Source organism: Sulfitobacter sp. AS92 (assembly GCF_038900015.1).
Lineage (GTDB): Bacteria > Pseudomonadota > Alphaproteobacteria > Rhodobacterales > Rhodobacteraceae > Sulfitobacter.
Map to the genome: position 1 here is coordinate 1 of NZ_JBBMQL010000021.1, position 48998 is coordinate 48998.

The window sequence follows — 48998 nt, forward strand, 5'->3', positions numbered from 1 at the left end:
TCTCCGACGATTTGCCAGAAGCCAGCTTTTGCAACATTGCGATCCGCAGGCGAAGCGCCTGAACCAATTGATCATGGACCCGCAGCGTGGCTGACATCTTGGCGTTTTCCGCCGCAATCTGAGCATTTTCAGCCTGCAATGCCGCGATCATTGCCTTCAATTCGGCGGGATCATTTGGCAGTTTTTTGGCTGAGTGCGACATGCGCCTGACTACCAAGAATTAGCCGCAAACACCATATAAATATGGTAGATTAGAAGCTAAAATCACCCCACACGCGCAGGCGGAGCGCCCCAAGCGGGGCGTCGCCAGTCAATGCCTTCCCAGAGCATTGTAAGCTGCGCAGAGGTCAATCGCAAGGCTCCGTCTTCCGCGCTCGGCCAAGGAAAGCGGCCGCGTTCCAGAACTTTATAATAGAGACAAAACCCCTGACCGTCCCAGTACAGAAGCTTCACCCGATCCCCGCGCCGACCCCGGAAGGCAAACACAGCACCACCCGTGGGCTTCTGACGCAATACATCTTGAGCCATGGCGGACAAACCTGCGATCCCTTTGCGCATGTCCGTCACGCCGCACGCCAGATACACACGGACACCGGTTCCAGGCCCGATCATGCTGTCTCAACGGCCAGAATGAGTTGCTGGATGCGCTCTAATGGAAGATCACCGGCGCAGCGCAGCTTGCGACCATTTCCAAGCACGACTTCGATCTCCAAGTGTTGTCGATCTCTTGATTGCCCCGGCTCCTCGCAAGAAGGCGAAGGCAGCGGCAGAAAGACCGTCTCCGAAGTCCGCGGCAAAACCCCTTTACGCCGAAGTTCCTGGCGCCACTGGTAGATATGCTGGCGGGTAATGTCATGACATCGCGCGACATCACTGACCGTTGCGCCATTTAAGCCAACCTTTTCGAGGATCGATAATTTCTCCTCTTCGCGCCAACGGCGCCTTCGCTCAACGCCGACAATCACTTCATGACGCATATCTCATCCCATCTCATACGACGTCAGTAACGACGACAATAACGACAGTAGTTAAGTGAGTATGGGTTCACGCGGCAGGCGGTAACAATCGGGCGCTTACGGTGCAGCCAACCGAGAACGTGGACTTAACCTCAACCGTTCCGTGATCGTTGACAGCAACAACTGCCCGGATCACTGCCTAGTGTTCTGAGTCTGACACTTCCTACCTGTTTCCGCGAGTTTCATCGAGTTTGTCCAGTGCGCGGCGTTCCCGGGTGAGGATATCCTCTGCGGTTTTGGTCCATTTGAAGGGTTTTGGTTTCTCGTTGTGGTGGGCCAGATAGTCGTAGATCGCGGCCTCAAGGTCATCGACGCTGGAATAGCTGCCGCGCCGGATGCGCCTTGATGTGATCTCGGCAAAGAAGCGCTCCACCAGGTTCAGCCATGACGCGCTGGTGGGCGTGAAATGCAGCTTGATGCGCGAGTGTTTTTCGAGCCAGGCCTTCACCTGAGGCGTCTTGTGGGTGGCGTAGTTGTCGAGCAGCAGATGCACATCGCGCCGGGTGGGCACAGCCTTGTCGATCTGTCGCAGAAATTTTAGGAACTCCTGCGCACGATGGCGTGGCATGCAATCGCCAATGACTGTGCCTGATTTCACATCCAGCGCAGCAAACAGCGTGGTCGTGCCATGGCGTTTGTAATCGTGCGTTACGGTCGCGGCACGACCCTTCTTGAGCGGCAGTCCGGGCTGGGTGCGATCCAGCGCCTGGATCTGCGATTTTTCGTCGACGCAGAGCACCACGGCACGGTCTGGCGGGTCGAGGTAGAGCCCGACGATATCGGTGACCTTCTCCTCGAACTTTGGGTCGTTCGAGACCTTGAACCCCTTCGTGAGATGCGGCTTCAAGCCAGCTTCCGCCCAGATGCGGCCGACGCTCGACGGCGAGATGCCCATGGCTTCGGACATTAGCGCGCGGCTCCAATGCGTTGCATTGGGCGGGGTTTCCTGCACCGTCTTGGCAATCACCTTCAGCCTTGTTTCCATGGGCAAAGGCGGCACCCGCGAGGGTCGCGTCTTGTCACGCTTGAGACCGGCCACGCCCTCATCGAGATACCGCTGCTGCCAGCGCCAGACCGTGGGTTTCGACGTGCCCGCGCGTCGCATGATCTCGAACGTGCCATCACCGTCCGCTGTGGCCAGGACGATCTCGGCCCGCCAGACAAGCTTGCGCGCAGTGTCGCGGTTGCTGATCAGGGCTTGAAGCTCAGCACGGTCCGCGGGGCCAAGATAAAGGCAGATGTCATCGCGTCTCATGCCCCAAATATGGCACATCACGTTGCCGATGGGAATCATCTGTCAGGTGGTTAACACTAGAGGTGGCCCTTGCTAAGCAGACGCTTTTCTTGGAAATTATTTGGAACCCACGTAGTTTGGATATTAGTAAGAACATTCGGTCGACGGATAGGTCTAAGTGGGCCGTTGTGACGCAGGTATAGAACGTGGATAGGTGGTCAGGCCAAGGTCTCCGGTTGAAATGGGGCCCAGTTCAGTTACAGTGCGGACAGCAGGCGCATATTTTCGATGCCGCAGCATGTAAGAGCCGAGGCAGTGGATCATGCCGCTGAGATAAAGCGATCGACGTGCGAACCGATGCAGGTGACCGAGAAACGCAGGGAGTGTCATGAACTTTGTGTATCTGGTCTGGCCCATGCGGGTTTTAGATTGGGTCACGCATTGAAGTGATCCTCGAACATTATGGCGAAATGATTGCGAGCTGCAAACCATTCTCGAACATTCCGGCCGCCTTTCTCAAAGTTTCGGATCGCCAGGTAGATCAGCTTCATTGCAGCGTCTTCGGTCGGGAACGATCTCCGCGTTCTGATTAATTTGCGGATTATACGTTTCAAGCTTTCAATTGCGTTGGTGGTGTAGATGATCTTCCGGATGGCGGGATCAGAGGCAAAGAACGGTATTACCTATTGCCAAGCTCTGCGCCAGGCGGGGGCGATTGACACATATTTCCCGGCCCATTTTTCCTCGAAGGCATCCAACTCCAAGCCAGCTTGATCGGCGGTAGGGGCACTGTAAATCCGCCGCAGATCAGCGGCCACCTCCTTGCGATCTTTCCGGGCACAGAAATTCAACAGTGGCGCACGAGATGGACAATGCACGTTTGCACGGCCGTGTCCGGAAAGGCTGCGGTGATGGCATCAGGGAAGCCCTTGAGGCCATCCACCACCGCAATCAGGATGTCTTGGAGCGCACGGTTCTTCAGCTCTGTCATCACGCAGAGCCAGAATTTGGCGCCCTCGTTATCAGCGATCCAAAGACCGAGAACCTCACGCACGCCATCCCTGCTGACGCCGAGGGCCACGTAGACGGCTTTGTTCTTGACCATGCGGCTATCGGCGTCGCGGATTTTGACCCGCAGAGCGTCAAAAATGACGATGGGATACATCCGGTCCAGCGCCCGGGATTGCCACTCCCGAACCTCATCCAACACCGCATCGGTCACGCGGCTGATCAAGTCTGGTGAGACTTGCAGGCCATAGACGTCCTCAAGATGAGCACGGATATCGCGGACCGTCAGACCGGCGGCGTAAAACCCGATAATCCTGTCATCCATCCCATCAATGCGGGTCTGTCACTTCTTCACCAGTTCAGGCTAGAAGCTGCAGTCCCGGTCCCGCGGCAAAGCGATAGGCAGTTCACCGTCTTGCCCCTTCAATTTCTTAGCAGATGACCCGTTGCGATGGTTGGCCTGATCAGGCGGGGCATCCTTGCCGTCTTCATAGCCAAGATGTGCCGTCAGCTCAGCACCGAGCATCCGCTCCATCGGCTTGATCTTGAGCTCTTTCAATAGCCCGGCATCGCCAAGCAGATCTTCAGACCGCTCGAAGCCCTTCAGTAACTCGTCCAGCAGTTCCTTTGATATGGTCATCGTCCTTGCTCCTCTCAGGAAGCATGGACCAGATCGCAGTTACACAAAAGAACGGACACTATCGAAACGCATCCTACTAATAAGTGATCGAGCCTGATTCTGTCCAACAAATGGGGAGCACGTCACACACGTTATCACCGCGGTGATATACATCGTTTTGTACGTCAACTGGGAGCCGCTTTATTTATCACCGCGGTGATAATCTTGGGTCTTCGGTGCATTGAGAACCCGCGAACCCGAAATATCGCCGCGGCCAATATCACCCAGTACCGGGCTTTTCTCCGCCCCAGATTGGACCTGTCGACCTGGCATCTGTGCGAAGTCGCTGTTAAGATCGCGGGACGCCCATACTGGCTGTAGCGCGCGGTCGACCAATACGGGGTTGTTATTGAGGAAATTCACCAATCGAAACGAAACAAGCGCGCCGCAAAGCGGCTTTTGCTCAAGCTGATGAAACGTTGGGGCTTCGTGCCTGAAAGGATCCCTGCGGACAAACTCCGCTCCTATAGTGCCGCAAAGCATGAGGTCGCGTCCAGCATCAATCAATCGTCACACAAGGGACCCAATAATCGCGCAGTAAACAGCCATCTGCCCTTACGAAAACGAGGGCGAGCAATGCAAGGCTTCCGTTCACCGAGCGAGTTGCAGCGTTTCGTTTCTATGCAGTCCGCGACCCGTAATTGTTTTTAATTACCAAGCTGGCATCGTTCTACTTCAACCGTCCGCTACCATTCGCCTGGAAGCATTCAAGGCGTGGGATTCCGCGGCAAAGGCCGCTTGATGAACGACCGGCATGCCAGGTTGGAAACTCGGCGATCTGCCCGCACGTTTCCTGCAGCCCCAGGACGTTCTTTATCACATCGGTGCAAAGGTCAAGGTATCTCCCGGCACGGCTTCACACAAGCAGATAGATTCGGACAAGATCGATCCTGGTAACGCCTTTTATCGACTTCGGCTTCTAAACTGTCTCTGAATCCCACTTTGAGACAGACTGCGGGCTCTCCTTCAAGAACTGTTTCGGGACAAATTACGCTTTCTTCGGCGCTACAGCCAAACGTATGGCCTATGGCGCAGGTCACCGAACTCAAGCAAAAATGAAGAACCTGTGTGTAAGTCCGATCGTAGTTTTTATCCTATAATTCAAAGCACTTGGCGGCGTTCTTAGTTCATTACATCAACTTCCTGTACTCACGCTCCTTGTTTATGTTTTCGTATTTTCAAGCACAAAATCCGTAATTCTTCTTGAGATTCAGGTCTGCCCGGGCCATAGCTTGTAACAAGATAAACACAAAACGACTGCAAAAGCTGTTTCTTGAACCCTAAACACTCGAGAAACGCCAATTGAAGGTCGAGGTTACGGGCAGACAAGAATGATAAACGTACTTCATGATAAGCTACGCGCGGACTCCGGAAGGCTATCGCAGGCGCTCGACAATATGTCGAAGCTCTTCCTTGCTCCGAAAGAAGAGAAGACCCTAAGGGCCTTCTCGGCAGCGGAGGTTGCAGAGCTGCTTCGGGTTAGCGGCGGCTACCTGCGCAAATCGCACTTTGAAGGCAAAATTCCTGAAGTTGCCCAGAGTACTGGAAACAAGCGCTCCTACACCGCTGAAGACGTTCTGAAGGTCCGAAAGATCCTCGATAAGAACGCCAAGGATCCCCATCATTTTTTGCCGGGACGCAAGCCTGGCGATAAGCTACAAGTCTGGTCGACCGTCAATTTTAAAGGGGGCAGTTCGAAAACGACCTCCTCGGTCCATCTTGCATTTCGACTTGCGGCTCGTGGATATCGCGTCCTCTGCATAGATGCCGATCCCCAGGCTTCCCTGACAACCTTCTTCGGATATCAGCCTGAGTTGGACTTCAAGGAAGGCGGAACGCTCTATGACGCTCTCCGCTACACAGACGGTGATACGATCCGCGTGCCCATCACGGATGTGCTACGCAAAACCTATGTGCCGAACCTCGACCTCGTACCGGGCGGCATCATGCTATCTGAGTTCGAGACCGAAACGCCAATGGCGCTCAGCCGCGGTGAACAGCCCGTTTTCTTCAACAGGCTGGGGGATAGCCTCCGTCAGGTCGAAGACGACTACGATATCGTCATCATCGATTGTCCGCCACAGCTGGGCTATCTGACCATGGCGGCCGTATGTGCGTCCACATCTCTACTGATGACCGTAATCCCCGAACGGGTCGATCTTGCCTCCGCAAGCCAGTTTCTCAACATGGCCTCAGGTGTGCTTGAGGTCATTCACGGAAACGGCGGCGTCGCAAACTACGATAATTTTGCCTATCTGCTGACCCGCTATGACACTGGGATCAGTACGCAAGTCGATCTTGCTGATTGGATCCGGCAACTGCTCGGCGATAGCGTGATCCCTACCCCTTTCGTGAAGTCCTCGGCCATCAGTGAAGCCGGGCTCTCGCAAAAGACGATCTTCGAAGTGGATTTGGCCGGCGCCAAAAACCGCAAGACCTATAACCGCGCGCTTGAAAGCGTCATCGGCTTCTCAAACGACGTAGAGAAGATGATTCAGGCCGCTTGGGGAAGGAAGGTAACCGATGAGACGTGATCTGCTCGCTAAAAGCCTCAGTCAACTTAATGAGGCGACTTCTCCATCCGACCCTCTCGCGAAGCCCTCCTCCCCTATCGTGGAGGGGGAGACAAAAACGCCAAGCGGGCCCAAGTCCTTACAAGCCATGTCCAATGTATTGAGCCAAGTTTCTTCGCAGGCCGCTCAAATGGTGGATACACGTGAGATCGCGGATTCCGCGCTGCAGGACCGTTTTGATACGAGCAATGGGCTCGACGAGCTGATTGCCTCGATCCGGACTTCCGGTCAGGAGATCCCGGTTCTACTACGTTATAGGCGCGGCGCAGGTCAGCGGTATGAAGTGGTATATGGACGGCGGCGTATCGCGGCTTGCCGTGAACTTGGCATCCCGGTGCGCGCGCTCATCCGTGAGATGGAAGAGCGCGATGCGCTGAAGTCGCTCGCACGTGAGAACTCCGCGCGCCTTCAGCGAAGCTTCATTGAACAGGCAGTTTTCGCAACGCGTCTGGAAGAGTACGGCTTCGATAAAGATGAAATTTGCGGGCTCTTGGCGGTTGATAAGACTACATTAAGCCGCCTCGCTACCGTGGCCCGTGATGTACCAATCGAGGTCATCGAACGGATTGGCTCTGGCCATGAAATAGGCCGTCGGCCATGGATGGATCTTCGCAAGAGCCTCAAAGAAGCTAATGTTCTTGGTACCAGCAAGTTGCTTGCGATGATCCCTGACGAGGCGGACCCCCTGAAAGCTCTGCAGGGCCTCGTTGATGCGCTTCGAACAGCCACCTTGAGTGAAGAGACGCAGCAAAAAGAAGCCGCCTCGGTAAAGCGCTCAGAACCGTTGACCGTCGGCGATAAGCCGGTTCGCTTCGTCAAGAAGCGTGGGAAGATCACCATCGAGACAACGGAGGAATATGCAATTGATTTCATCGAGTATCTTGAGGACCAACTTCCTCGAATATTTGATAGCTGGTCAAGCGAATTCCCCGGTGGCCAAAGGGTCAAGTCTTTGATTCTAAAGGATTGACCATGGTCAATCCATCACAACGAACGACAATAAGAGCCACAATGGCCACGTAACAACCATAGAGAAGAGCAAAGAGAAAGGAGGCAGACGCAGCGCAAAAAGAAACCCCCCGAAACCGAAGTCTCGAAGGGTCCCATAAGATTTAAGCACCTCATGGATACCTTGCTAGACAATCGTTTGCAACACCGTTTTCGGTGAATGGTATCTCTTTGCCGTCTGAAAATTTATGATACAGGCTACAACCACGGTAATTCATGCCGGGGAGCGGAGGAGTCATGCCCCTACCCGCCCTCGACCAGCACCCCAAGTAACCCGGCGCGATCTCATGACCGCGGTCAAAAGCAGCTCACCGAGCTATGGAATGACGCCAAGTACAATCCTTGTTCTTGAGGCGCTTTTGAGCTTCCTCCCCTGCCGGGATCGCGAAACAGGCAAAGAGGCTCCGCTTAGCTCCGACGAGCTTCTCGTGGTTTATCCCTCGAATAAAGCCATCTGTGAACGCGCCAATCGCATGAACGAGCGAGTGCTTCGGCGCCACATCGCGAAGCTCTGCGATATCGGCTTCATCACGCGCAAAGACAGCGCCACCGGAAAGCGTTTCCCGCTCCGGGTCGGCGGGGTTGTGCGTGACGCCTTTGGCTTCAATCTTTCCCCCCTCCTCCAAGTCTACCCCGAGCTGGTGGCCGAGGCAGCAAGGCTCAGTCTTGAGGCCGAAGAGCTTCGCTCGATGCGTTCCGTAGCGCTGGCAACTCGAGCTGATCTTCTACGCGCACCTGGGCAGTTGACCGCGGCACAGATCGGCTTTCTCGCTGATGTGAAGAAAATTCTGCGCCGGGCCTCATTGAAGATTGAAGAGGTGGTGGCTCTTAACTGCGAGATGCGCGCGCTGAAACTTGCCGCCCAAGCGTCTCTCTCTGCGGCGGAAAAGGACAGTCAGATTTCTCAAGCCCATCACAGCGTCCCCTGCCCTGCCCCAGCAGCCGCCGATCAGCTGCGAAGCGCTGAGCTCAACGCAATTACCTCCCAAGAAATTGGCCGCAGTAAAAGCTGTGCCGGTGATGAGCTCGAGGATAAAAGTGCAGCGGCTCGGTCAGGCACTCCATCACGCCGAAAAGTAATTGCTCAGCGAGATGCCTGCGTTCAAAGCGGGTTTGCGGAGACGCCGAAAGAGTCCGGTAGGAACGGCCAGATTGTCCGCCAAGTAGAGTCCTTAAAAATAGATCCTACTATGAATGCGCCCGACGAATATGCCCGGCTCGTAAAAGCATGGGAGCGTAGTCCAAATATCGCCAGCTTCTACCCGGATGCTGTTCAATCACCCTCTCGTTTGCGGGAAGTAGTTTTTCTTTTTGGATCTTTTTTAAGTTTGAAGAGTGATGCCTTGGCGAAAGGTGTAGCTTCAATTGGATGGCCGAACATGCTTAGGGCTTTAGAATATCTGGCCGAGAATGCGATACGTATCAAATCTCCGCCCGCCTATTTCACTTCGATGATCGAAGGGTTCATCGCGGGCAAACCGATCGCAGGCATGCGATGATCCTGGGCATGAACTAAATTTGACCGCGGTAAATTCGAGCAGACCCAAAGCTGTGATGCCTTGCTATCGGGACGTGCCCCGAATTGACCGCGGTCAATCGAGATTAAATGGAAATATCGAAATCGTCGATTCTAACTGAGAGCGCTTCAGCGGCAATGTCTCGCGCGAGCAGCGGCATCTATCTATCGGTATTGAGCTTGCCGTTGACCTTGATCGTGAACCGTCAATCAGTTTTACAAGAATCTTACGACCCCCCGAGGCTGATTGAATTCAAATACCTGAACAGTTACATCAGACATTCTTTATCCCTCCAAGTTGCTTAAATTAGTGCTATCTGAGTTGCGCGAAAATCCCCAGCCTGGCCTGAAGTACCAAAGCTTCTCCAAATCGCGAGGTTCAGCAATTCTTCGCCTTGCGAGATCTGGCTTGGCTCGCAGCAGCATCATCGTTGAAGCCAACGCAGTTCTTTAAACCGGTCTACTAATGGCCGGGACACTCCGGGAGATGGGAGGTTTTGAGTTCCTGTTTCCGATAATGGAGGGGTCGTTTCGGGGGCTCTAAACGGACCGGTGAAGAGGATTTCCGCATTGTCAAATTGACCGCGGTCAATTTTCAAAGCCCGTAGATGACCGGCTTGGCCACATCCAGAACCTCAGCATGGGTGATGCCCAGAATTCGATGTGAAATTTACCACCAGCCGCCGGCATAAATGCACAGACTCACGCCGCGCTACCGTCGTTTATGATTATAGCGGTCCGCTAAGTGTCCGTTCTGTTAGCTGAGAGTAGTGTCGCCGACGGTAATCAATGGTCCGGGTTCGTCGGAGTCAGACTGAAATTGTCTGACAGGAAAACCGCAGTAACGTCAAAACTTCTAATTCAGTCAATCTAGATAGGAGGGTAGGACAAGCGCTATCTTTTCTCGTTCAAATACCGATTTCTCATAGGTTAATGAACTGTGGTCAACACGAACTGAAACCTGTCCATGGCTTCAAAACTGGGCCGAGAAGGGCTCGCGCGTGAAGATGTCGCGATCCCAGCACCATTGCCCCAAGCGATTTTATCCGGGCGGTTAAGAAAAACGTAGAGCTCTTTGTAGGAACTGCAACCGACCGCATGCAAATTAAAGTGTCCCATTGCTCACCGGTCCTGGCCTCGAGGGCCTGCACGAGCTGCGCCGCGTCGTCACTCATAACCCCTTGGACTGAAATCAAATCCAAGCGGCTTGCGACGTATGCGACCGAGGTCAAAACCCTGGCTTCAGTCCAGCCAAAGTGTTGGATGCTCCAACTTGCAACAATGGTATTCCATAGGCCGGAACGGAAAGCAGAAATATAATGATGAGTCACAGAGATTCTTACTTGGGAGTACCCAGTGTAATTTTTCGCAGACGCGAGGCCTCCCGCTCGTCTTCTGCTCGGGATAGGGGGCCGCAGAAATGAGATAGAGACGACAGAAAATGCTACATGATGGCCATTCGCCGCCGAATAGAGGGCTCCATTGACCAAAACCTAGCATTGGCATATATTGCCAATCATGGAGGCCCGACCCATGGTAACTCGCAACGTTGTCCTGACCGAAACCCAAGACTATCTAATTCAAGCACTGGTGGCGTCTGGGCGCTACCAAAATGCGAGTGAAGCCATGCGCGCTGGCCTGAGGCTGCTCGAGCAGGAAGAGGCGCAGATCATGGGGATCCGCCGGCAGCTTCTCGAAGGTCTGGCGCAAGCCAGGGCGGGTGATCTTGCTGAAGGTAGGGGCAACGATGCGATCCGTAGAGTCTTTGCGACTGCGCGCGCGCGTTCATGAGCCGATCCTTCCGGCTGACCCGTCGTGCGGAAGCCAGCCTCACTGAAATCGCCAGATGGACGATCGAAACTTTCGGGCTGCGCCAAGCAGAGCTTTACGAGGCCGAATTGCTCAACTGCTGTGAACGTATTTTGAATGACCGGGCCCATAGTCGCAGTTGCGCAGTTCTCGTTGATGATGTCGAAGACCTACGGTTCATAAGGGCAGGGGAGCATTTTTTGGTCTTTCTGGATCGATCGGACGAGGTCATCATCGTAAATACCCTCCATTCCCGCAGCGATCTCCCTCGCCATGTTGCCTCGTTTTCGACGTTGCAATCCGAAGAATGCTGATCCACGTCACAACCCGGCTGCCTTCGTCAGGTTCACTCGGAACCGGTTGCGCCGGCGTTGATAACGGCGGGTCATTTCCGGCGAAGCGTGCCCGAGCTGCTTCTGGACATAGCGTTCATCAGACTCTGCCGTACTGGTGAGGCCGGCACGCAGCGAATGACCAGAAAACAGCGCGAGCCGGTCCTTTGTGGGCAGGTCGGACCGAATTCCGGCGTCCAGGACCGTGCGCTTGACCAGCCGTACGACATGCTTGTCATTCAATCTCGCTTCTGATGCCCTTTTGCCATCACGGAACCTGCGGACGAACACCGGACCGAAGTCAATCTTGGCGAAGTGCAACCATTGTTCAAGTGCGTGCACGGGGCAAGTTTGGTCCTTGGAGCTGCGGCCACTCTCGACCTCGCGCCAGCCCGTCTTGCGTCGGAAACGCAGCAGTGCCCCATCGCCCATGAACTCAACCCATCCAGCCGAATCCACCGTATCATCTTTATGGCGGTCGATACTGATGATTTCCAAGCGGCGAAGACCGCCTGCATATCCAAGCAGCAGGATGGCTCGATCCCGAAGCCCATGAAGGTCGTATGGCAAAGTGGCGACCATCGAGATAATATCTTCAGCCGACACAGCTTCTTTTTGCAGGGGTGGTCGCGCGTGCTTCCGTTTTATGCCCGCCAGTATTGGGGCATTGTGGCGATCCTTCCGATCAAGTTCGAACCCGCGTTGCGCGTAGTGCTTCTGAGACCGGACAATCGACGCTCGATTGTGGAAACAGTTAGAGGAGGCGTCGCTCCATTCGGAGCGGCCAGGTCGGTCGGGTAAAGGCCGATCATCTCAGGTGACGGGGGCAGGGGGGGGGGGGCGTTCCCCGTAATCGGCACCAGCGAGCAAAGTGCTTCCAGTCTGCGATGTAAGCTTTGTTTGTGTTCTCTGCGGTCGGCATAGTGGCGCGCATCGTCAATCAGGGGATTGGGCGTCCCAGAGTTAGCCACGTCGGAGGGAAGTGCTAGAGGGTCGCTGTGCGACGTCTCATTCTCGTTGCCCTGGCAGGGGGGAGCCCTGTTCGATCCTGATGGGTTCGGATTTTCGTTGTTTTCTGCCATGGCTGTGAGGATATCTCATTATGTCCGATAATGTAAACATTATTGGACATAACTAAGTAGAGCATGGTAGGGCGGTTTCGTCGCTATTTGCTGGCACAAAGAGCCGTCTCATTGTATGTTTCGCGCATGACCTTTGCCTGCGCCCATCCCATCGAGTGTCTTGTCACGCTACCCCGGATGCCGGACTGGGTCACCTCCGGATGGGCCGAAACCCCTGAAGATGTGGCGTTTTTGTCGGGCGCGGCGCTTGCTCACCTGCATCTTGTGTTGGCACGAGACGAAGTCCCGCAAGCTTTGTTGCGAGAGCGTCTCGCGCTGCGTGCCGCTGAGGCCTGTATGACGTTTTCTGGCCGTTCTGAGCGGGCCCGGGACTTGCGGGACGCGGTTCACCTGCTGCGTCCTGGCGATCTACCGGGACCGGCAGGGGGAGTGTTTTTGGCTTGGCGTCGCGCAGTCGAGCGGCCGGTGGCGGTTAGGGCGTTGAGCCGCGCCGTACCGACCCTTGAGCAGGAACAGATCGCTATCTGGCTCGATGCGGGGCAGGGGGCGCCGGTCTCACGTGCGGCCATTGTGTTGGAGACGGTCCTGACCAATGCGCCGCGGGGAGAACTGTCGGCGCTTATCTTGGCGGATGCGGCCCTTGCGCAAGCGCTCCGCTGGGATGATCTTGTGCCGTTGTTGGCCCAAGGTTTGAGCCGTGCTGACTTGGAAAAGCGCGGCGAAGACCTGCGTCTGGCCTGTCATCACGCAGTCGTCTCATCGGCCGCTGAGGCCGTGCGGCTCTCCGCCGACCTTGCGCGTCGGGCGGCGCATCTGAAAGCAGTTGCCCCGAAACTCCGGGCCAAGGCAGCAAAGGAGGCGGTGGAGATTTTTTTAACCCGTGACGCCGTGACCCCGTCCGCGTTGCCCTTGCCAGATCGGGCGGCGCGGCGGCTGTGTGATCGTTTGATTGATCTCGGCGCGGTGCGTGAATTGTCCGGCCGTGAGACGTTTCGGCTGTACGGGATCTAGGTATGGCAAAAGATCGCCCTGCGTCAGAGCTCGACCGCGAGCTTGCCGACCTTCCGCCCGAACTGCGCTGGCGCGAGTGGGTGCGCCGGATTGAGGCGGTGCTGTTCGCCAGTGCGTCGCCTGTTGGACGCGATGATTTGGCGCGGGTAGTAGGGCAGGGGGTGTCGGTCGACCTGCTAGTTGAAGACCTTTCCGTAGACCTCGAGGAGCGGTCATTTGAAATTGCCCAAGTTGCCGGTGGGTGGATGTTTCGGACGCGGGCCGCTTATGCCCCGGCGATCCGCCTTGCTGCGGACGTAAATAATCAGCTTGCGGACCTGAATGCGTTCGACGTCGCAGTCCTCGCCGCTGTCGCCTATCACCAACCAATCACCCGCGATGGGCTGAAGGACATTTTTGGCAAGGAGATTAGCCGCGACCTGATTGGAAGGTTACATGCGCACAACTTGATCGGGACCGGGCCAAGGGCGCCCCGTCGCGGCGCGCCTTATACCTTCGTTACCACAGAGCAGTTCCTGGTCGCCTTTGATCTGAAGAGCCTGCGCGATCTTCCGGATCGGGAGCAGCTCGACGACGCGGGACTTGGTGTTGCGTAGTCTGGAGGCGCGTGGTGGGTTCGAGACCCCTGTGCGGAACATTCGTGAAGGTCTTCATGGGCATTTCTTGAGATTTAAGGAAGCCTTGAATGGGTGCCATTGCATTGCGGCGCCGCGACCGCGACGGAGTTCTGAAACCTCGACAGCGGCGGATATTCCCTTCAGAGTTGAGTAAGTTAATCCGTAAACAGCTTTAAGCACAAAGTTACTACAAAGTATTTTTTCTCAGATACCTTTGCGTACCACGTGTTTTAACAATCATCTACGCCGGTTTGGAACCCGTAAGCGCCTGATCGAGACGACCAACGAGCGCTTCTTGGACTTTGTTTATGCTGAGATGCGAGATGTTTGGTGATGCACAGACCCTGTGCGCTGCACTGCAGAAACAAAGTCGTCGCTGGCTACGTTCCTTTTCCAGAACGATGACACGCAATGACGCGATGAAGGTCAAACACGAAAGGAACTGATCATGAAGCTCGTTATGACAACAGCTGCCGCCGCCCTTATTTCCACCGCTGCCGCGGCCGACAACTCGACCTACTACAACGACCTCCGCCTTGATACGTCGATTGGCGCTGAAGCGGTTTATGGCGACAAGACCCGCACGCTCGCACCCGGTGAATCCACAAAGGCGAATGACATCACCTTCAGCACCGCGGATGGGACTTTCGATACCGATGCCGTATTGAGCAGCCGCAGCAATCTGCGCAGCCCTGGTGAAGGCTACATCTACGGCGGCTATGGTCAGGGTAACGACAGCCGTTAAGTTTGCTCTTATCATATATTCCCGCTGACTGCGGGGCATGAAGCAAAAAGGCTCCCACCATATGGTCGGGGGCCTTTTTCATGATGCTGTGGTAAGTCGGGTCATTCTCTCTAAGAACTGCTTCTCGAGGCTTTGAAAGCGGGCCTTGGATGTGCGCCCTATATCGGCCAACAAGGCCTCCAGGTCGGACTCCGTCAAATCTTCTTCAATGATTAGATCAACTGGAAGCTCGTGCGAGGCCTTGCTGACGATACGGTCGACGGCGGACCTGGACATACCGCTATCTCCCAATTTAACCAGCACATCGATGTCGGAGTGGGCCCTGAAACCACCATTGGCCAAGGATCCAAACAAGGTCGGCTCTAGGCCCACTGCTTCAAGGTCCGCCTTGATCTCGCGCCAAGCCGCCATAGCCGTCCGTTGCCGGTCGGCCGCTCTGCGCTGTATGATATCGGTCGTCTTGCTCATATCGGGTTTTATGTTGAGCGATTTTGACATGCCGGGATTCCGCTCCAAGTTGTGTCATGGTCACCCCTGAACGCGATTGACGACAGGACCCAATATGACTGCCCAGGACGATAGATGGCGATATCTCCACAGCGTGATCTGGGATGCGCTACGTCGCCGCGATGACATTCCCCTGGATGAGCTTCCGGAGCATGTACAAGCTTGTCTCGCGGAGACTGGAGCAGCGCGTCCGATCTACAATGAGGTGGTCCACGCAAACGCTGAAGATGTCTTGGCGGCGCTCAGTCAAATCAAAGACTGAAATCCTTGCCCTGGGCCCTCTGTTCATCGGGAGCCGCGTCGAGATCGCCTATGTCTCGCTCTACTACCCGCGGCGACGACGGCATTGCCTGAGCCGTGAGCAGTTAGGGTATAAAGGCTCTGCATATCCCGAGGGTCAGATGGGGCGGGACTTCCCCGCCATTCGATGCAAACGCAACCTTGGAGCGGGCGGTATTCGTGGGCGAAACCGGCGCGGCTGTAGAGTTGGGCGTAGCGTGCTATGCTTTTCTCGATGCCGGTCAGGATCAGCCCCATGGCGGCACGATCGTAGAGGTCGTTTAGCCATTCGAGGGCAGTGAAGTTAAGGCGCTCCGCTTCGTCGACAATCAGTAACTCGATGAGAGCAACGCGCCTGGGATCAATGGAAGAGTCCTTCAGCGCCAGACCCGCGCTGATACAGGGCGATTGATGTAAGCTCCGCCTCAGATGTCGGAACGGCGCGTCGGAAGCGTCACCATTCCGGCTGTTTCGAGGAATTTCAGCAGTTCATATTCCACCGGGGTCATGTGCCGCTCCGTATCCACCAACGAAAATACGTCCACCAGCGGCGGCGATACCGGCACCGGTATCTGCCAGAGTCTCGCACCATAGCGGATCGCGTGTCCCCGGGCCATGCAACCGATGGCGGTGCCGCTTTCGATTAGTTCCGATAGGTCGACGATACCGGTGGCGGCAGCGATGAAGCGGTCGCCGATCCCGTGGCGCACCCGCCATACCGTCAGCGTGGAGAGCGCGCCCGCCATTCGGTCCTCTTCATAGCCGACCACATCCGATGCAGCGAGAATCGCGGGGTCGATCTCCTTCTGACGGAAAAGCGGGTGGTCGGGGCCGCAATAGACACCGAATTCCAGCGGCTTCAGCGGTTGTGCGCGCAACCGGTGAATCGTCGGATCCACGCGCGTGCAGAACCCGACTGACGACGCGCGCTGCTGCAACGCCTGTGCTACCTCGTGGCAGGGGGTAGAGCGAAGCGATAGCGTCACGTCGGGATGCTGGCGGCGAAACTCTTCCAGCAGGGGGGTTATGCCGTCCATTTCCAAATGCGAAGACCGGTGTACCACCACCGTTCCCGACAGCGCTCTGCCACCATCGGCAGTCAGATCGTTCAGCCGAACGACGCCGCCGTAAATTTCCAGCACTTCACGATAGACGGCCTCGCCCGCCCGGGTCACGCGGAATGCCTGTCCACCTCCACGGTCAATCAGCCGCTGGTCCAGCCGTTCCTCCAGCCGGCGCAGAGCTGACGACACCGAAGGTTGCGACACGTTCAACCGCTGCGCAGCGCCGGTGATCGATCGTTCTTGGACGATGACCATGAATGTCAGCAACAGGTTCCAGTCGAGCTGCAGCGCCAGCCGATCAAGGGGGAAACTCATGTTTGCTCCGTCGTTCTGTCGGCGAAGTGGCAAAGTGCCATGCGCCCGGGCCCGGGTGTCAGGGCGGGCGGCGGCGTCGTGTCGCACAACCCCTTTTCCGCGATCGGGCAACGGGTGTGAAAGGCACAGCCCTTAGGAACATTAGTAGGGCTGGGGATGTCGCCGCTCAGGCGCATCCGATCAGGTCGCTTGACCGCTTCGGGCACCGGCACGGCTGATAGCAGAGCACGGGTATAGGGGTGAGCGGGCGCGTCGAACACCTGCTCAACCGGTCCTTCCTCGACGATGCGACCCAGATACATCACCGCGACCCTTTCGCACAGGAACCGGATCACGGCCAGATTGTGCGAGATGAAAAGCTGGGTCAGCGACGGCCGGGTGTCGCGCAGATCTTTGAGGATGCCGAGGATCTGCGCTTGTACCGACACATCCAGCGCCGATGTCGGTTCGTCCAGCACCAGAAGATCCGGATCTAGCACCAGTGCGCGGGCGATGCAGACGCGTTGTTTCTGCCCGCCCGACAATTCGTGTGGATAGCGATCGTGAAACTGCGCCGGCAGGCCGAGAGAAGTCAACGTTTCCGACACTCGGTCGCGCAGGGTACGCCCCCGTAGGTCGGTGTTTAGGATTAGCCCCTCGGACACAGCACGGCGGATGGTCATACGTGGATTCAGCGACGAATGCGGATCCTGAAAGATGATCTGCGCCTTTTGCCGAAGTTTCCTTAGGTCGCGGGCCGAGACGTCAATCACGTCCATTCCGCCGATCTCGATGTGCCCGGCGGTCGGTTTAACCAGCCGCAGTGCGGTCTTGCCCACGGTCGTCTTTCCCGATCCGCTTTCGCCGACAAGCCCCACAGTCTCGCCTGCGCGCAGGGTCAGCGAAAGCTGTTCAACGGCGCGCACCAGTTGCCCGTTGGCCAGCGGGAAATGAACATCCAGATCGCGGATCGACAGCATCGCGGGGCCGTCAGGCGGGCGGGTCGTGATCGGCTCAAGCATCGGCGCGGTCCTTCTCGCGGGCAGGGTCGTAGAGGGTGCAGGCGACCCGGTGAGAAGCGTCGATTTTGCGCATCGGCACAGGCTTTGCGCAGATCGGTGCCGCATGTGGGCATCGCGCGGCAAACAGGCATCCCGCTGGTGGGTGCAGGAGGTCCGGGAGGGTGCCGGGGATCGATTCCAATCGGTCCTGCCGGCGGAACGGATGCGGAAGGGCGGCCAGCAGGCCTTTGGTGTATGGATGTGCTGGTGCATCGAATATTTGCGCGACCGGCGCATCCTCAACGATCTTGCCAGCATACATGACAGCGATCCGAGAACAGACCTGAGCGACGACCCCCAGGTCATGCGAGATCATGATCATTGTTAGTCCCATATCGGCGACGAGTTCCGCCATCAGATCGAGTATCTGCGCCTGAATTGTCACGTCTAGCGCGGTCGTGGGTTCGTCGGCGATCAACAATTTCGGTTTCGCTGCCAGCGCCATCGCGATCAGCACCCGCTGGCGCATTCCGCCCGACAATTCGTGCGGATAGGCGGCGAATTGGCGATTGGGGTTTGGCAGTTGGACCTTTTCCAGCATGTCTAGCGCGATCGCTTTTGCCTCGTCACGTTTAGTCTGCCCGCCCGACTGTGCGCGGATCGCGTCTACCAGTTGCGTACCGACCCGGAACACCGGATTGAGATAGGTCATCGGATCCTGAAAGATCATCGCTACCTCACGCCCGCGCACCTGTCGCAGAGCGCGATCCGACAGGCCCAGAAGTTCACGCCCCTGAAGTTGCACGGATCCGCCAGTAATGCGTGCGGGCGGCGACGGGACCAGGCCGAAGGCGGCGCGTGTTAGTACCGATTTGCCGCAGCCGGTTTCGCCGACGAGGCCTAGCGCCTCTCCCCGCTGCAGTGACAGGTTCACACCGTCGATGGCATGATAGGAGCCGTCGAATGTGTCGAAGACCAGCGAGAAATCGCGGATGTCGAGAAGCGGATGGTCGGTCATGCTCTGCTTACCTCTGTCGTGGATCGAAGACGTCGCGCAACCCGTCGCCCATCAGGTTGAACCCCAGCACCGTCAAGTAGATCGCTAGCCCTGGAAAGAATGTGGCCCACCACCAGTCCGGCAGATAGGCCCGCCCGGTCGAGATCATAGCGCCCCATTCGGGATAGGGCGGCTGCGCGCCAAGACCGAGGAACCCGAGTGATGCAGCTCCGAGGATTGCCATGCCCATATCCATCGACGCCTTGACGATGATCGGTGACAGGCAATTCGGCAGAACATGCACGAACACGACCCGCAATGGGCCCGCTCCAAGTGCGCGGGCGGCATCCACGTAGGTTTCGTTGCGCTGACTGAGTGTCTTGGCTTGAACGAGGCGCACGTAACCCGGCCACCAGACCAGCGACAACGCGATCATCGCGTTGATGATCCCCGGACCGAGCGCACCGACGATGGCAATGGCGAGGATCAGCCCTGGAATGGACAGGAAGATGTCGGTGACCCGCATGATCCCTTCAGATATCCAGCCGCTCGTCATTCCCGCGATCAGCCCGAGCGGCACACCGATCAGGATGGCGATACCAGTCACAGTTACACCGATCTGCAACGTGGTGCGTGCGCCGATCAGCACCCGCGACAGGATGTCAGACCCCACCTGATCGGTGCCAAACAAGTGTTCGGCTGAAGGCGGTAGCAACTTGGCCCCGAAATCGACCGCGCCGTAGGCGTCCTGCGGATAGGGCGCAAGCCACGGCCCGAAGGCGGCAATGAATAGGAAAACGATCACGATCACGAGGCCCAGCATCGAGGAGAAGCTTCGCGAATAGGTGCGGATCGCCCGGCGTGTCTCGCGGAAACGCATTGGCTCACGGATCGTCACGGGGCCGGATTCTAACGATGCATCGGTCATTGCCGTCTCCTCATATCTGGTTGCGTACGCGCGGATCGAGCAACGCGTACATCAGATCGATCAGCAGGTTGGTCAGCATGAATGCGGCACCAAGGATCAGTGTCACGGCCATGATCGGCTCGAAATCGGAAGAAATGGCGGCCTTGGCGGCATAGAGCCCGATGCCCGGAAAGTCGAACACGCTTTCGACCAGCACGGTGCCACCTAGCATCCATCCGAACCGCAGCCCGATCATCGCCAGCGTCGGCAGGATGGCGTTTTTCAATGCATAGATCGCAATGATCCGGAACGGCCCAATGCCTTGCGCGCGGGCATTCACAACGTAGTCGCGGCCCAACACCTCCAGCATCTCGGCGCGATTGACCCGGATAATCGCGGCCAACGCCGGAAAGCTGAGCGCGGTCGCAGGTAGGACCATGTGCATCAGCGCCGTTCCGGCAGTCGCCGGATCGCCGACTAGCAGCGCGTCGATCGATATCATTCCGGTAATAGTAGTCGGCACATCGTCGAAGATGCCGAGCCGCCCGCCAAGCGGGAACAACCCCAGTTCGAGCGATAGATACCATTGCAGCATCAGCCCAAGCCAGAACATCGGCAGGGCGACACCCGAAACGGAAAGGAACCGTATTGCGTGGTCGGGCAGGCGGTTCTGCCAAACCGCTGCTAGCACACCAAATGGCACACCAAGGACCACGGCGATCAAAATCGAGAAGAGGACCAGTTCGATCGTTGCGGGCAGGAATACAGCGATATCCTGCGCAACCGGGCGTCCGGTATAGACGGATGTGCCCAGATCGCCCTGTGCGAGTTGCCCAAGATAAAGCCCGAAGCGCACCGGCAGTGCGCGGTCAAAACCGCGCTCGACGCGGATTTTCTCGACCATATCCGGTGACGCATCAGGCCCCGCGGCCAGCCGCGCTGGATCGCCCGGCGCGATGTTCGCGACGGTAAAGGTGATAACCGCCAGCCCTAGAAGCATGACTACCATCAGGCCTAGTCGTTTAAGGATCAATCGTTGCATTGGCACTACCGGTTGTCGTGGGATTAAGGGCGCTGCCGACTCAGCAGCGCCCTTTCTGCCCACCCCGAAAGGGTCAGGGTTGGATATAGAGGGGGTAGATATCCACCTCGCTGGTCATGTGGATCGGGCTGTCCTCGTATCCCTTGACGTAGGTTTTGTAGGCGAACATGCGCTGACGCATCATACCGAAAATCTCCGGCTGCAGGTCCACAATCCGTTGCTGGATATCTGCATAGATCGGCGCGCGTTCGTCCCAATCGGACAGTTTGCGGGCTTTTTCGATCATCTCGATCAGTTCGTCGTCCTCAAGGAAGTGCGAGCCATAGTATTTGCCCTGCGAGGACGGATGATACTGGACCGCGACCGCATCCGGGTCGGTCGACACCGGCGTGGTGAAAATACTCATCAGATCAGGGCTTTCGCCCGCGTCAGCCGCGCGTGCAACCATATTCGGCCAAGTCAGCGGTGTCATCTCGAGCTCGATGTTCAGCTCGCGCAGGCTGTTCAGTAGGGCGAGCCCCATCTGGCGCTGTTGTTCCAGACCCTGGACATAAACGTATTCCAGCGTGATTCCACCATCCGGCCACTGCGATTTCGACAGGTATTCGCGGGCTTTTTCCATATCCTTGCGCGGCATATCGATATCGACCTTGCCCTTGATCGCGTCGGTGAATGCCGATGTCTGCAGCGTCGCGTTACCGTTATAAACCTGCACGAACGTTTCGTAGTCGAACGCGTAGGCGACGGCCTTGCGCAGATTGATGTCCGCCATGTATTGCCCTTGGGTATTCATCTTGATCCCAAAGGACGTCAGCGCCGGAGTTGATGACACATTGATGTCGGGCCGCTGGCCGACGATCTCGAGCTCTTCCGGCGTCAGGTCGGTCACCATGTCCGCCTCGCCTGAAAGCAGCGCCGCGCGCTGCGACGAGGTTTCGCGGATCAGCCGATAGATAACTCCGCCCATCTTTTCGTCATCATAGGGAAAGCCCTTCCAGTAGTCGGGGTTTCGCTTGAGCCAGTAGGCCGTTCCTTGGTCGAATTTCTCGAGCGTGTAAGGACCGGAGCCAGCCGCATTTTCCGAAAGCCATGCCTTGCCGTAATCCTCATCAGTCACATTCTTCTCGACCTCGGCCGGGTTGACGATAAACCACCATGGCAGAAAGGACAGGAACGGGGCATAAGGCCGGTCCAGCGTGAATTCGACGGTATGTTCGTCTAAGGCCTTGATGTTTTCCGCGCTTAGCACGTCAGACAGCATCCAGGCAGCGCCTTCGTTCAACTTAAGCACCCTCTGGTAGGAGTAGACGACCGCATCTGCCGTTACCGGATCACCGTTGTTGAACCTCGCCTCTGGGGCGAGGTTGAAGGTCCAGACAAGCCCATCATTGGACGTGGTCCAGTCAGTCGCAAGCCACGGTTCCACCTTCGGCGGGTCGCCCGAGTACTTGACCAGGCCGTCATACAATGCCTGGGTCATCATCCGGACGGCGTAGTCATAAGCCTGACCCGGATCTACGTGCGATACAGGCTGGCGGCCGCCGAGAACCATCCAGAACTTGCCATCGCGTTTCTCCACAGCCCCGGCCGGGGCGCTCAATGCGACCCCGAGCGATAGGGCCAGTGCCGAAGTTATCTTCCAGAATTTCATCGTTCATCTCCCCGCTGTCGCCCCGCCCGGAACGGGCGGTGGCAATGCCTCCATCTTTCTGACGGACAGGCTTTGTGCCTTTCCATCAATTCAGATGCGGGAGCAGAGGAAAAAGAGTGATTCCTGATATCGGACATTTGTGAAAACTATGTGCGTGCCGGGGAATTTAGGCTTGCGGGGTGGATTCGATGCCTGCGATGGCATCCCAGCCCGATCCGTCGTCGCGCCCGGACTGCGGGATAGGCGCAGCGCATAGGATCCATACGCAATTGCTATTTGCGAACCACCCGGTGGACGAAGGTAATCAGTGGCAAAGGCCAACCGAAGGCCGGCACCTCCTTGCGCGTCCGCGCGGGGCGGCCCGGTGCGAAAGGACACGTGATGACCACTCAGACCCAAAGGGCACCCAGCCAGACAAGCCGGATTCTGTCCGCCGATGACATCGAGGCGCTTGCAGTCGGTGCCTGGATCCTCGGCACCGGCGGCGGCGGCGATCCGTATCACAAGCTGCTGAACATGCGTATCCTCTACGAGGCGGGCCGCGAGGTCACGTTGATCGATCCGATGACGCTGGACGATGACGCGGTGATCGCCGTCGTGTCGAACATGGGCGCCCCTCTGGTCGGGCAGGAACGGCTGGCGGACCCAGAATTCGCGTTGAAACCCGTGCGAATGATGGAAGAGCACATGGGCCGCAAATTCGACGCGATTATGTCGCTCGAGATTGGCGGCGGCAACGGCATGCATCCAATGCAGATAGCGGCGCTGACGGGCTATCCAGTCGTTGATGCCGACACCATGGGCCGCGCCTATCCGGAGGCGCAGATGACGTCAGTGGCGGTGGCGGGCCTGCGTTGCTATCCGCTGACGATGGCCGATATCCGAGATAACGAAATCATAATCCCGCGGGCCGCATCCTGGCGCTGGATGGAGCGGATCAGCCGTAAGGCCTGCACCGAAATCGGATCGGTCGCCGCTACTTGCAAGGCGCCCCGCACCGGAGCCGAGATTAAGCAGCACGGAGTTCTATATTCCGTGTCAAACGCCATCGCACTTGGCAGCAGGGTGATTGAGGCCCGTGCCGCCCATACCGACCCGATCGAGGCGGTTCTGTCGGCTGCCAGCGGCAAGAGGATGTTCCTGGGAAAGGTCGTCGATGTTGACAGACGCGCCACCGAAGGGTTCCTGCGCGGCAAGGCGGTGATCGAGGGACTGCACGATTTCGCAGGTCACGAGATGGTCGTGCATTTCCAGAATGAGTTTTCGGTCGCCTATCTGAATGGCGAACCGGTGGTGATGACACCTGATCTGATCTGTCTGCTCGACAGCGTTTCAGGCGAAGGGATCGGCACCGATGTCCTGCGCTTTGGCCAGCGGGTCAGCGTGCTGGCTCTGCCGGCACCTGCCGTGTTCCTAACCGACCAGGGAATTGCGGCTGTCGGTCCTCGAGCCTTTGGGTTCGATCTGGATTTCAAATCGGTTTTTGAGGAGTCATGGACATGAAGCGTATCGGTATCGACGTCGGCGGCACGAACACGGATGCGGCCCTTCTGGATGGCGACCGGGTGCTGGCATCGGTTAAGACGTTCACCACCGCCGATGTGACATCGGGCGTACGCACCGCGCTGAACGACCTGCTGGCGCAGGCGGGCGATGCAGCGCGGGACACCATCGCCGTAATGATTGGGACGACCCATTTCACCAATGCGGTCGTCGAGCGGCGCAATCTAGGCCGCGCCGCAGCGATCCGCGTAGCGCTGCCGGCTTCGGCCAGCCTAGTGCCATTCTGCGATTGGCCGCGCGATCTGGCCGCCAAGGTCAATGGCGGTGTCTATTTGGTCGAGGGCGGGCACGAATACGATGGCCGCCCGCTCGTGCCAATGAATGAACGCGCCGTCGCCGAGGCCGCACGCAAGATCGCTGCGGATGGCATTCCGGCGGTCGCAATCTCAGCTACATTCTCGCCGCTGACCGCGGAATGCGAGGAACGCGCCGCCGAAATCGTCAGGAACGAGGCGCCCGATGTACATGTCACCATGTCCTCGACACTTGGTCGGATCGGCCTGCTGGAACGCGAGAACGTAGCTTTGATGAACGCGTCGTTGATCGGGTTGGCTCGCGAGACGACCCGCGCCTTTGTCGATGCGGTTAGAGACAGCGGGATCGAGGCGCAGCTGTTCATCACCCAGAACGACGGCACCGTGGTTAAAGCCGACGCGGCGCGCGAATATCCTGTGTTCTCATTTGCGTCCGGTCCCACCAACTCGATGCGCGGCGCAGCGTTGTTGGCGGGGATTGAGGACGCGGTGGTCTGCGACGTAGGTGGCACGACCGCGGATGTCGGTTGCCTCGTCAACGGCTTCCCGCGAGAAGCGAACAACGTGGTCGAGGTCGGCGGCGTGCGTACGCTGTTCCGAATGCCGGATCTTCTGTCCGTCGCACTTGGCGGTGGCACAAAGGTGACGCGAGATCCACTGAGCGTGGGCCCGGAATCGGTCGGCTACCGGCTGGGGCAAGAGGCACTGGTCTTTGGCGGCGAGCAGGTGACCGCGACCGACATCGCCGTCGCGGCGGGGCTGATCGACATCGGTGACAAGTCGCGCGTCGCAGGCTTGTCCGCAGATTTTGTCAGCAGGGCATTGGCGGTGATGCACGACCGAATCGCCGAGGCGGTTGACCGGATGAAGACTGACGCCACCGAGATTCCACTGCTGGCCGCCGGGGGCGGTGCGATGCTGATTCCCGAAACCATGCCCGGCATATCGAAGGTCGTGCATGTCGAGCACAACGGCGTCGCAAATGCGGTCGGTGCCGCGATGGCGCAGATTTCGGGCGAAACCGATCGCATCTATCGCGACATGGAGCGGGACGATGCTATTGCCGCCGCGCGCGCCGATGCAATTGCCGCGGCGATCGAGGCCGGGGCCGACAAGGATTCGATCAAGGTAATCGAGGTCGAGGACCTGCCGCTTTCCTACCTGCCAGGCCGGGCGATCCGCACCCGGGTGAGGGTCGTCGGAGATGCCGCCGCACTGAAAGGCACGGTGTCGGCGTGACTCGCTCGCTGGTCGGCTTGCTGGTAATAGGGCAGTCGCCGCGCCCCGAGCTGCAGGCGCAGTTCGCTCAGGTGATCGGCGATCGGGCCGAGCTGCGCGTCATGGGTGCGCTGGACCATCTGGACGACGCAGGCATCGCTGCCGTCCCTCCGATTGGGGACGCGGATACGCTTTACACCACGCTGCCCGACGGTCGGTCGGTCTTGATCAGCAAGGCCGCTGTCACCGAAGGCATGGCACAGCGCCTTGCCGACTTAAACGAGATCGGCGCCGCGGTCTCGGTGGTTTGCTGCACCGGCAAGTTCCCCACATTGGCGACGCCGGGCGTGCATTTTGCCTCGGACCTAATGGCCGGGGCGGTCGATGGCTGCCTGCCAGGAAAAGGACGGCTCGGCGTTTTCATCCCGATGGCCGCGCAGGCCGCGGAATGCCGCAATCGCTGGGAGCGGTCGGGTCGCGAATGCGTTACCGTGGCTCTGGCGCCGGACGCAGACGACAACACTATCGCCGCAGCAGCGCGCGAGATGGCCGAACATGCACCCGATCTCGTGGTTCATGACTGTATCAGCTATACGAGCCACGCCCGCGACCTTGCATGCACCATCCATGGCTGTCAGAGCCTATTGGCAGTATCGGTCAGTGCCCGTTTCGCGGCTGAACTTGGCGGGTTCTGAACGAGCGGTGCGACAACCTCCGCCATGCCCGCCAGTTGATCGCGGCATGGCGCACCGACTTCAACCATAACCGCCCACACACAAGCCTCGCTGGCCTGACACCAGCAGAATATGCTAACCGGTCAGAAGAGGGCCAAAACCTGAACAAAGCTAACCGAAATTAGCGGACTCATCGGGGAGCAGGTCAGCGGAAACCTCTTTTCAAACCCTTTGCAAACGACGCATCGCTTAACACTATTACCAATACGGTTTCACACCACGCTGCTCTGGCCGAACCAGGAAAGTGTTAAGCTGTCTTCCCCGCTGCCATATAAAAACACCTGTAGCGGCCGACCCGAAGCTGCCCTTGGTGAACGGCGCAGCTAACGGCAGGTTTGAGCCCAAAATGACCGCGCGAGGGGCGGAGGACTTCGCAGTTGCAGCACAAGCTGCCCCGGACGGAACGGCCCATTGCTGTCCTTCACGAGCACCTCAGCATGCTGCAGTGCAGTCCGTCGAAGCGGCCATTGGTGCATGGTGCAGCATTTCTACCGGGCGAAACGTCGGTGTGCGGGACCCAGCCGCCTTTTGCTGATGCAGCTATTGCTTACGCAGCATTTCTTCGCAATCGCAGTAGCATTTTTTCGGCGATGCAGCGGATTTCACCGAACCGGGCCTTTAACCACGTCAAAACCGACCAAATCCAAACCGTCTTTTCGCTGCAACCGGGACCGACAAACGAGGCGCGGGACAAAGTGTTTCTTGATCTTCGCAGAACGAAAGACTGCTTTTGAGAAAGGGGAGGGCTGGCCCGCGCGCTGCAGTCAGGATTTGGGTCTTTAGCTGGCGTAGGGATGACACGGGCCTAGCGCAATCATGTTTGGTCGCATATCGTCAGGTAGTGACGCGAGCATCACGCGACGCATGTCAGTTGGCACGAAATCAGGCAGAAGCCGGTTAAATTTCTCCCCGGACAATTGATGCGACGTGTTCCACAAGTACCGCATTTCGTTCATTTCGCGGGCGAGTTCCCAGAACGGTGCAAGCATCGCAAACATTCGCCATGGAAATCCCATGATCTTGATGCTGCGGCCAAGGTGGTTTTGCAGCGCGTCCTGCAATTCGAGAACGCTAAAGCTGTGTCCGGGAAACGGAATGTCTTCGAACCTAGCAAGCTCAGCGCGTTTTTCTGCAAGCTGAACGGCAGCCTTGGCCCAGTCGGGCAGATAGCACATCGCTTGCAGCGCATCCGGGCGTCCGGCAGCCGTCAATTTCCCCTTTTTGATCGCGCGAAAATACAGCATATCCATCATGTCGTCGTCCCGGTCGGGGTCAATGAAGTTGCCTGCCCGAAGCACAATGGTCTGCACTCCCGAAGCACGATAGGCATTTTCCATTTCGACGCGGACCCGGCCCTTGACTGTGTTTGGGCGTTGCGGCGTGGTTTCTGACCAGACGCCGGGTGTATCGCCAAAATTATAAACATTGCCGGGGATGATGACCGTGGCGCCACTGGCCTTGGCAGCAGCAATGACCTGTTTTGTGATCTCTGGAATAGTCTTGGCCCAGTTATGATAGTTGGGCGGGTTCAAGCCATTCACGATAAGATCAACGCCACGGGCGGCGGCGGTCATGTCGTTGGATTTGCGATCATAATTGCGCACGTTCCAACCGGCGTTGGTAAAGGCACGAGCAGCATTCTCACCGATTTTGCCAGAGGAGCCGAGGATCAGGACAGTGGAGGAGGACATGTGAAATTTCCTTTGATCTGTGTTGCGATGATTGGAACATGACATATTCAGATATGGAAATTAATTGCTCAAAAACTTACATATGTTATTCATTATTGAATGGATAAGAACGTAAACGCATTGGACTGGACGTTGCTGCAGTCGTTTTCGGCCGTGGTTGAGACTGGGTCACTGTCTGGCGCGGCACGCAAACTGGGGCAGAGCCAACCAACTATTGGGCGGCACGTAAAGCAGCTAGAGTTGGCTTTGGGATTTGATTTGTTCACTCGAGCACCACGGGGCTTGGTACCGACGGTCGCTGGGCTGGAAATCGCTGACATGACACGAGACATGCAAAGCGCTGCGACCGGGGTGCGTCTGATCGCTGATGGCAAAGCCGGAAACCTGAGCGGGACCGTACGGATCACTGCAAGCGTGGTGACTTCGCATTTCATTTTGCCGAGGATTATTGCGGACATGCGGCAGACCATGCCGGAAATCCAGATCGATCTGGTACCATCTGACACAACAGAGAACCTCATCTTCCGAGAAGCCGATATAGCAGTGCGTATGTATCGACCAACCCAGTTGGATGTGATCACCAAACATATCTGCGATCAGCCGATGGCGGTCTATGCGGCCAAATCCTATCTGGATCGAATAGGTCGGCCAGAAACGCTGGAAGACGCGGCGCGTCTGGATTTTGTCGGGTTTGACAAGAGTGACTTGATTATTCGCGTGATGACTGACCTTGGACTGGAAGCCACACGCGATTTTTTTGCAGTGCGATGTGATCAGCAAGCGGTGCATTGGGAGCTCGTTCGGGCAGGATGCGGGTTGGGTGGCGCACAGACGATTATCGGGGATGCCGATCCGACGATGGAACGTATTCTGGAGGGGAAAATGCAATTGCAAGCTCTACCGATTTGGCTGACCGCACCACAGGCTTTGCATTCGAACCCCCGGATTCGAGCGGTTTGGGACTACTTATCAGAGGCATTGGCAAAACAGACTGAGGCCTGATCAACATGCCTAACACTCAGACGCACTGTAAATCTGAACATTGCCAGGACAAACCCGCGAAAGCTGCGGTTCGCCGCGTTGCAGAAGATTGGTGGTCAGGACTCTGAGCCGCCTTTTGCACTGCAGATAAATTCCCAGTTTCGCATTTATCTGAATGTCAGCTCCCGCCGTTGATGCATTGTTGGCTCGCGCATGCAGCGAATGAGGGCTCCCTGCCGTCCTTGCTCACCTGTTGCGAACGGACCAAACTAGCCATTGCCCCCTGAGTCATCACACTGCGGTGCGGCCCACCATTTCAACCGTTCGTAAATGGTGCAGCATTTTATCTCCCATAACTCAAGTCTGCGGGCACTCGCTGCGCGCTATTAAATGTCCGCAATGTAGGAATGGGTACGGACGATAGAATATCCGCTCTACTGGCAGATTACCCACCTGGCGTGGCAGCGGAACCGGCGAGGATACCGCCATCAATTGTTAGTTCAGTGCCTGTCATGTAGGCCGCTTCGTCTGACGCGAGCATCACGGCAAGGGCTGCGACCTCATTCGTTTCACCAAACCGCCGCATAGGAGTGTCTGCTACCATCGCAGCCTCGCGCTCTGCCCGGTCCGGACCATCGCCCAGCATCGGTTCCCACATCGGCGTCATGATTGCTGCAGGATGGATCGAATTGCAACGGATCGCGAGGCCCTGTCCGGCACAGTAAAGCGCGACCGATTTCGTGTGGTTGCGGATCGCAGCTTTCGAGGCGGCATAGGCTGCGGCCATCGGAATGCCGACGAGGCCGGAGCGGGAAGAGATGTTGATGATACTTCCCGCACCCTTCGCCCGCATTGCACGGATAGCATAGCGGCAGCCGAGGAATGTGCCGTCATTGTTCACCGCATGGACAGCGCGCCAGTCCGCCAAGGAAGCGTTTTCTGGATCATGAGCGGGTGGCGCACCGTCGAATGGCCCTTCAAACCCTGTGATGCCAGCGTTGTTCACCAGCACATCAAGGACGGAAAAGCGCTCAGCTACCGAATCCCAATCAGCTTCAGATGCCACGTCGAGGCGGGCGAAGGTGGCGCCGATCTTATCGGCTACGGCTTGTCCGGTCTCGGCGTTGATGTCTGTCAGGATCACGTCTGCCCCTTCATCGCGGAAGGCGCTGGCGATAGCAGCACCAATGCCTCGGGCTCCCCCGGTTACGAGGGCGGTCTTGTTCTGTAATCTGGGCATGAAAGTTCCGTAAAGTTAAAATTCGATGGAATCCGAGCTTCATTTGTCCGGAGTGCAGTTTCGCCCTAAGGGCGGGTTACCGGTTGCATTTGTCCATCGTCGTTCACTCCTCTTCGCTTCGAGATTTAATAGGAAACAAGGCTCAAGCGGTCAAGTTAGCTGATGCCACCATCCGTCAGTTTCGTCCAATTGTCCGCTCGTGAACCGGTTCCGGGACGTCTAGCTGTTTCACCCAAAACATGCCCTTGGTTAAACCTTTCAGGCTTCTAATCTACCGTCACACGCTTTCCAACCTTAGCGAAAATGCAGCTATTCTAGTTTCTATTTCTCTCTGCTCTCCCAATATCCAGCTGCGCCCACTGCGATAGCTAGCACTATGCCAAGTTCTACACTGTGCGCACCGGCGCCAATCATTAGCCCTGCTACAACACCAAAAACCACAGGGGTTGCTGGCTTTTGCCATAAGGATTTTCCCCGTACACCAAGCCGCTTGAATCCATTCATCGTTACGTTCCTTTATTTCTGAGCGACCGTGAAATAATCCTTCGGCCGCGCAGCGCGAGAGTAAGGCCGAACATGATTTCAAATACGGCACCGGGGATCAGCAATACCATCGACGGCGTCTCGAAACCGTTTGCCGCTGCACCCATCGCTGCAATGAGGGACGCATAGAGTATTGAACCGAATGTAACCGTCACCATAGATCGATTTGAAGATGCGCCTTCCCGTCGCTTGTCCGTTCAATTGAATGCCCTTTGGGACCAACCACACCACGAATGCGCGAGCGGTAGTTTGAGAAGCCCTCGGATGTGACAACGTCAACGGCCTCCTCCAAATGCAACTCCAACCGGAACCATCCTGGTTGCATGCATGAAATTGATACCACATGCGCCGTAAACGGTTGCGATAGGTACGTTCCGCTGACCTTATCACCGATGGCCCAGTCCTTTGGCGGCCCGTTTCCGATAGCTGCAAACATCGTGTTCCAATCGCGGAACCCATGTTGGTGGGCGACTAATTCGAGAGACTTGGCATGACCAATCGGTGTCCCGTCCTTGGCCATCTTTGCGCGCAAAAGCTGCGCTTCACCTTTGGCTTGCGCGGCTGACGGAAGTTGCGTGTTCATGACGCAGCTCCTTCTTCGATGTGGAAAATACCCCATTTTAGCGCTTTGTCCTGGGCTGAGTGCCATAGCACCACAGAAGTGAGACCCAACATCAACATTTCGGCCATGGGGCCTGCATACCAGATGCCAATTTCACCAAACCAAACGGGCAATAGGAACATCAACGGGATGGCCAAGGCGTAAGGTTTTGTCAGCCCCAAAAGAGCGGCCTTGCCAGCGGACCCGATCGCCTGAAAGTAGGCCGCGATCATCATCAACGGTCCCATCAGGAAGAAAACACAGGTCATGATGGGTAAGATGCGTCCGACCTCTGCGATGACCGCCCTGTCGTCTACAAACGCCCCCGCAATCTGATTGGGTATGCTCATCACGACGATCTGCACTAGGGCGCAGTAAACAAACGCAACGCAAAGCGCCATGCGCAGGCTCGCATCCGACCTTTGCCAAAGGGCTGCACCATAGTTGTTACCCGTGATCGTTTGCATCGCGAACGACAGCCCCAAGAGCGGCAGGAAGGCAAAGGTGATGACCCGTGTGATGATTCCATAGGCGGTAATGGTGTCAGCGTAGCCCGGGCGACCAACCCATTGCAGCGCAGTGATGATCGCCGCCGACCCGAGCGACAGACCGATGAAGCCCAGGCTTTGTGGTGCACCCAGTGCGAGTATCCGCCCCCATTTTCCGCGCACAGAATGGGACAGCAGGGTTGCGGGGCGCAGCGACGTTTTGCCAATCATTCGGAAGGTAAGAATGATTACGAAGGCCAACGCTTGGGCTGCCGCAGTCCCATAGGCTGATCCGGCAACGCCCATTTCCAGAATGGCGATAAGGACATAGTTAAAGCCGATGTTTAAAATCGACACCAGCAGGCTCATCGCGGCCATGAAGCCCACCTGCCCTTCATTGCGCAGCGCATCGGAGTTCACCGACAACACGAACAACAACGGTGAGAAGAACACCGTGATTTGCAGGTAGACTAACCCCATCTGTGCCAATGTCTCTGACCCTCCAGCGGTCAACAAGGCGACCGGCTGACCAAAGAGGATGAACAACACGATCAGGATAGCACCCAAAACAAGGGCCAATCCGTGTGCTCCAGCGAAAGTGGCACGTGCGCCGTCCAAGTCACCAGCGCCAAGCGATCGCGCCAAGAGGCTTGACATGCCGTTCGCCACAAGCGTGGAAAGAGCCACGATCAGCATGTAGATCGGGAACATCAGCGTGACGGCCGCCAACGCGTCAGGGCCCACGTAAATGCCAAGAAACAAAGCATCCGCAACGGACAGCAGGCCGTTCATCCCCATTACGAAAATGATCGGAAGCGCGGTTTTCAAGTAAATGGTGCCAAGCGGCCCATCGGTGAATGTATTGGGAGGTGTATCTGTCATTTCCCTTATCTCTCTTGCCAGATCGCGCAGTTTGAGATGGAACCCGCATTACCATCCGCGCGATATGCGGAAAGAGGTAGATAGAGATTTGCGTCGTAGAACTTAACCAAGACAAACGTCAGCGGGAGGCAGGCGTCTACAGCCTGATTATCGGTTAATCTGAAATTTTTCTGTTGTCAAGTGGTGAATAAGCATCTGAAATTGCGGAAACTCACAGTCGCCGCGATGCAGAAAATCCATAAATTGGGCTCCGAATCGCCTTGCGGCCGTGCAAAACAATATCCGGCTCAATATCATCTGAATGTCAGCTCACAATGAAGCTGGCCGGTCGCATCGCGGCCGCAGAAGAAGGCCAGGTCCCGCCAAAGGGCTGTTCGCTCGCGATTTAGTATAGAGATGTGGTCGCATACCAAGCCGACGGCAGTGCCTGCTTCGTCCCGCCATGCGGAAATTGGTTCATTACGCAGCCAAGGTCCGGTTCGAACCCAGTTCAGATTTTCTGTGTCACAGGGCATCTCCGGAGTTAGGGGGCGGGCAAATCGACTTCGAAAACTTTGCCGCGACCGGCCCCTCTGCGAGACCGAGTCATTTAAAGTGCGTCTTATCTGAAAAAAGGACGTTCCCCTTGAGTACGCAAGGGTGATATCGCCGTTCTGATTCAAAGCGGATGCCTCGGCGATACGCAGCTGGAGAAGCCAACCAACGGGCGTGAACCAGAGTTTTGGAACGCTTGTTGTTCATTCCCAAGCCAGCGTGACAGTTGACCTAATCGAGTTTATCAAAGAAGCGTCATTGAGCGGCCATTTGGATCGCTCCAACAAAATCAGGAAGCATGATGACCTCTCTGCCCCTCGCATGGATTGTCAGTGTTTTGACTTCAATCGCCGCGTTTGCATTGTCGCAAGACACTCGCATACCTTTTCCCGCGCGATTCTTCCTTTGCGCGTTTTTGCTGACCTTGGCCGCCATTGGCTTGCTACTGGGGCTTCGACTTTCATTCAGCGCCACGTGGGCCGCGCAACTTCAGCCGTTGATTGCAGTGATGGTCGCTCCGTCAGCCTACCTCGGTTTTTCCGCACTGACCCAAAACGATGGAACCGAGTGGCAAAAATCGCTCCTTGTGAATGGAGTTCCAGTTGGTCTTGCCCAAATCGCGATCATCTCAGACATCCCAGCGTCGGCAGATGTGTTCGTCTTGAGCATTACCAGTCTCTACCTTTTTCGTGTGGCACGGCTGTTGCCCTGCAACTCGGATGACTTCTTCCATGTTGCTCCGCACGCGTTGCGTATCTTGCGGGCGGCAGTTTATGCCACAATCTTCTTGCTCGGTATGATGGTTGCCTCCGACATTTTGATTGTGGCCGCCAGCGTGTTGTCAGGGGATGCCTTTGTCCTGAGATTTTTGACCGGAATATCAGGTGTTTTTACGGCATTCATCTTTGTAGTTGCCCTTGTCGGTGCTCCGATGTTGCTGCGGCCTGCGAAGGGCAGCGCGATCAACTCGGAAGACCCCACTGACAGCGACCGCGCAATGATGGCCACACTCGATGCGTTCATGAATGACAAACATGTCTACACAGACAGCAACCTTACACTTGCGCGAGTCGCACGACGGCTATCGGTACCGGTCCGCGATGTCTCAACCGCGATTAATCGAATAACGGGTGAAAACTTTTCTCGCTACATAAATGGCTTTCGTGTTCGTCATGCGCAGGATGCTCTACGCGGTACCGAGCTGCCGATCACAGAGGTGATGTTTGACGCCGGGTTCGTCAGTAAATCAAGTTTCAACACCGAATTTCGCCGGATCACGGGGCGGACGCCATCGCAGTTTCGGTCTGGCAGAGAAGACACCTAACGGCATCCGCCCTGCCTGTCTGACATTACAATTCTGAGCAGCTCAAGCGGCTTGTCGTGGAACCGAATACGTCCGCAACAACGGAGGTTCCCGGGTTAAGCACGAAGCCGTGGCTTTCACTCAATCCGCTTTCAATGATGATATCCGCGTCGGAATCGTTCATTTGACTGCTGATAACGTACATGTCGCTTACGACGTCTTCACCGCGCGCCAGCGCACTTGAAACGCGGGCGGACTGAAGGATCAGACGAATTGGCTGTGCCGCGCGAGCCGAGACGCTGTCGCCCCCAAAATCCCCCGCGACGAACCGCAACTGCAGGCTTTGACAATCGTGGTGATCGTGATTTCGTATGATGGCGGTGCCGCGACCCATGACACCTCGCAGCTGTAAAAGGTTTGCAACGCGTGGGGATTCAATTTGGACAACTCCGTAAGCGCCTGCAGGGATTTGCTGTCCGGTTTCCGTTTGGACTGCGATACTTGTGGGCGAGATCACCTGACGGTCAGTCTCTTGGGCGATTGATGCGAGGGGTGTGAAAACTAAAGCCGCCTGCGCGACCAAACGGATGAACGGGTTGAGATGAGGTAGCATTTGGAAAGTCCTTTTGTGCAGAGTTGGTTGAGTTGCGGCATGAAGCGGCAACGTCTTGCACTTAGGCGATAGCGGCGTGTGAAAAGCCCAAATACGCGATCTAGAACGTTCGACATCGCCATTGCGAACGTCGTTAAGAGTCGGAAGGCATCAACTTATGATGCCTTCCGTTCGATATTATGACCTTGGCATAGACATCTTAAACGTTTCGTCGCCGCTGGCGTCGAACATTCCCTCTCCGGTGACGACAAAGCCGTATCGTTCATAGAATGGCAGGCCAATCTTGTTGTCTTTGAAGACCTCGACAGTAAGGGGCCCTTTGAGGACAACAACATGATCGACCATCGCGCGCCCCAAGCCCTTGCCTTGCTGAGAAGGGTCAAGAAACAGGCCGCCGATCTCTGTGTCGATCATGGCGATGAAGCCGGCCGGAACTCCGTCCTCTTCCAAAACCCATGTTTCGGCATTTGGCAGATACATGCTGCGCATGTCCTTGCGCACTTGATCTCTGATTGCGGTTGGCAGAAATGGGTGCGCAAGCGCTTCTGCGTTGTCCCAGATTGTGATCAGGGCATCTGTATCTTCGGTTTTGTATTTACGGATCATTGTCTTACTTTCTGTTTTTCTGTTGAATTGAGTTGATCATTTTGTGCAAGGATTTGTCGGCGCTCTTGCGTTCAGCCAATGTGGAGGAGTTGAACCGCTCTTCCGCAGCCAGCTTGTTCCATCGGATCAATCTGGCCAGCTCAATTTCCCCGCGCTCCATCGCACTTTGAATGGCGCAGCCGGGTTCAGTGTCGTGTTTGCAGTCGTTGAAGCGGCACTGGTTTGCTAAGACGACCATGTCTGCAAACACGTCGGCGATCCCTGCCTCAACATCTGTGAGCTGAAGTTCACGCATTCCGGGGGTGTCGAGGACTGCGCAGCCTTCGGATGTAAAGTGCAATTGACGCCGCGTTGTCGTGTGACGGCCCTTGCTGTCGCCTTCACGAATGGCGGCTGTATCAGTAACGCCATCCTGAAATAGCGCGTTGACCAATGTGGATTTCCCCACACCGGAAGACCCCAAAAACGCGACTGTTTGTCCGCACTTGCACCAAGGAGCGAGCTTGGTGATAGGTTCCTCACTCAAGGCGTTCAGCACCTCAACCAGAACACGGTCAGAGATTGCGCTAGCTGCGTCCAAGTATGAGGCTGGATCATCACAAAGATCGGCCTTTGTGAGCAGGATCACTGGCATCACCTTTGCCTCGAACGCCAAGGCAACATAGCGCTCCAGTCGCGCGATGTTGAAATCCTTGTTGCAGGACGACACGATAAACAGAGTATCCACGTTGGCTGCGATCAGTTGCCGTCTACGGTCTGATCCTGGTGCACGGCGTTCAAACACGCTTGTGCGATTCAAGACCGGGCTCTGCGAAGGGTGTTGTTGATCATAAAACAACCAATCCCCAACTGTCGCGTCAGGTCCCGGCGGGATGATGGTATCAAGACCTTCACCCAGAACGTGCAGCCCTGTTCTGTGGACTTCAACGACCCGAACAGGCGCCATTTCGACAGAATTGTCAAAGTCGGTTTGTTGGTTAAAGAAGAGCTTCCAGCCTAGTTTTTCCAGCGGCGAACGCGCGCGCTCAGGAGGCTTGCCAGAACCCGAAGGCGGCAAAAATTGGGAATAGTCCCGTGTCATAGTTGTGAACTTTCATGCTCGGGGCACGGGCCAAGCCCGCGCCGTAATGTGGGGTTTGTTTAGATAGCAAAAATGAGCCCGCCTACGGCAGCAAAGCGCGGCGTTGACTTGATCAAAATTTGCACCGGGAGGACGCTTTGCCTCCCCACATTATCGGGACATAAAATCTCCATGAACACACATACTAGGTTACCTTACTCAGCGATTTTGGCAAACAGCGCGCAAGCTAGGTCAGAACCGGCACGAGGACGTGTAAGAAAAGGTCGAGTATGAAGTGAAAGAGGATCGCCATCTCAATACCGCGGTTTCGATAAAACAAACCCGCGATCAGCCCGACAATTCCATTCAACAAGATGATGCGCGTTACAAACAATGGCGTGAGCGGCATGAGTTCTGCTGTCACTGGCAAATGCAGGAGTCCAAAGAGAACAGCGGTCAGAACATTCGCTGTCCAAAACACTCCGTTGGTAAGGTCACCTGCGCCTTTCCTCTCTGAGGACATGGTGTTGGCCACATAGCGGATGGCCAACGCTATCCCGGAAAGCAGGAAAAGCCTTAGCTGAATCTCTTCAGCTATGCCGCCATAAAAACTCGCCAATATTCCTTTCCATAGCTCTATTTCCGACGATTGGATCGCCAACTGGGCCGATACGGAGCTAAAAACATTCATCTCAAGTACGTAAATGACGGCACCAGTGGCTAGAGAAACGGCGATTACATGGGAAGAGGTTTTCTTTAGATCATAAGGCAATGGCCGCTTGTTCAGCACCGCATCAATGAGTGGAGCGCCAAGGGACAGCCTTTTTGCCGCCCAAAGCCCGGTGAATGTCGCAATGCCCAACAGTATGCATGACTGAACCAACGAAATGACTATCACGGTGCTTACCGAGATTTGCATTTCTTGGGCAGCACCAGCAAGAACGCCAGGTGCCAAAGCCGTTACGTAGGGCAGGATCGCGACGGCGCTAAGGCTTGACGCAAGCCATAGGATCATCCCGGCACTTACGTTCGTTTTTTTGGCTTTGTGCAACATAAAGAGACCTATCCTTTCATTTCGGCGTAGCCTGCATTTCGTTCAAAGGTCTTACATGCCGACGAGATGCAAATGTCGCTGTTGAATGATTGGCAGAGTGGTTTCGAGTTCTCAGGGCGTTACGGGCTGCTTACACATTCTTCATCAGAGCCAAGCCCGGAAACACGATCCAGAACGTTCGAGATCGCGACTTCGAACATGGTGAGCGCCCAGTTTTCGCACTGGGCTCATCGCCATTCTCTTGTTTCCATCAGATCAGGCAGAAACGTCAAAGGAAGCGTACCAATTGGGTGATGTTTACCCGGTGGTCAATGTTTTCGGCATGCGAGGTTGGCGTTGCAGACAACAAGGCCAGAGAACTTCTCGAAACCTCATTTATCGTATTTGCCTTCGTCTACTTCGGTCTGAGTGGCGCCACAGATCAAAACCGGAATGGTTCTAGGCGTTGGCGTCATAAACTGGCTCTGCACTTTGATGCCAGTCATTTGGAGACCCCGTATGGGATCGATCGTCAAGGGTCTCGCACCAAGCCTTCAAGCTTCTGTTTTCAAGAGCGATTGCCCTGCCGACAATGACTTTGATAAGGGGCCACAAAGCGAATGCGGCAAAGCCTGATACATGGATAGTCATGAAACTGTCGCTGCCATGCGGCGTCTCAATAATCTCGTGACCAGCAACCATTGGAATGCCATAGACTTTCGCCATCCAAGTGAATGCATGACCGTCATCAAAGCTGGTAACCCTCCAAGTGGTTTCGAGCTGCGCAGGCTGTTTCAGTTTCACTGCGCTCCCCGCGCCAAAGGGGCCTTGGTCAAGTCGAACCACTTTCGTTACAGTTGGCGTCCACTTGGGCCAATCCTCTACTTCAACGGTTACCCGCCATACGAGGTCGGACGATCTGGCAATTGCAGTTGTGTTTTTCGCCAACAGTCTCATGATCTTTCTTCCTTCACAGGGTCTGACGGTGGGTTGCTTTGGTCGCCATGTGCATCAGGTCCCTGAGGTAGCGGACCTTCCATCTGCAGATGATGATCGACACATTCACCCAGCAACGCGACCACCCTGTCCGGAGCCATGTTGGCAACGGACTCAATCTGCAAAATATATCGGCAATAGGCGAAGCCGAGCATTTGGCTGGCAATCAGCGCGGCTCGCTCAGGGTCAACTGGCCGCCCGGCCAAATGTTCGATCAGGCGACGTATCTGCGACTCGAACAACATGCGAAGCTTTTCCGCGGCCAACGTGGAAGAGGACGCCGTCCTCAGCAGAATTGGCAGTGCCGGATTTGCCTCCTCGCCTTCCCAAAGCCTTAGGAAGTGCCTGACGCCGCGCTCGCCTGGGGTGCGATCCCCAGACATGGGGGCGGCGACATTGCCCATTTCGAAATCAACGGTCAGCGCAAAAAGAGCATCTTTGCTACCGAAATACCGGATCACCATCGAGGGATCGATACCGGCCTTCTCGGCGATGCCCCTGATCGTCGTGGCTTCATACCCAAACTGCGCGAAGAGCGTTCGGGAGGCGTCAAGGATCCTAGACTTGGTGCGGTCGGATTTGCTGGGCTTCATTTGTTTATTTGCCATTTCACCATTTTGCCAACACGCGTTGACATTTGCAAGTTGCAAAGATAAAGGTCAACACGCGTTGGCAAAATGGAAAATCAAATCATGCAAACCTTCGGTAAAACCCTCACCCGCACCCAGATGTGGCTTGCCCTGGCGGTAACCGCAGTGATGGCGCTGACTTTCACCTTAGTCGGCAGGCTACCCCTGATCGTTACCTTCGATGTTGGCCTGCTTGGCGTCGCGACAATCGTCGTACTGAACCATTTCGGCGAGACGGCATTTCCCGAGGCTCAAGCCTACTACCCGACCTATTTCGCCACGCTCGCCTGGCAGTTCATTCACTTCATCGAGGAATTCATGACAGGGTTTCGCGAGCATTTTCCTGCGCTCTACGGTGCGGATGCCTACAGCGCCAACTTGTTTGTCGCGATCAACATGATCTCCTACGCGGGGTTCACCCTCGCGGGCATTGCGTTTCTGACCAAGGGAATCCGGTTTCTTATTGCGCCGATGCTGTTCTTTGTTGTCTACGGCGCATTGGGCAATGCAATCGCACATACTTGGTGGGTCATTTGGTTGGGCAAATACTTCCCCGGTTTCTATACCGCACAGGTCTACTGGATTCTTGGACCACTGGCGCTGGCAGGGCTTGTCGGATCACTAAAGCGTGCTGTCGTTTTCACGGTCAGTTTTGGATTGATACTGATCCCGGTCATGACAGTCTTCATGGTCAGCTAACAATCTGGGCGAACCTTGAGAATCGTATGTACGGCGTCCGAAATTGCGATCTCGAACGTTCTGGATTGTGATTTCGGGCTATTTGTTCGGAGCGGTCCTTCATGTGCAGGGCGTTGCGGCCACAAGCGCAACTCAACCAAGCCATGAACAAAGGACTCCAGACATGTCGGCCCTCCCAACCGTTAATCTTCGCCTGACCGCACTGGTCGCGCTTCTCCTCACGTCCCTCGGAGCCAACGCCGGCGACCTACTGGCTCAGGCCACCGATTACATGGCAGTTGCCGACGGCGTCGATGAGACGACGCGTGCCTTTCATTACGATCCAGCAGAACTGGAGACCGCCCAGTATCAGCAAGTTATGGCGACAATAAGGGCTTTAGCGGAAACGGTCGAAACCGATGATGCCTTCGTTGAGGGCTTTAGAGAGATATGGAGGGATCAAGGGCCCTTCTCGCACATGTCATTGAGCCAGGCGCGCGGAACCTCTGAGGAACAAGCTGCCTTTTTTGACACGTTTCGTACAGGCGGTGGCGGTGCAGTCCTGTCGTGGGATGGCAGGGTCGCTATTCTCACCGTCAATACGATGATGGGTCTCGATACCATCGAGGAGATTGACACTGCTTACGCCGTTATTGCCGAGCTGGGCGCCGAGAAACTCATTATTGATCTTCGCGAAAATGGCGGCGGCGCATTTGCGATACGACCTTTGGTGGGCCACTTGATGAATGAGCGTTACGATGCCGGAGCCTTCGTTGCGCAGCGTTGGAACGCCCAACATCGCGGTCAGGCGCCGACTCTACAGGACATAATGACCGTGGCTCCGTGGGAGGGCTGGTCAGTTAGAGCCTTCTGGGATGATGTTCAAAGAGAGCCGTTTATCCGGGTTAGCTTTTCGCCGATAGCTCCAGTGTTCGACGGTCCCGTTTATGTTCTCACCAGCGAACGCACCGCAAGCGCCTCTGAAATCGCTACGGAAGCGCTGCAAAGTTCGGGGCGCGCGGTAATCATTGGCGAGAGAACAGCCGGAGAAATGCTTTCGCAGAAAGTATACGACATACCGGGTGGGTTCCATTTTTTCCTTCCAGTAGCAGATTATTTCTCAGTTACGGGCGACAGGATTGAGGGCTTCGGTATTGTGCCTGACATCGCAGTTGACGCGGAAGACGCGCTAAATATTGCACTTCAACAATGAGTGGTACGCATTTCGCGCGCGGTAACAGCGGCTACCCGTTTGATGTGGCTAAAGCTGCACATGGCATATCCCCAAAAGCGGACCTTAGTGCGCGGCGCAGCAAATTTACTGTTTGTCCCGCGACTTGATCCTTGAGCGTTTCGTTTCCGCTGCGGCTCGCATGAATGACCGGTTTTCCCGCCGCGCAGCGGCGTAGAAATTTACGCTGTTGCAGCAATTTCCGCGCTGCGAGCGCACGCAGCACAAAATCAACAGGTCCGCTCTGGGCTCAGAGCCGCCGTTAGCTGCCACGAGCTCCGAGGTTTGCTGGGCGGACCTTCCTGTCGTTCGCAGCGGACTCATAGTCTCCGCTGCAGTTGCGAAGACTAATTGGAGGTAGAGCGGTCTCCGGCCGTTCGCCGCTGGCGCATGGCGATCGTATCGCAACAGCCAAAGCGGACACTTCCACAGGTTCACAATGCTTGAATCAGGGTGGCGGAAATGATGGGCTCAGAGCTGCCTATTACTACAATAAACTTTACTCCCGCAGCCTTGCAGGGCGAGCGGCATACGTTGAATAATGAGGTAGTTATCTGCGGCTTCATGATTCCCATGCAACTTGCAACTGACTTCACAGAGGAACCTTGGATGACAGCGGCACATGTCCGAAGCTAACTTAAATTTGAAACCGGCCAGACGCCGCCGAAAGCTTGGTCACGCCAGAGTGCCAAACGTTGTCCAAACGTCGTTGATCGAACATGACATCGGCGCTTGCAAAGGGCATGATCTGATCGATTTCGTGCGCATGGAGACGTGATTGCCAGCAAGTGACCTTATATATGCAGGGCGGAATGTTGATTTCACCCGCGCCATTACCAAACCTGAATTCAGCAAGAGATCAGTCCTCGATCATGACTCCTTCCAATTCGTTGAACTATGGTTGAAGCGAGAGAAGCACAAGGACGCTCTTTTTTATTGGACACAAGCGAGAAGTTTCTTTGAAGCATCGAAGATCCTTCAAGGCACCGCCTCACCGCTAACTTCTTATTACTGCATGCTAAATGCCACAAAAACCCTTCTTGCCGTCAAGGGGGTAAAGGCAAGGGAGAGTCACGGCGTTTCGGGCGAAGCTGTGAACTCAAGAACAAGTCTGGCCAATGAAGAAAGCTCAATAAGACACAGCGGAATCCTCGCGGAATTATCCAAATATCTCGGAGAAACCGAGAGAAATCCAACGCATTCTCTCGATGACATCCTTTCAAACTTGCCGTTTATCCACAGGGCATATGTCTTAACGCGAAATAAGGACGCTGAGCTATTTATACGCATACACAAGCCTAGATATGTTCGCCACCCGACTGCAAATCGAGTTTGGCTCGCGGCAGAAGTCGCAGGTCATGAGGCCGATCGTAGAGTCCTCAGGTGGGTGCCTTCGCACTTTGAAATAGATGATGGCTACACTCAATCAAGAGTAATTAGGTCGACGCAGCGAGTTAGGTGGTTTCCACGGCAAGGTGCTAATCTAACTACAAAGGAAACTGCGATCACGCGCCTAAGATCGCGTCATAGTAAATTGAGATTGGACGTCGTTTCCATATCGGCCACAGAGACGCTTTGGTATCTCAAAAGAAGGCTCGCCAGCTATACTATTATTGATAGATATGGTCTGACACTCATGATGATGGCTATGCACCGCTTGAGCGAGCTTGCACGATATGATCCCAAAGGGCTCTCAAGGCATCTAAGCGGCAGGGAAAACTGGCTTCTCAATGAGTTTTTGAGTCTCGCTCCGGCTCAGTTCGTTGATGAGATTTCTTCTGAAATTACCGGGCTCGAATTTCGCATGCCTGCAGTTAGGCGGTAGGGATACGCTTGTGGCAACCTATAAATCGATCTCTACATTATGGCGAAGTGTTTCATTGGCTGGCATCGTCTCCTGCAACACGTCCCACAGTATAATTTCTTTTCGGAAGCGTTTCGCGGCTTGAAGCTCAAGCTGAACCCAAGGCGACATGAAAAAAGCCGGTGAACGCAACCCCAAGAACAAATCGCACTTAGCGATTTCCGACACGATCCTCTTTTGGATATTCAGCGAGTCGTTGTGAAGCAAGTCGGCAAATGGACGGCATGCAGCTGGAAGGGTCCTCAATGTCGATCTCAGTTTGATCTCGTCGAAAAGTCCATCACGAGTTGTATAGCAAACAAAGACTCTCACTTGAAGACAAGCCAGAGCATAAAGATTACGGCAAGCAAGACAAAATACAACGACATCGACCTATTGAATATAGACGACCACATCTTTGGATTCTCAATGTTTTCCTCAACATCAGCACTATTTCTCTCTGCAATTTTGTTGAGTTTTGCAGTCATTCTTCGGCGGAGCGAGCGTTGATAATAATATGCAATTGAGTCTGAGAACCAAAAGCCCAGGCACACTAATCCACAGACGGCAAATACAAATTCTAAATTGTCTTCTGATCCGAACTTTACCATCAGAGCGATCACGCCCGCCACCACTGCGACACAGAGTTTCTTATACTCAAAGCAATCGTTGCTGATCTTCAAAGTAGCATCGTGCAGCTGATCAACAATCTTCCAGTCGATCACGTCGCTGGTCTTGGTAGCTTGGTCATCTGGCAAAGGTTCACTCCCAAGATTTTTACGGCATATTATGGCATTTTTATTGATTTCCAAGACTCGTCAGCCATGAAATCCAGCGCCTCATGATTCAAATCGAACGCCAACCGCAGCCTTGCAGGCGCTGGCTTCGATCGAAAGGTCAACATTGTGCGACGCTACGAAGGGCAGCTTCGGGGAAGCTGCATCGCAGCAATGGCCAAATGTCTGAGGAGCCGGTGAGAGCCATCACCTGCAAAGTATGCGATGCTGCAACTGCGAATAGCCTCAAGCTCGGCACGGTAACTAAGGGCTCCAAGCCGACCTCCGCACCGCAGCACAAACACCTGTTCCGTGGAAGCTTGAATGTCAGCTGTCGCCATCCACGCCCGGCAACCTTGCACCTGCAGCGAATGCACGCTTTCCGCCCTCCTTTCGAAGGTTCTCGGAACCTCAGCAAAGACTGTCCGGCCGCAGCGAACGGCAGGAAAGTCCGCTCAGCGGACCTTCCTGCACCGCGCAGCGAAGGGCGAAAAAGCCTCGCCCAGCTCCTGGGCGGAAATGCGGAGCGTCAGGGTCAATTTAACACTATTGCCAATTCTGTTAAGTGCGCGGCATCCGCCGTCGGCGGACTGGCAGGGCACGGGGCATATTTACGCTTCTCAGTTTAACAGTTCTCGGCCATACTATTAAAGATTATGAAATGAGTTTCAGTTGATTACCCTTTACCTGAATCTCGAACATTGAGCCCCCCTTCACGAGGGGGACCTGTTTTTCTATCGTCCCCCAGATGACCATGAGCCGCTCCATTTTCTTAAGAATAGGGGCCCTCTGAAGCCCAGGCGCGAAGAAGAAACCGATATGTTTGGAATTCCGAAAGACCCGCTGTTCTGCTTTGTTCTTCGTAATTCTGCGGTCAGCCGATATGATGACCCAGCTGCCTTCGCGGTTCAGAGCGGTCAGCCAGTCGATATCTTGAACTTTCGGCCCGAACCTCTCTCGGAGGTGAACGACCTCGTGTTGTCCGATGAATAGGGCCGCGAGGGCGCGAGCCATCGGAGGGGGGAGATTCTCATCCACCATTACCCTCAAGCGGCCGCGAGCTCCCCATGATACCTAACTGCATCTACTACTACTGTTCGATCTACTTCGTAGAGTGCTGCGACCCGCGCCACCGAGCCCTCAGCTTGAACTGCTTCTGCAAGTACGATGGTGGGTACCCCGAAGTCAGAGGAAATCGGCTGACCGAATGATCGTGTTGGGTCGATAACGATGCTTTCCTTTCCACGATAGGGCCGCCAGCGGGTTACCAGATCGTCTTCCAAATCGAGATCCTTGAAGGTGCGTTCGATTACGCCGTTGAACACGTACTGGCGTCGCTTCAAGTCGATCAGAACTGGATCATTTAGGTGATCGGCTCCTTGGAGGAAGATGCGCCGACCGTCCGTTCGGAACCTTCCAGAAGAGAAGGGTCGGTCGGATTCAATACACTTTCGAGCGGCATCCAAACAGGATCGGATGGTTTGAATTGACAGACCCAGCTCAGTGAAGGCGATGATGAACCTCAGCTCAATCAGATCGCGGAAGCTGAGTTCAACGCTGTCTTCCAACGATAGATCCGGTTGCCAAAGGGAGGCTGAATGGGTCTTTTCGCCGTTTCGGCGATAGTCATACCCCTCCACCCACCGCCGGATGGTCCGGGGGCTGGATCTCAGAAGCTTTGCCGCTTCGCTGATCGTATAGAGACCAACACCGACAAACTCAGTCTGGGGGGTCACCGCATTCATGATCTCCTGTCTACCCTTTCCGCAAAACAAAACAACCGGGTCTGCGCAGCTCCGTCAGTCATATCACCCTCCGGACTGTTTTCGCGCTGACCTTGAATAGGCCCGCGATTTCGGGGATGGGCCGCCGCTCCTCATCTCTCATACGTTTCACCTCGGCCTTTTGGGCCGTCGATAGGGCAGGTGGTCTACCCCCGACCCGGCCCCGTTTCCGGGCCGCCTCCAGCCCCTCCTTCGTACGCTCGACGATCCGCTCGCGTTCGAACTGGGCGATTGATGCGAAAACGTGAAACACCAGCCGCCCTGCGGGGCTGGTCGTGTCGATGTCCTCCCCCAAGGACCGAAACCCGGCGCCGCGCGCTTGGATCAGGTCGACGATCTCCAAGAGGTCTTTCAGACTCCTCGCAAGGCGGTCGTACTTCGTGACGACAACCACGTCTCCGGACCGGAGCTCCGGCAGTAGACGATCTAACTCGGGTCGAACCCGGGCGGAACCGGTGATCGTGTCTGCGAAAATCCGCTCTGCACCGGCAGCGGCGAGAGCGTCCCGCTGGCCGTCGAGGTTTTGATCCCGGGTTGAAACCCGCGCGTATCCCAAAATCATAGGCCGAAACCCTCCCAAAACTAACACGGTTTAGTCATGGGTTTTTGTCCCAGTCAACCTATTGAAATCTTGCGGGGCCGGGCAAGAGGACAAAAACGACCGTTTTTGGCGTACAGGTTCCGGTAATGGGTCGGTAGCTGCGCATCGCATGACTGTTTTCTATGCAGGACCTTCCTACTGTTCGCTGCGGGTGGTCAGTTTTAGCTGCGTCAGTAAAGAAGGTCTGCGAAGCGCAGGTAGCAGGCATCGTTGCATGTGGGGGTCAGTACAGCGCTCCCCGTCACAGCTGGTACAAGGTGGTTACCGACAAGTTCGAGCCTGCCTCTGGCAAGAAGTGGGGGCATGTGATCCTGAACCAAGACAGCGACGCAGTGGCCGACTTCCTCAAGGAGAACCGCTCCGAGATGAACCCGCTGATCGGCCAGTTCGTCGAGGAGCAGGAGAAGGCCCGTCACGTTGGTACGCCTCCTGCGGCCAAGCGTAACCGCAGCCGTATCCGTCAGAGCTTGGTGAAACTGTTCCCGCTTGAGTCCAAGGTAGCTGAGCGTCTGGAGAAGAAAGCCAACTACCTCACTCCCATGGATCCGGGGTCGTTGGTGGCTTTAGAAGATGTAAGGAAACTGTGTTGTTACAGCACCATAGCGGCTCACCATTTAATCCAGATTCCCTTGTGGGTTGAAGCTTCCCGGAGGAAGGGCACTGTGGGCATCCAAAAATATAGGATTTAGGACGACATGATAGAGAAGGAAATCTCCGACTGGTATTTTGGAAACTTCACCAAGGCTCAGCTTGACCTAAGCAACGATACGCCTTGGAGCGGGGAAACTACCTTTGGGCTGCTCGGCCCCGCGGGGGTAGGTAAGACCTTTGCCCTGACCCAAGCTATTAAATCTATCGAGAAAGAGTTTGAGGCCTCGACCAAGAAAGCCGGGCTTACTTGGGATATTATGGAGGTCGATCGCGACACGGCCGAAGAACGACTGGCCTTCCTTGAAAACCTCATCTTCAGCGCAAAGTCTCGCAATAAGAGGCTGAAGTTTAATAACTACGCATTCGCTCTGGCGGCTTACGCGCGTCGGCGACGCCCGGGGTTGAAAGCCCATGAATCCCATCCCGAATTCAATCGAATGCGCAAGGCTGTCATGGCTCTTGGTGGATCGGCAGGCGGCGCCATGCTTGAGTTCATGGATGAAGTTGGACTCGATCACCATTTTGATGCTGCGATCGAGCTTATTGAGGATTATAACGGCATCCCGGATGGCTTTCTTTCATTTGCACGAAACGCTTTTGCAGGCTTATCTGGGCAAGGTCTTGGCGCTGTGGCGCGAAAAGCGGGCGAGGACCTAACTGGTCATACGGTAGATAGATTGACGGAAGCACGTAGCGCATTCCGTCAACGCATCCGGGATCTGTCCGAGAGAAATGGAGCGGTTGCTGATCCTACCAAAAATTTGGAGCTAATGCTGCCGGAAGCTTTCGCTTTGGATTGCGCCCTAAACGCCGCAAAGGGGCATAACCTTCAGGTGATCGCAGCCATAGATCGAGTTGAGGCCGTAAGGTCACCGCAGACTTTGACATGGGTCGAAAGACTCGCCACCGGCGCCCCTGGGGTGGTTTGGTTGATGCTGGGCGAACGGCTACAAGATCGCGAAGATCAACGATTTGAGGCACGATTTTCTGTGCAGTGCCCAGAGGCGGGTAAGCGTCTTCGGACAAAACTGTTTAACGAGAACAACCTTGGTGTAAGAAGCGCGCTGATTTTGCATGAAGTGCCCGATCGCCTTTGGCCACGCGTAGAGGAACGTGCCGAAGGGCGTCCAATATACGCGAAACTCTGGGCTGAAATATTCCACCGGAATTACAGCCGTCTGGGGGATATTGACCAAGCTGCAGATTTTTACCCCACCGGCCAACATATTATAAATTATTATCTGGCAAACATGCCGGAATCTATGCGCTTGCAAATTGAGCTGGCTTCGCTGGTACCCAGCATGCCAATAGAAGCCTTCTATGCTGTACTTGAGTCAGAAAACATAGGCGAGGGCGCTGCTCGACCGGAGGATGTTCGCGCCATCGGCAGAGCTACCGCAGCCGAGGGGCGGATTGAGATCCATGAAGAGCTTCGCAATGCACTCTTCGATAGCGCAACTGGTCGGCGCAAACGCTGGTTAGAAGGAAAACAGTATCAGCTATCGCTGTGGGCGCTGCACCACATCGCTATTCCCAACCCGGATGAGAGCCAGGAGGATCGAGCGGCTTACTTGGGCTTGTTTGAGGGGGCCGCGCTTTCAGTAAACGGTGATCGTGTGGCCAAACTGGCTGTCATGGTTCAGGCGACGAACTTTGTGACTATGGGGGCCGTCGAAGACGTGATCGACCTGCTTCGTAGCGCTATCAAGGACCGGCACCAGCGGCGTGAGGATGAGTGGGCGTACGCGCTCTCTTGCGAAGCCGAAATCCTTGAAAGAGCGCTAACCCTTTACGATACACCACCTGACGAAGAGGTGTATGACTCCGCCAATAGAAGCTCCCGGATGGGCGAGAATGTTCTAGGCTCAGGACCCATTGATTATCGTGGAGCCGCATGATTCACCGTCCGAAAACGGAGCGGTGATATGTCTGATCTTTTCTGGCTGAACGATGCGCAGATGGCGCGGCTGGAGCCCTACTTTCCGAAATCCCATGGCAAACCACGTGTCGATGATCGGCGGGTTTTAAGCGGGATTATTTTCATCAATCGCAATGGTTTGCGATGGCGAGATGCGCCTAAGGAGTATGGCCCC

Annotated in this window: 47 protein-coding genes and 4 pseudogenes; 23 read left to right on the forward strand and 28 right to left on the reverse strand. The window is 55.9% G+C overall.

Annotated features, from left to right (window positions below; genetic code table 11):
• The 5 genes and pseudogenes from WNY61_RS19340 to WNY61_RS19360 all read right to left on the reverse strand — a co-directional run.
• A pseudogene (locus tag WNY61_RS19340) lies at positions 1-202 on the reverse strand (IS66 family transposase); the annotation flags it as partial.
• A gap of 62 nt (positions 203-264) precedes the next feature.
• Complete coding sequence (gene tnpB / locus WNY61_RS19345) at positions 265-612, reverse strand: IS66 family insertion sequence element accessory protein TnpB (protein ID WP_342853077.1); 348 nt, start codon at positions 610-612, stop codon at positions 265-267.
• Positions 609-977, reverse strand: coding sequence for a transposase (locus WNY61_RS19350; RefSeq protein WP_342853078.1), 369 nt, complete (start codon positions 975-977; stop codon positions 609-611). The genes tnpB and WNY61_RS19350 overlap by 4 nt, the downstream gene beginning before the upstream one ends.
• Before the next feature lie 202 nt (positions 978-1179).
• Complete coding sequence (locus tag WNY61_RS19355; protein WP_342853079.1) at positions 1180-2271, reverse strand: IS630 family transposase; 1092 nt, start codon at positions 2269-2271, stop codon at positions 1180-1182.
• A gap of 413 nt (positions 2272-2684) precedes the next feature.
• A pseudogene (locus WNY61_RS19360) lies at positions 2685-3898 on the reverse strand (IS256 family transposase).
• 396 nt (positions 3899-4294) lie between these two features.
• On the opposite strand from WNY61_RS19360, the gene WNY61_RS19365 reads away from it, so the two are divergent.
• From WNY61_RS19365 to WNY61_RS19390, 6 genes are all read left to right on the forward strand, one after another.
• Positions 4295-4588, forward strand: coding sequence for a DDE-type integrase/transposase/recombinase (locus WNY61_RS19365; RefSeq protein ID WP_342853117.1), 294 nt, complete (start codon positions 4295-4297; stop codon positions 4586-4588).
• A 680-nt stretch (positions 4589-5268) separates the two neighbouring features.
• Positions 5269-6471 (forward strand): plasmid partitioning protein RepA, encoded by a 1203-nt coding sequence (gene repA / locus WNY61_RS19370; protein ID WP_342853080.1) that lies wholly within the window; start codon positions 5269-5271, stop codon positions 6469-6471.
• The gene (repB, locus tag WNY61_RS19375; protein WP_342853081.1) at positions 6461-7480 is read left to right on the forward strand and encodes a plasmid partitioning protein RepB; all 1020 of its coding nucleotides are present in this window, start codon (positions 6461-6463) and stop codon (positions 7478-7480) included. Before repA ends, repB begins: the two co-directional genes overlap by 11 nt.
• Before the next feature lie 226 nt (positions 7481-7706).
• Positions 7707-9017, forward strand: coding sequence for a helix-turn-helix domain-containing protein (locus WNY61_RS19380; RefSeq protein WP_342853082.1), 1311 nt, complete (start codon positions 7707-7709; stop codon positions 9015-9017).
• A gap of 1550 nt (positions 9018-10567) precedes the next feature.
• A complete protein-coding gene (locus WNY61_RS19385) occupies positions 10568-10825 on the forward strand; it encodes a type II toxin-antitoxin system ParD family antitoxin (RefSeq protein ID WP_342853083.1) in 258 nt (85 codons plus the stop codon).
• Entirely contained in the window at positions 10822-11157 is a 336-nt protein-coding gene (locus tag WNY61_RS19390) for a type II toxin-antitoxin system RelE/ParE family toxin (protein ID WP_342853084.1), read from the forward strand. Before WNY61_RS19385 ends, WNY61_RS19390 begins: the two co-directional genes overlap by 4 nt.
• A gap of 6 nt (positions 11158-11163) precedes the next feature.
• Here the strand turns inward: WNY61_RS19390 and WNY61_RS19395 are convergent.
• Positions 11164-12257, reverse strand: a pseudogene (locus tag WNY61_RS19395) (tyrosine-type recombinase/integrase).
• A gap of 126 nt (positions 12258-12383) precedes the next feature.
• On the opposite strand from WNY61_RS19395, the gene WNY61_RS19400 reads away from it, so the two are divergent.
• From WNY61_RS19400 to WNY61_RS19410, 3 genes are all read left to right on the forward strand, one after another.
• Complete coding sequence (locus WNY61_RS19400; protein ID WP_342853118.1) at positions 12384-13268, forward strand: DUF1403 family protein; 885 nt, start codon at positions 12384-12386, stop codon at positions 13266-13268.
• 2 nt (positions 13269-13270) lie between these two features.
• Entirely contained in the window at positions 13271-13864 is a 594-nt protein-coding gene (locus WNY61_RS19405) for an SMC-Scp complex subunit ScpB (protein WP_342853085.1), read from the forward strand.
• A 469-nt stretch (positions 13865-14333) separates the two neighbouring features.
• Positions 14334-14630, forward strand: a complete 297-nt coding sequence (locus WNY61_RS19410; RefSeq protein WP_342853086.1) for a hypothetical protein — start codon at positions 14334-14336, stop codon at positions 14628-14630.
• 78 nt (positions 14631-14708) lie between these two features.
• On the opposite strand, the gene WNY61_RS19415 is transcribed toward WNY61_RS19410, so the two are convergent.
• Positions 14709-15128, reverse strand: a complete 420-nt coding sequence (locus WNY61_RS19415) for a nucleotidyltransferase domain-containing protein (protein WP_342853087.1) — start codon at positions 15126-15128, stop codon at positions 14709-14711.
• Positions 15129-15192: 64 nt separating this feature from the next.
• On the opposite strand from WNY61_RS19415, the gene WNY61_RS19420 reads away from it, so the two are divergent.
• A complete protein-coding gene (locus WNY61_RS19420) occupies positions 15193-15399 on the forward strand; it encodes a hypothetical protein (protein WP_342853088.1) in 207 nt (68 codons plus the stop codon).
• Between the two features lie 23 nt (positions 15400-15422).
• Here the strand turns inward: WNY61_RS19420 and WNY61_RS19425 are convergent, their stop codons facing one another.
• From WNY61_RS19425 to WNY61_RS19455, 7 genes are all read right to left on the reverse strand, one after another.
• On the reverse strand, positions 15423-15896 hold the full coding sequence (locus WNY61_RS19425) for an AAA family ATPase (RefSeq protein ID WP_342853119.1): 474 nt from the start codon (positions 15894-15896) through the stop codon (positions 15423-15425).
• On the reverse strand, positions 15842-16795 hold the full coding sequence (locus WNY61_RS19430) for a LysR family transcriptional regulator (protein WP_342853089.1): 954 nt from the start codon (positions 16793-16795) through the stop codon (positions 15842-15844). Before WNY61_RS19430 ends, WNY61_RS19425 begins: the two co-directional genes overlap by 55 nt.
• Complete coding sequence (locus tag WNY61_RS19435; RefSeq protein ID WP_240791638.1) at positions 16792-17796, reverse strand: ABC transporter ATP-binding protein; 1005 nt, start codon at positions 17794-17796, stop codon at positions 16792-16794. The genes WNY61_RS19430 and WNY61_RS19435 overlap by 4 nt, the downstream gene beginning before the upstream one ends.
• Positions 17789-18793, reverse strand: coding sequence for an ABC transporter ATP-binding protein (locus tag WNY61_RS19440; protein ID WP_342853090.1), 1005 nt, complete (start codon positions 18791-18793; stop codon positions 17789-17791). Before WNY61_RS19440 ends, WNY61_RS19435 begins: the two co-directional genes overlap by 8 nt.
• A 7-nt stretch (positions 18794-18800) precedes the next feature.
• Complete coding sequence (locus WNY61_RS19445) at positions 18801-19700, reverse strand: ABC transporter permease (protein ID WP_342853091.1); 900 nt, start codon at positions 19698-19700, stop codon at positions 18801-18803.
• A 10-nt stretch (positions 19701-19710) separates the two neighbouring features.
• Entirely contained in the window at positions 19711-20721 is a 1011-nt protein-coding gene (locus WNY61_RS19450; RefSeq protein WP_132445894.1) for an ABC transporter permease, read from the reverse strand.
• 73 nt (positions 20722-20794) lie between these two features.
• A complete protein-coding gene (locus WNY61_RS19455; RefSeq protein ID WP_342853092.1) occupies positions 20795-22372 on the reverse strand; it encodes an ABC transporter substrate-binding protein in 1578 nt (525 codons plus the stop codon).
• Positions 22373-22753: 381 nt separating this feature from the next.
• Between WNY61_RS19455 and WNY61_RS19460 the strand changes: the two genes are divergently transcribed.
• From WNY61_RS19460 to WNY61_RS19480, 5 genes and pseudogenes are all read left to right on the forward strand, one after another.
• The gene (locus WNY61_RS19460; protein WP_342853093.1) at positions 22754-23875 is read left to right on the forward strand and encodes a DUF917 domain-containing protein; all 1122 of its coding nucleotides are present in this window, start codon (positions 22754-22756) and stop codon (positions 23873-23875) included.
• Positions 23872-25428 (forward strand): hydantoinase/oxoprolinase family protein, encoded by a 1557-nt coding sequence (locus WNY61_RS19465; protein ID WP_342853094.1) that lies wholly within the window; start codon positions 23872-23874, stop codon positions 25426-25428. Before WNY61_RS19460 ends, WNY61_RS19465 begins: the two co-directional genes overlap by 4 nt.
• Positions 25425-26102 (forward strand): AroM family protein, encoded by a 678-nt coding sequence (locus WNY61_RS19470; protein WP_342853095.1) that lies wholly within the window; start codon positions 25425-25427, stop codon positions 26100-26102. Before WNY61_RS19465 ends, WNY61_RS19470 begins: the two co-directional genes overlap by 4 nt.
• A gap of 17 nt (positions 26103-26119) precedes the next feature.
• A pseudogene (locus WNY61_RS19475) lies at positions 26120-26266 on the forward strand (integrase core domain-containing protein); the annotation flags it as partial.
• A gap of 252 nt (positions 26267-26518) precedes the next feature.
• Positions 26519-26875 (forward strand): hypothetical protein, encoded by a 357-nt coding sequence (locus WNY61_RS19480; protein WP_342853096.1) that lies wholly within the window; start codon positions 26519-26521, stop codon positions 26873-26875.
• A 45-nt stretch (positions 26876-26920) separates the two neighbouring features.
• On the opposite strand, the gene WNY61_RS19485 is transcribed toward WNY61_RS19480, so the two are convergent.
• Complete coding sequence (locus tag WNY61_RS19485; protein WP_342853097.1) at positions 26921-27832, reverse strand: epimerase; 912 nt, start codon at positions 27830-27832, stop codon at positions 26921-26923.
• Between the two features lie 99 nt (positions 27833-27931).
• On the opposite strand from WNY61_RS19485, the gene WNY61_RS19490 reads away from it, so the two are divergent.
• The gene (locus WNY61_RS19490) at positions 27932-28834 is read left to right on the forward strand and encodes a LysR family transcriptional regulator (protein ID WP_342853098.1); all 903 of its coding nucleotides are present in this window, start codon (positions 27932-27934) and stop codon (positions 28832-28834) included.
• Positions 28835-29258: 424 nt separating this feature from the next.
• Here WNY61_RS19490 and WNY61_RS19495 read toward each other — a convergent pair whose 3' ends face one another.
• The 3 genes from WNY61_RS19495 to WNY61_RS19505 all read right to left on the reverse strand — a co-directional run bounded on the left by WNY61_RS19495 (position 29259) and on the right by WNY61_RS19505 (position 32567).
• Positions 29259-30053, reverse strand: a complete 795-nt coding sequence (locus WNY61_RS19495; RefSeq protein WP_342853099.1) for an SDR family oxidoreductase — start codon at positions 30051-30053, stop codon at positions 29259-29261.
• Between the two features lie 694 nt (positions 30054-30747).
• Complete coding sequence (locus tag WNY61_RS19500) at positions 30748-31179, reverse strand: glyoxalase superfamily protein (protein ID WP_342853100.1); 432 nt, start codon at positions 31177-31179, stop codon at positions 30748-30750.
• A complete protein-coding gene (locus WNY61_RS19505) occupies positions 31176-32567 on the reverse strand; it encodes an MATE family efflux transporter (protein ID WP_342853101.1) in 1392 nt (463 codons plus the stop codon). The genes WNY61_RS19500 and WNY61_RS19505 overlap by 4 nt, the downstream gene beginning before the upstream one ends.
• Positions 32568-33402: 835 nt before the next feature.
• Between WNY61_RS19505 and WNY61_RS19510 the strand changes: the two genes are divergently transcribed.
• The gene (locus WNY61_RS19510) at positions 33403-34425 is read left to right on the forward strand and encodes an AraC family transcriptional regulator (RefSeq protein WP_342853102.1); all 1023 of its coding nucleotides are present in this window, start codon (positions 33403-33405) and stop codon (positions 34423-34425) included.
• A 25-nt stretch (positions 34426-34450) separates the two neighbouring features.
• On the opposite strand, the gene WNY61_RS19515 is transcribed toward WNY61_RS19510, so the two are convergent.
• The 6 genes from WNY61_RS19515 to WNY61_RS19540 all read right to left on the reverse strand — a co-directional run bounded on the left by WNY61_RS19515 (position 34451) and on the right by WNY61_RS19540 (position 39320).
• Positions 34451-35017: a hypothetical protein gene (locus WNY61_RS19515; RefSeq protein WP_342853103.1), complete on the reverse strand. Its 567-nt coding sequence runs from the start codon at positions 35015-35017 to the stop codon at positions 34451-34453.
• 177 nt (positions 35018-35194) lie between these two features.
• Positions 35195-35623, reverse strand: a complete 429-nt coding sequence (locus tag WNY61_RS19520) for a GNAT family N-acetyltransferase (RefSeq protein ID WP_342853104.1) — start codon at positions 35621-35623, stop codon at positions 35195-35197.
• Between the two features lie 4 nt (positions 35624-35627).
• On the reverse strand, positions 35628-36704 hold the full coding sequence (gene rsgA, locus WNY61_RS19525; protein WP_342853105.1) for a ribosome small subunit-dependent GTPase A: 1077 nt from the start codon (positions 36702-36704) through the stop codon (positions 35628-35630).
• Positions 36705-36930: 226 nt separating this feature from the next.
• Entirely contained in the window at positions 36931-37737 is an 807-nt protein-coding gene (locus tag WNY61_RS19530; RefSeq protein ID WP_342853106.1) for a CPBP family intramembrane glutamic endopeptidase, read from the reverse strand.
• 438 nt (positions 37738-38175) lie between these two features.
• Positions 38176-38673 carry an SRPBCC family protein gene (locus WNY61_RS19535; RefSeq protein ID WP_342853107.1) on the reverse strand — a complete coding sequence of 166 codons (498 nt, stop codon included), beginning with the start codon at positions 38671-38673 and terminating at the stop codon, positions 38176-38178.
• A complete protein-coding gene (locus WNY61_RS19540; RefSeq protein WP_342853108.1) occupies positions 38670-39320 on the reverse strand; it encodes a TetR family transcriptional regulator in 651 nt (216 codons plus the stop codon). Before WNY61_RS19540 ends, WNY61_RS19535 begins: the two co-directional genes overlap by 4 nt.
• Positions 39321-39404: 84 nt before the next feature.
• Between WNY61_RS19540 and WNY61_RS19545 the strand changes: the two genes are divergently transcribed.
• The 3 genes from WNY61_RS19545 to WNY61_RS19555 all read left to right on the forward strand — a co-directional run bounded on the left by WNY61_RS19545 (position 39405) and on the right by WNY61_RS19555 (position 43075).
• Positions 39405-40040 carry a hypothetical protein gene (locus tag WNY61_RS19545; RefSeq protein ID WP_342853109.1) on the forward strand — a complete coding sequence of 212 codons (636 nt, stop codon included), beginning with the start codon at positions 39405-39407 and terminating at the stop codon, positions 40038-40040.
• Between the two features lie 163 nt (positions 40041-40203).
• A complete protein-coding gene (locus WNY61_RS19550; protein ID WP_342853110.1) occupies positions 40204-41232 on the forward strand; it encodes a S41 family peptidase in 1029 nt (342 codons plus the stop codon).
• Between the two features lie 796 nt (positions 41233-42028).
• Positions 42029-43075 (forward strand): YaaC family protein, encoded by a 1047-nt coding sequence (locus WNY61_RS19555; RefSeq protein ID WP_342853111.1) that lies wholly within the window; start codon positions 42029-42031, stop codon positions 43073-43075.
• A gap of 347 nt (positions 43076-43422) precedes the next feature.
• Here WNY61_RS19555 and WNY61_RS19560 read toward each other — a convergent pair whose 3' ends face one another.
• The 4 genes from WNY61_RS19560 to WNY61_RS19575 form a co-directional block, all read right to left on the reverse strand.
• Complete coding sequence (locus WNY61_RS19560) at positions 43423-43905, reverse strand: hypothetical protein (RefSeq protein WP_342853112.1); 483 nt, start codon at positions 43903-43905, stop codon at positions 43423-43425.
• A 618-nt stretch (positions 43906-44523) separates the two neighbouring features.
• Positions 44524-44910 (reverse strand): hypothetical protein, encoded by a 387-nt coding sequence (locus WNY61_RS19565; RefSeq protein ID WP_342853120.1) that lies wholly within the window; start codon positions 44908-44910, stop codon positions 44524-44526.
• A 5-nt stretch (positions 44911-44915) separates the two neighbouring features.
• Positions 44916-45614, reverse strand: a complete 699-nt coding sequence (locus WNY61_RS19570; protein ID WP_342853113.1) for a hypothetical protein — start codon at positions 45612-45614, stop codon at positions 44916-44918.
• Positions 45615-45672: 58 nt separating this feature from the next.
• Entirely contained in the window at positions 45673-46215 is a 543-nt protein-coding gene (locus WNY61_RS19575; protein ID WP_342853114.1) for a recombinase family protein, read from the reverse strand.
• A 296-nt stretch (positions 46216-46511) separates the two neighbouring features.
• Here WNY61_RS19575 and WNY61_RS19580 point away from each other — a divergent pair, with 296 nt between their 5' ends.
• The 3 genes from WNY61_RS19580 to WNY61_RS19590 form a co-directional block, all read left to right on the forward strand.
• Positions 46512-46943, forward strand: a complete 432-nt coding sequence (locus WNY61_RS19580; protein WP_342853115.1) for a hypothetical protein — start codon at positions 46512-46514, stop codon at positions 46941-46943.
• 6 nt (positions 46944-46949) lie between these two features.
• Positions 46950-48803, forward strand: coding sequence for a hypothetical protein (locus WNY61_RS19585; RefSeq protein ID WP_342853116.1), 1854 nt, complete (start codon positions 46950-46952; stop codon positions 48801-48803).
• A gap of 27 nt (positions 48804-48830) precedes the next feature.
• Positions 48831-48998 (forward strand): transposase (locus WNY61_RS19590; RefSeq protein WP_342853121.1); only part of this gene is annotated, 168 nt, incomplete at its 3' end.

Coding starts and splice junctions, on each gene's coding strand:
- tnpB (WP_342853077.1), bottom strand. CDS start 612: ATGATCGGGCCTGGAACCGGTGTCCGTGTGTATCTGGCGTGCGGCGTG.
- WNY61_RS19350 (WP_342853078.1), bottom strand. CDS start 977: ATGCGTCATGAAGTGATTGTCGGCGTTGAGCGAAGGCGCCGTTGGCGC.
- WNY61_RS19355 (WP_342853079.1), bottom strand. CDS start 2,271: ATGAGACGCGATGACATCTGCCTTTATCTTGGCCCCGCGGACCGTGCT.
- repA (WP_342853080.1), top strand. CDS start 5,269: ATGATAAACGTACTTCATGATAAGCTACGCGCGGACTCCGGAAGGCTA.
- repB (WP_342853081.1), top strand. CDS start 6,461: ATGAGACGTGATCTGCTCGCTAAAAGCCTCAGTCAACTTAATGAGGCG.
- WNY61_RS19380 (WP_342853082.1), top strand. CDS start 7,707: ATGATACAGGCTACAACCACGGTAATTCATGCCGGGGAGCGGAGGAGT.
- WNY61_RS19385 (WP_342853083.1), top strand. CDS start 10,568: ATGGTAACTCGCAACGTTGTCCTGACCGAAACCCAAGACTATCTAATT.
- WNY61_RS19390 (WP_342853084.1), top strand. CDS start 10,822: ATGAGCCGATCCTTCCGGCTGACCCGTCGTGCGGAAGCCAGCCTCACT.
- WNY61_RS19400 (WP_342853118.1), top strand. CDS start 12,384: ATGACCTTTGCCTGCGCCCATCCCATCGAGTGTCTTGTCACGCTACCC.
- WNY61_RS19405 (WP_342853085.1), top strand. CDS start 13,271: ATGGCAAAAGATCGCCCTGCGTCAGAGCTCGACCGCGAGCTTGCCGAC.
- WNY61_RS19410 (WP_342853086.1), top strand. CDS start 14,334: ATGAAGCTCGTTATGACAACAGCTGCCGCCGCCCTTATTTCCACCGCT.
- WNY61_RS19415 (WP_342853087.1), bottom strand. CDS start 15,128: ATGTCAAAATCGCTCAACATAAAACCCGATATGAGCAAGACGACCGAT.
- WNY61_RS19420 (WP_342853088.1), top strand. CDS start 15,193: ATGACTGCCCAGGACGATAGATGGCGATATCTCCACAGCGTGATCTGG.
- WNY61_RS19430 (WP_342853089.1), bottom strand. CDS start 16,795: ATGAGTTTCCCCCTTGATCGGCTGGCGCTGCAGCTCGACTGGAACCTG.
- WNY61_RS19435 (WP_240791638.1), bottom strand. CDS start 17,796: ATGCTTGAGCCGATCACGACCCGCCCGCCTGACGGCCCCGCGATGCTG.
- WNY61_RS19440 (WP_342853090.1), bottom strand. CDS start 18,793: ATGACCGACCATCCGCTTCTCGACATCCGCGATTTCTCGCTGGTCTTC.
- WNY61_RS19445 (WP_342853091.1), bottom strand. CDS start 19,700: ATGACCGATGCATCGTTAGAATCCGGCCCCGTGACGATCCGTGAGCCA.
- WNY61_RS19450 (WP_132445894.1), bottom strand. CDS start 20,721: ATGCAACGATTGATCCTTAAACGACTAGGCCTGATGGTAGTCATGCTT.
- WNY61_RS19455 (WP_342853092.1), bottom strand. CDS start 22,372: ATGAAATTCTGGAAGATAACTTCGGCACTGGCCCTATCGCTCGGGGTC.
- WNY61_RS19460 (WP_342853093.1), top strand. CDS start 22,754: ATGACCACTCAGACCCAAAGGGCACCCAGCCAGACAAGCCGGATTCTG.
- WNY61_RS19465 (WP_342853094.1), top strand. CDS start 23,872: ATGAAGCGTATCGGTATCGACGTCGGCGGCACGAACACGGATGCGGCC.
- WNY61_RS19485 (WP_342853097.1), bottom strand. CDS start 27,832: ATGTCCTCCTCCACTGTCCTGATCCTCGGCTCCTCTGGCAAAATCGGT.
- WNY61_RS19490 (WP_342853098.1), top strand. CDS start 27,932: ATGGATAAGAACGTAAACGCATTGGACTGGACGTTGCTGCAGTCGTTT.
- WNY61_RS19495 (WP_342853099.1), bottom strand. CDS start 30,053: ATGCCCAGATTACAGAACAAGACCGCCCTCGTAACCGGGGGAGCCCGA.
- WNY61_RS19500 (WP_342853100.1), bottom strand. CDS start 31,179: ATGAACACGCAACTTCCGTCAGCCGCGCAAGCCAAAGGTGAAGCGCAG.
- WNY61_RS19505 (WP_342853101.1), bottom strand. CDS start 32,567: ATGACAGATACACCTCCCAATACATTCACCGATGGGCCGCTTGGCACC.
- WNY61_RS19510 (WP_342853102.1), top strand. CDS start 33,403: ATGACCTCTCTGCCCCTCGCATGGATTGTCAGTGTTTTGACTTCAATC.
- WNY61_RS19515 (WP_342853103.1), bottom strand. CDS start 35,017: ATGCTACCTCATCTCAACCCGTTCATCCGTTTGGTCGCGCAGGCGGCT.
- WNY61_RS19520 (WP_342853104.1), bottom strand. CDS start 35,623: ATGATCCGTAAATACAAAACCGAAGATACAGATGCCCTGATCACAATC.
- rsgA (WP_342853105.1), bottom strand. CDS start 36,704: ATGACACGGGACTATTCCCAATTTTTGCCGCCTTCGGGTTCTGGCAAG.
- WNY61_RS19530 (WP_342853106.1), bottom strand. CDS start 37,737: ATGTTGCACAAAGCCAAAAAAACGAACGTAAGTGCCGGGATGATCCTA.
- WNY61_RS19535 (WP_342853107.1), bottom strand. CDS start 38,673: ATGAGACTGTTGGCGAAAAACACAACTGCAATTGCCAGATCGTCCGAC.
- WNY61_RS19540 (WP_342853108.1), bottom strand. CDS start 39,320: ATGGCAAATAAACAAATGAAGCCCAGCAAATCCGACCGCACCAAGTCT.
- WNY61_RS19545 (WP_342853109.1), top strand. CDS start 39,405: ATGCAAACCTTCGGTAAAACCCTCACCCGCACCCAGATGTGGCTTGCC.
- WNY61_RS19550 (WP_342853110.1), top strand. CDS start 40,204: ATGTCGGCCCTCCCAACCGTTAATCTTCGCCTGACCGCACTGGTCGCG.
- WNY61_RS19565 (WP_342853120.1), bottom strand. CDS start 44,910: ATGGTGGATGAGAATCTCCCCCCTCCGATGGCTCGCGCCCTCGCGGCC.
- WNY61_RS19570 (WP_342853113.1), bottom strand. CDS start 45,614: ATGAATGCGGTGACCCCCCAGACTGAGTTTGTCGGTGTTGGTCTCTAT.
- WNY61_RS19575 (WP_342853114.1), bottom strand. CDS start 46,215: ATGATTTTGGGATACGCGCGGGTTTCAACCCGGGATCAAAACCTCGAC.
- WNY61_RS19585 (WP_342853116.1), top strand. CDS start 46,950: ATGATAGAGAAGGAAATCTCCGACTGGTATTTTGGAAACTTCACCAAG.